The organism is Micromonospora sp. NPDC005087, from assembly GCF_042872965.1.
Taxonomy (GTDB): Bacteria; Actinomycetota; Actinomycetes; order Mycobacteriales; family Micromonosporaceae; genus Micromonospora.
The window spans coordinates 1-57,671 of the sequence record NZ_JBIALB010000007.1 but is presented as its reverse complement, the minus strand read 5'-3'; the positions used below and the strand labels follow the sequence as shown (position 1 = coordinate 57,671).

Genomic DNA, 57,671 nt, shown 5'->3' with positions numbered 1-57,671 from the left:
GTGCTGGAGACCCCCGGTCTCTCCGCCCGCCAGCAGGCCGAGATCCGCAACCCCCTGGGTCGGCTCCTGATCACCGGGGGTGAGGCGCAGGCCGCACTCAGCGAGCTCGAGCAAGCGGTGGCCAACCTCGACCATGACCCGGTCGAGGCGGCTCGGGCAATGACCTATCTAGGATGGGCCTATGCGGGACCGTGGCCGGCGTCGACCCATCGGCGTTGGCTGGATCGCGCCGCTGAGCTGACCGCCGAATTCGATTCTCCCGCAGAGCGGCTGAACCTGGCCGGCAACCAAGCCGCTGCATTGCTCATGCTCGGCGACGAGGAGGCCTGGGACGTCGTCGCTGACCTGCCCATCGACGGCGCGACCTCGGCGGAGCGTCTCGACGTGGCCCGCATCCACGCAAATGTCGGGACCGGCGCACTGATCTGGGGTCGGTACGCCGACGCGGAAAAACACCTCGCCGTGGCCATGCGCCTTGCCGAGGCCGAGCAGGCGTTCCGGCTGCAACACAACGTCCGACTCGAACAGGCCAACCTGGCGTGGCTCACCGGCCGGTGGGAGGGTCTCGCGGAGCGAAGCGCGGCACTCGCCGATGCCGACCGAGACCGGCCGGCGTACTACCTCGGCAGCATTCGCCTCGCGGCCCGGCTGGCAGCCGCAGCCGGACGGCGGCGCGCTGCGGAGGAGCAGTTCCGGCTGGTCCTCGAGGAGTCTGCCCGTCTCGGCGCAGCCGACGACACGATGGAGGCCGCCGCTGCGCTGGCCAGACTGTGGCTGACGGACGGAAACAGCGGCCGGGCGCTGCAGATCACGAACGAGCCGATGGACACCGTCCGGAGAAAAGGCATCTGGGTCTGGGCCACGGACCTCGTCCCCGCCCGGATTGAGGCGCACCTCGCCGCGGGCGACCTGAAGGCCGCTGCACGCCTGGGCGACCAGTTCGCCAGAGGACTGCGTGGCCGTACGGCGCCTGCGCCTCGCGCCGCCCTCACCGTATGCCGTGCTCTGCTGTTCGCCGCAGCCGGAGACCACGCCCGCGCGGCGACGGCATACGACCGGGCGGCGCGCGCCTGGAACGCGTTGCCGCGCCCCTACGACGCCATGCTCGCCCGCGAGCGTCAAGCCGAGGCACTCGTGGCGCAAGGCCAGATCGAACAGGGCCGAGAGCTGCTGGCCGCACAGTACGAGCAACTGTTCAGGCTCGGAGCCCGCGGCGATGCGGACCGTGTCGCACAGCGGCTTCGCGAACACGGCGCCGAGGTCCCGCGATTGTGGCGCGGCGGTCGACGGGGGTACGGCGACCGGCTCTCACCTCGTGAGCTCGACGTGGTCCGACTGGTTGTCGCCGGCATGACCAACCGGGAGATCAGCCGGATTCTGGCCAAGTCACCGGCCACGGTGGATCAACAGCTGCGTGCGGCGATGCGCAAGTTGAAGGTGACCTCCCGGACCGCGCTCGCGGTCAAGGCAGTGGAGGCCGGAGTGTTCGCAGAAGAGGACTCCCTCGACGACCCGTCGTGAAAATTGACGTATCCACTGGATAGCGACGGACACTCGTCCCCCCCGAGCATGACTCCATGATCCATAGCCCTACGGCAATGCATGCCTGAGCGACCTGTCGCGCGTGACGACTCCGCCATCGAGCACCAGCCACCACCCGAGCTGTCCCGCGAGCCGCGCGTCAGCGCCCCCGACGCCCCCGACGCCGACGGTGCCGACGGTGCCGACGACCACAAGAACCACGACCCCTATCAACCCCTGTAGGTCAAAGGACCCATATGAGACTCAAAGCCCTCGCGGCTTCGCTGGCCGTAGCGGTCGGCCTGAGCATGATCCAGCCATCACCGGCGTCCGCCGCTGAGCCGGATCCCGGCGCGGCCGCCAACAAGATCGCGTCGAACCTGAAGGACCGCTTCCGCACGGAGCCGGCGTCCGACTTCTGGATCACGTTCGACACCAAGGCCGACCTCGCGCCGGCGAAGAAGATCGCCGACTGGACCACTCGCGGTCAGTTCGTCTACGACGCGCTGAAGGCCTCGGCCAAGGCCTCCGCGGCGTCCGTCTCCGCCGAGCTCGACGCGGCGGGCGTGAAGTACACGTCCTACCCGCTCGTCAACGCCGTGCTCGTCAAGGGCGGCACGCAGAAGCTCGCGCTCGACGTCGCCTCGGTCGGGCAGGTCGCCAAGATCCACGCGTCGCCACAGGTCGCGCTGGTCGAGCCCGTGGACGAGAAGAGCCCAGCTGACCAGGCTGCCCGCCCCGCCGCCCCGAAGGCCGCCGCCGAGGCAGGCACCGCCACGTGGGGTCTGGACGCCATCCACGCCCCCCAGGCCTGGGCCATGGGAGCCACCGGTGCGGGCATCACCGTGTCCAACCTCGACTCGGGCGTCCAATTCGACCACCCCGCTCTGATGCACCAGTACCGCGGCACGAAGCCCGACGGCACCGTCGACCACAACTACAACTGGATGGCCACCCGGGGCACGTGCACCGGCGCACCGTGCGACGACAACGGACACGGCACGCACACCATGGGCACCATGGTCGGCGACGACGGCACCAACCACGTCGGCGTCGCGCCGGACGCGCAGTGGATCGCGACAAACGGCTGCTGCGACAGCAACGGCGTCGAGTCGTTGCTCCAGTCCGGCTGGTGGTTGCTCGCCCCGACCGACGTCCAGGGGAACAACCCTGACCCGTCCAAGCGCCCCCACGTCATCAACAACTCGTGGGGCCAGACCGTCGAGCACAACTTCGACGACTTCTTCCAGGCCATCGACGAGGCCTGGAGCGCCGCGGGCATCTTCAGCGCCTGGTCATCGGGCAACACCACGCCGTACGCGGCCTGCGACACCGTCTCCTCGCCCGGCTCCGCCGAGAGTGCCTACTCCGTCGGCGCGTACGACTCGAGCGGCACGCTCGCGTCGTTCTCCCGCAAGGGCGAGGGTGAAGGTGGCCAGATCAAGCCCGAGATCTCCGCTCCGGGCGTCGCCGTCCAGTCGTCCTACCCGAACAACAGCTACACCGAGATGTCCGGCACATCGATGGCGGCTCCCCACCTCGCTGGCGCCGTCGCGGCGCTGTGGAGCTATGACCCGACCCTCATCGGACAGGTCGAGGAGACCCGCCGCCTGCTCGCCGAGTCGGCCGTCGACGTCGATGACACCGAGTGCGGCGGCACCGCCGCCTTCAACAACAAGTACGGCGAAGGCCGGCTCGACCTCGTCCGCCTGCTCGAGCTCGCGCCCCGGCAGGGCGGCACCCTCACCGGTGTCGTCACCGCCAACGGCGCCCCGGTCCCCGCCGCCGAGGTGACGATCAGCGGACCGTTCAGCCGGTCGATCGGAACCGACAAGGACGGCCGGTTCACGACAAACCTCCCGGTCGGCGACTACCAGCTCAGCACCAAGGTCTTCGGCTACCTGACCGCGACCGCCAACGTCACGATCTCCCTCGGCCAGGACACCTCCGTCAAGCTGCCGCTCACGGCCGCCGCGAAGCACGACATCAGCGGCAGGGTCGTCGACGACAAGAAACAGCCCGTCCCGAACGCCGACGTCTCTGTCAAGGACACGCCGCTGAAGCCGGTACGCACGGATGCCAACGGCGCGTTCACGATCGCCGCTGTCCCCGAGGGCGGGTACACGCTGAACATCAAGCCCAACGCCTGCTACTCGCCCACGACCGTCCCGCTGACCGTCGGCGCGCAGAACGAGTCGCGCGAGATCCCCGTCGGGCTCGTCGTCGACAAGGGCGGCTACAGCTGCGCCGTCTCCGAAGGCGAGTACCTGCGCGGCACCGACCCGGTCGCGTTCACCAGCGGCGTGTGGGCGACGGTGAAGCTGCCGTTCCCGATCGCGCTCTACAACGGCAGCCACGACACCCTCGGTATCAGCCTGCGCGGCGTGATCTCCCCGGACACCGGCACCGGACCCGGCAGCGGCGGTGCGGGCATCTTCCCGTTCTACGTCCAGACCCCCGTCGAGTTCGCCCCCGGCGGGGGAGTCTTCACGGCAGCCACCAAGGTCAACGGCGAGGACGCGTTCGTCGTCGAGTTCCGCAACGCCAAACTCTGGGCCTATCCGACCCGGTCGGAGTACACGGAGCCGGTCAACTATTCGGCCACGCTCACCCGCTCCGGCACGGTGATCTTCGGGTACGGCGACGGCATCGGGACCAACGACCTGGTGACCGCCGGCGCGCACGCCATCACCGGCATGCAGGGCTGGGCCGGCGTCGACGGCATCCGGTTCTCCGACAGCGCCCCGGTGCTGCACGACGAGATGATCGTCACCTACGACATGCCTGACTTCGGGTACCTCGACGCGACCGTCGTTGACCAGAACGACGGGCTGCCGGTGGCCGGGGCCAAGGTCTCTTTCACGAACAAGAATGGGCTCGTCGAGACCGTCACGACCAACGGCACCGGCATCGTGCATCGCCAGCTTCCGGTTGGCGACTACACCATGACGGTCGACGCGCCGAACTACACGACCGCGGCATACCCCTTCTCCCTCGACAAGCTCTACGCGAAGGCCAAGATCGACGCGCGTCTGACCACGGGTGTCGCCGGCCTGAAGGCTGACGGCCTCGACGCGCTGTTGGGTACCGACCAGAACGGTGTGGGCTCGCTGACGCTGACCAACAACGGTTCCGCCCCACTCACGTACAACCTGGGCGAGGCCGCGCGCCACCCTGACCTTGACGACGCCGGCGCCACCGGGCGCACCGGGAAGGGTGCGGACAGCACGATCGACCTCACCACGTGGAAGGCCGGTGCGAGCGGCATGAAGCCGTCGAACGTCGACGGCAAGGCTGCGACGGCGAAGGCCGCGGAAGCACAGGCGGCCGGCAAGGTCGGCCCGACCTCCGGCGGGGACGTCATCACCCGGATCGCCATCCCGGGCACGATCGCTGAGAAGGAGCCCTCCGGCGTCGGGTACGACGGCGACGTCTGGGTCCACGACTACAACGCGCGGACCAACACCGCCTACAAGGTGACGGGCAAGCCGACCGGGAAGGTCTTCGACGCGTCGTGGAACCCCGCGTACCGGGCGTTCGACATGGCGCTCGACACCAAGACCGGTGACATGTGCCAGATGGAGGACAGCCCGGCCAGCTACATCCACTGCTTCGACCGGGAGACCGGGAAGGAGACCCGGCAGATCAAGGGTGACTGGTCCACGCTGCAGCTGACCGGACTCGCCTACAACCCGACGGAGGACGTGTTCTACGTCGGCGGCCGGGCGAACGGCATGATCGGCACGGTCGCCGGGACGTCGCACGACAATGCGGGTGCGCTGCTGTCCTTCTGCGCGCCGCCGCTGCCCGAGGTGATGGGCCTGGCCTACAACCAGGCGTCCGACACCATCTGGTACACCGACCTCACCTCGAACAGGCCCACCCGCCTGCTGCAGGTCGACCCCGACGACTGCTCGCTGGTGAACGCGTGGTGGTTCCCGGGCCAGAAGGTGAGCCAGGGCGGCGGCCTCGAGACCGACTCGACCGGGGCGCTGTGGGCCGCGGACCAGGTCGCCGACGACGTCGTGCTGGTCGACGTCGAGGACGACCTGATCACCGACCTGCCGTGGCTGTCGCTCTCCTCGACCGGCGGCACCCTTGCCCCGGGTGAGTCGACGACCGTCAAGGTCTCGATCTCCTCAAAGGACGCCACGCCCGGAGTCCTCGGCGCGAACATCGTGGTGAGGTCCGACTCCGGACGCCAGTCCAAGACCTACGTCCCCGTGACGCTCACGACCACGAAGTACCAGGTCGGCATCAACGCCGGCGGCTCAGAGTTCACCGACGGCTCCGGCTACACCTGGTCCGGCGACCAGGCCGCCGGCAAGAAGGCGTGGGGCTACGAGGGGAAGACGAAGGTCACCTCCACGAAGGCCGGGATCGAAGGCACGACGGACGACGCCCTGTTCCAGTCGCAGCGCACCACGCCGGACAAGCAGCTGTTCTACAGCTTCCCCGACGCGCCCAAGGGCACCTACGCGATCGATCTCGGGTTCGCCGAGATCGAGAAGGTGGCCAAGGGCAAGCGGGTGTTCGACGTCCTCGTGGACGGAACGCTGACGGAGTACGCGTACGACCCGGCCGCGGCCGTGGGGCCGAACGCCGCCGACTGGCGCACCGCCGTCGTGAAGCACGAGGGCGGTCCGCTGACCGTGGAGCTGCGGGGCTCGAAGGGCCTACGGGCCCCGACCATTGCCGCGCTGCGTGTGACGCTCGACCCGCGCGCAGACAAGGCGGAGCCGGAGCCCCAGCCCGAGCAGCCGGAGCCGGGCCCCGTGCCGGTGGCCCCCGCCGGTCGCTCGTACTCGATGAAGGTGACCGACGGGCTCTACCGCCAGGGCACGGAGGTGTCCGGGTGGCACGGCGATGACGTCTGCGGCGTGCTGTGGTTCGACTCGAGCTTCCTGTTCCCGTTCTACGACACGGCCTGGGACGGCGTGTGCGTGACGACGAACGGCCAGCTGATCTTCGACCAGGCCAGCGCCGTGGGGAACAACACGGAGCTGCCGTCGCCATACGCCTTCGACGCGATCTATCCGCTCTGGGACGACCTGGTCGTCGACGACCAGGCGGACATCTACTTCGGCAAAACCGAGGTGGACGGGCTGGCCGCTGAGGTCATCGAGTGGCGCAACGCCACCTTCTACAGCGACCAGACGGCTCGCGTGAGCTTCTCGGTCACCCTGATCGAGGACGGACGGATCCAGATCGGGTACGGCGACGGCGTCGGCGGCGACAACCCCGTCACCCGCGGGTCGTCGGCGACGGTCGGCCTGGAGAGCCTGACGCGCAACCCCGCGAGCCAGTACTCCTTCAACCAGCCCGTTCTGAAGGCTGGCCTGGGGCTGGAGTACACCCTCCCGGCGTCGGGCACGATCGAGGGCACGGTCACCGACGCGAACGACGGCAAGCCGATCGAGGGCGCGATCGTCACGCTCAGAGGGCCGAGCGGTGACCGGGTCATCACGGCCGACGCAAAGGGCCGGTGGAAGGCCCAGGCGCTGGTCGGCGAGAACACCGTGGAGGTCTCGGTGCCGAACTATGTCACCGCCAGCCGCCCGGTGACCATCGCCAAGAAGGATCAGGCCGAGGTGATCGACACGGCGTTGACCGCGGGCGTCGCCACCGTCACCGGAGGTGACCTCGACTGGCTCGTCGGCCCGGACCAGAAGGCGACGGCCGACGTGACCGTGACCAACACCGGCTCCGCCCCGCTCGAGGTGCGGATCAGCGAGCAGAAACGCACCGGCGACGGCGGGCACGAGGCCGCCGACCTTCCGTGGCTGACCCTCACGGGCGCGGCCGCAACCGGCACGGTCAAGCTCGCGGTCGGCGAGTCCACCACGGTCACGGCGACGGCCGACAACGCCGACGTCGAGCCCGGCGTGCTCGTCGGGGACGTGCTCGTGGCGTCGAACGCCGGCAAGGGCGAAGCTCAGCTCAAGCCGGTCCGCCTGGCGACCTCCGCCTACTGGAAGGGCGTCGACGTGGGCGGATCCGGGTACGTCGGTGCCGACGGCTTCGTCTGGTCGCCCGACCAGGAGGTCGGCTCGCGGCCGTGGGGCTACGTCGGCGGCAAGGCGCGTGCCACCAAGGCCGACATCGCCGGCACGGAGGACGACGCGCTGTTCCGCACCCAGCGGACCGGCGAGACGTTCAGCTACGTGTTCAAGAACGCGCCCGCCGGGAAGTACCGAATCGGCCTCGACTTCGCGGAGATCGAGAAGGTCAAGGCCGGCAAGCGTGCCTTCGATGTTCTGGTCGACGGCAAAGCCGTGCTCCACGACCACGACGTGCAGGCGAGGGCGGGTGCGCTGACCGCGGACGTGAACGCGGTCACCGTCGAGCACGCCGGTGGCGATCTGAAGGTCGAGCTTCGCCGCGAGATCGGCGAGGGCGACCCGATCCTCAACGCCCTGAAGGTCCAGGAGGACCCGCGCCTATGAGATAGCCAACCAATCCGCCAGCAGTGGTCAGAGCCTCCTCGGAAAGGATCGTCGTGGAGGCTCTGACCACGACTACCGGGTTTGCAGCTTTGGCCCGTACTCGCGCACTTGTAGTCTCACCAGGTGAACTGGTTGGATCTGGTCGGCTGGGCCGGCTCTGCGGTGCTGGTCTGGTCTCTGCTGCAGTCACGCATCCTGCGGCTGCGCGGGCTCAACCTCGTCGGCTGCCTCGTGCTGATCGGTTACAACGCCGCGATCGAGGTCTGGCCGATGGTCGGGCTGAACATCGTGCTCGCGGTGATCAACATCTGGTACCTGCGCGGGATGCTGGCCACCCGGCACGACGAGCAGACCTACCAGGTGGTGGAGGTTGGCGTCGGCGACCAGTTCCTGGCGCACACACTGCGGGTGCACGGGCCGGACATCGCCCGGTTCAATCCCGACTTTCGCTGGAACCCGGATGCCCCGGGACGCTCCGCGTTCCTGGTGGTCACCGCCGACGAGGTGGTCGGGGTGGTGCTGTCGCACGCCGAGGCCCCCGGGGTCGCCCAGATAGACCTGGACTACGTGACCCCGAAGTTCCGCGACTTCACGCCCGGCGAGTTCGTCTACCGGCGCAGTCGCCTCTTCACCGAACGCGGCTTCCACCGCGTGGTCAGCCCGCCTGGGATGGTCGCCCCCTACTACCACCGGCTCGGCTTCCGCCCCGACGGCGACTCGTACGTCCTGGACCTGCCCGTGCCATCGGGGGCCGAACCGGCCTAGCCTGATGGGGGCGGAAAACCTCCAGACGGAGTCGGATGGTTTCCGGCTTCTGACCGCCGTCGGCGTTGCCTAGCGTCGTTCCTATGATCGAACTACGTGAGCTGACGAAACGCTACGGCGGCCGGGTCGCCGTCGACGGGCTGAGCATCCGGGTGCAACCGGGGGTGGTGACCGGCTTCCTCGGCCCGAACGGATCCGGCAAGTCGACGACGATGCGGATGATCCTCGGCCTGGATGCCCCGAACCACGGCGAGGCACTGATCGGCGGGGTCCGGTACCCGGACCTGAACTGGCCGTTGAAGACGGTCGGCGCGCTCCTCGATGCCGGGGCCTTCCATCCCGGCCGCAGCGCCCGCGCGCACCTGACCGCGCTGGCCGCGAGCAACGACATCTCCGGCTCCCGCGTCGAGCAGGTGTTGCGCATCGTCGGGATGTCCGACGCGGCAGCGCGGCGTGCCGGTACGTACTCGCTCGGCATGCGCCAGCGGCTCGGCGTCGCCGTGGCCCTGCTCGGCGACCCGGGCGTCCTCCTGCTCGACGAGCCGGTCAACGGGCTGGATCCGGAGGGCATCCGCTGGATCCGGGACCTGCTGCGCGGACTCGCCGCCGAAGGCCGGACGGTGTTCGTGTCCAGCCACCTGATCGCCGAGATGGCGCTGACCGCCGACCGGCTGGTGGTCATCGGTCGCGGCCGGCTGCTGGCCGAGACGACCGTCGCCGAACTCGCCGCCGGCGACGACAGCCTGGAGGACGCGTTCTTCCGGCTCACCGCACAGGCCACCGACTATCGCGGAGTGGGAGCGTCATGAACAGGTACGGATTCCGGCACGCGGTCCGGATGGAGCGGATCAAGCTGAGCAGCGTCCGGTCGACGTGGTGGTTGGCGATCGCCGCGGTGGTCTCGATGGCCGCGGCCGGGGTCGGGGTGGGACTCGGGTACCGATCGCACACCCCGGTCGCCACCGCCGCCCAGATCCTGAACAACAGCCTCGGCGGCGCCATCGTGGCCCAACTGCTCCTCGGAGCGCTCGGCGTCCTGGTGGTGACCGGCGAATACGGCAACGGGATGATCCGCTCGACGTTCGCCGCCGTCCCGCGGCGTCGGATCGTCCTGGCCGCGAAGGTCGCCGTGTGCGGCGGCGCGGCCCTCACCGTCGGCCTGGTCGCGAGCTTCGCCGGCTATCTGGGCGGGCAGCTCGCGATCCGCGGCACCGCCATCCCGGCCGCATCCCTCGCAGACCCGGCGATCCTACGCGCGGTCGTGTTGACCGGCGTCTACCTGGGCGTCACCGCGCTGATCGGGGTCGGCATCGGGACGATCGTGCGGCACTCCGGCGCCGCGATCGGCACGCTGTTCGGTCTGATGTTCGTGCCGATGATCGTGGCCGGCCTGTTCGGTGAGAGCGGAATCCAGGTCGGCCGCTTCGTCCCGCTGTTGATGCTGCTCAACTCGATCGCGGTGACCTCGCCGGTACCCGGGCTGTTCTCCAGCTGGATCAGCGCGCTGCTCATGTGCGGGTACGCGGCGGTGGCGATTCTGTGCGGCGGCGTCCTGCTCCGCCATCGCGACGCGTGACGAGCGACAATGGGGCTGATGACCGCGCTGCGTGCTCCGTTCACCACACTGGCCCTGCGTCGGGCGGTGTTCTGCGTCGTCGGCGTGCTCAGCGCGGCCGCGGTGCTGAGCGTGCCGGCGATCGTGCCGGCCCTGGGCGTCCTCATCCTCTGGGCGACCGGAGCCATGTCCAAACAGCCCGCACCTGCCGTCGCACCGATGTTCCTGGTCCTGTTTCCGGTCACCATCGTGCTCCTGGTCGTGCTGGCCGCCCCGATCGGGCGCGCGATGGCAGCCGTGCATCGCTCACTCGCCGGCCGGCTGCTCGACGTGCACGTGGACGCGCCGCCGCCCCGGCCCTCGAAGCGGATCAGCGCCGTGGTCTCCGACGGACCGGGCTGGCGCGCCGTCGGTTACGGCCTGCTCAAGGTGCCACTGGCCATCCCGGAGGGCTACGGCGCGTTCTGCTACGTGTTCGGCCTGGTCAACCTCAGCTACCCGGTGTGGTGGCCGCTGTTTCGCAACCACCCGGCCGGAACGCGCCTCGGACCGGTGTGGGCGCTGACGCCGTTCGGCGCCATCGGTACGCGGACGTTCACCGGAACGTTCCTCATCGCCGCGGCCGGCCTCGCCATGCTGCTGGTCGCACCGTGGTTGATGCGGGCCGGTACGAACCTGGACCTTGCCGCGATGCGACGGCTGCTCGGTCCGCGTCGGCTCGCCGAGCGGGTACGCGAACTGCAGGTCACCCGGGCCCGCGCGATCGACGACGCGGCCGCGATGATGCGCAGGCTGGAACGGGACCTGCACGACGGCGCGCAGATCCGGCTGGCCACGCTGGCGATGAACCTCGGCATGGCGACCGAGAAGCTCGGTGTCGACGGCCCGCCACCCGACCTCCCACAGGCCCGCGAACTGGTCGCGCTCGCCCACCGCGGAGCGAAGGATGCCCTCGCCGACCTGCGCGACCTGGTGCGTGGGATCCACCCGCCGGTCCTCGACAACGGTCTCGGCGACGCGCTGGCGACGCTCGCGACGAGCAGCGCCATCCCGGTCGCGGTGAACGTCGAGCTGCCCGACCGCCCGGCGCCCGCGATCGAGACCGTCGCCTACTTCTGCGCCTCCGAACTGCTCGCGAACGCGGCCAAACACAGCCGGGCGACCCGTATCGGGCTCGGCGTCGTCCGATCCGGCGAGCAACTGATGTTGACCGTCACGGACGACGGCATCGGCGGGGCGAACCCGGACGGCCCCGGCCTGTCCGGCCTGGCCCGCCGCATCGCCGTCGTGGACGGCCGGATGCGTGTACACAGTCCGACCGGTGGTCCGACCCGGGTCGAGATCCAGCTGCCCACACACGTGTGAACGGAGGCGACGACATGCGGGTGGTGATCGCGGAGGATGCCGCGATGATGCGCGAAGGGCTGGTCCGGCTGCTCACCGACCGCGGTTTCGAGGTGTGCGCGGCGGTGGCCGACGCGGATGCGTTGCGGTCCGCGATCGCCACCAGCATGCCGAACGTAGCCATCATCGACATCCGGATGCCACCGACGCACACCGACGAGGGACTGCGCGCCGCGATCGACATCCGACGCGACCATCCCGACGTCGGTGTGTTGATGTTCTCCCAGTACGTGGAGACCCGCTACGCGACCCGCCTGCTCGCCGACCGGCCGACCGGCGTCGGATACCTGCTCAAGGACCGAGTCGCCGACGTCGCCGATTTCGTGGACGCGCTGACCCGCGTGGCATCCGGCGGCACCGCGCTGGATCCGGAGGTGGTCGGCCACCTGATGCGGGCCGGGCAGCACACGGCCGGGGTGGCGTCGCTGACCCCCCGCGAGCGCGAGGTGCTGTCGCTGATGGCCGAGGGACGATCCAACGCCGGAATCGCGGCGGCTCTTGTCATCACCTCCGGAGTCGTGGAGAAGCACGTGGCGAACATCTTCGCGAAACTCGGTCTGCCGTCCTCGGAGAGCGACAACCGCCGCGTCCTGGCCGTCCTCCGCCACGTCGGCGGCGGCTGATGCTGAGCTCCTGCGCTCATGACCGCCCGGGGCAGGATCGGCCGGCCGGTGCTGATCGGTGCCACCGGTGGCACCGCCCGGCACTCGCTCTCCCTGGAGCACGCCGTGCGGCCCATGTTCAGCTACCTGCACGCCGTGGTGATGCCCACCGCGGTCTTCGCCGCCCCGGAGGACTGGTCCGCCGGCAGCGCGGACGGCGCGCTGCGGGCCCGCATCGACCGCGCCGGTCGCGAGCTGGCCGAGCAGGTCCGGCAACGCCCGCCGGCGGCCGGCCCCGCCGATCCGTTCGCCCTCACCACCAGCTTCGAGCAGCTGCTCAACCGCACCGAGTCCTGACCACCGCCGCACCCGCCGGGGCGTCCACCCCGGCGGGCTGCGGTCACCTCTCGTGGCGGTGGACGACCAGCACCGGGCAGTTGGCGTGCTGCACCACCGCCTGGCTCACCGAGCCGAGCAGCAGACCGGCGAAGCCGCCCCGCCCCCGCGAGCCGACCACCAGCAGCCCGGCCTGGCCGCTCGCCTCGATGAGCGCCTGCTCCGGCGCTGGCGCCCGGACCGGACGTGGCCGCGTTCGGCCCGGCGGACCCGGCCGACCACCGGGAGTTCGCCCGGCACTGGGCGCGGGTGCTCACCGACCCGGAGATCCTGGTCCGCACCGCAGAGGTCGACGGCGCGGTGGTCGGCCACGTGAGCGCCTTCCCGGACGGCGAGCGCACCGAGGTCACCTACTGGATCGACCCGGCCCGCTGGGGGCGGGGCGACGCCACCGCGGCCCTGGCCGCGCTGCTGCGCGAGCTGCCGCAGCGGCCGGTGCACGCCCGCGCCGCCAAGGACAACGCCGCATCCCTCGCCGTGCTCGGCAAGTGCGGCTTCGTGGTGGTTGGCGAGGACCACGGGTACGCCAACGGCCGCGGCGCCGAGGTCGAGGAGTATTTGCTGGAGCTGCCCGCCTAACGGGTCCGACCGGTGGCCAATGCCTCAGCCAGGGCCGAGCGCCAGTCCGCCAGCGGCCGCAGGTTCGCCGCACGCCAGCGGTCGTGGCCCAGGACGCTGTACGCCGGACGGGGCGCGGACCGCCGGTAACCGTCGCTGGTTGTCGGCCGGATGCGGTCCGGGTCGAGGCCGCGCAGGTCGAACACGGCGCGTGCCAGGCCGTACCAGGTCGTCTCGCCCGAGGCGGTGCCGTGGTAGACGCCGGGGGCGGCGTGGCCGGTCAGCGCCGCGCCGGTCAGCGCGACGAGCTGCTCCGCCAGCCGGTATGACCAGGTGGGTTGCCCCCGCTGGTCGTTCACCACGTCGAGCCGCTCGCGTTCCCCGGCGAGCCGCAGCATGGTCGCGACGAAGTTGGGCCCGTGCGCGCCGTAGAGCCAGGCGGTGCGCACGACGTAGCCGGCGTCGGGGAGCAACCGGGTCACGGCGAGCTCTCCGACGAGTTTGCTGCGCCCGTACGCGTTGACCGGACAGGTCGGGGCGTCCTCCGGGTACGGCTCGGTGGCGTCGCCTCGGAAGACGTAGTCGGTGGAGATGTGGATCATCCGCGCCCCGGTCGCGGCGCAGGCGCTGGCCAGGTTGGCGACCGCGTCGCCGTTGACGGCGGTGGCGGCCTGCTCCCGGGCTTCGGCCCCGTCGACGTCGGTCCACGCCGCGGTGTTGATCACGAGGTCGTGCCCGGCGACGGCGTCCCGCACCGCGTCCGGGTCGGCGATGTCGAGGTCGGCGCGGGTGGTGGCGGTGACCGACAGGTCGTCCCGCGGCCGCAGCGCGGCCAGCAGATCCCGCCCCAGCATGCCGCCGGCGCCGGTGACCAGCAGGCGACTCACGCGGCGACGGCCGGCCTGTTGGCCGCCTTCAGCGGCGCCCACCAGGCCCGGTTGTCCCGGTACCAGCGCACGGTCTGCGCCAGACCGCGCTCGAGGTCGATGCTGGGGGCGTACCCTAGCTCTTCGCTGATCTTGGTGATGTCCAGCGAGTAGCGGCGGTCGTGGCCCTTGCGATCGACGACCGGTACGACCCGGTCCCAGCCGGCGCCGCACGCCTGCAGCAGCCGGCCGGTGAGTTCCTTGTTGGTCAGCTCGGTGCCGCCGCCGATGTTGTACACCTCACCCGCACGGCCCTTGTGCTGGACCAGCGCGATGCCTCGGCAGTGGTCGTGCACGTGCAGCCAGTCGCGGATGTTCCCGCCGTCGCCGTAGAGCGGCACCGTGCCGCCGTCGAGCAGGTTGGTGACGAACAGCGGGATGATCTTCTCGGGGAACTGGTACGGCCCGTAGTTGTTGGAGCACCGGGTGACCACCACGTCCATGCCGTGGGTGCGGTGGTAGGACAGGGCGAGCAGGTCGGAGCCGGCCTTGGAAGCCGAGTACGGGGAGTTCGGCGACAGCGGCCAGGTCTCTGTCCAGGAGCCCTCGTCAATGGAGCCGTACACCTCGTCGGTGGAGACGTGCACGAACCGCTGCGTGCCGTGCCGCAGTGCGGCGTCGAGCAGGGTCTGGGTGCCGAGCACGTTGGTGACGACGAACGGCGCGGCGCCCTCGATGGAACGGTCCACGTGGGACTCGGCGGCGAAGTGGACGATCACGTCATGGTCGGCGACGACCTCGTCGACGAGGGCACTGTCACAGATGTCACCCGGCACGAGCCGCAGCCGTCGGTCATCCCGCACCGGCGCCAGGTTCTGCGGGTTTCCGGAGTAGGTCAGCTTGTCCAGCACCGTGACGGCGGTCGGCTCGACCTGCGGGTCCCTCGGGCCGGTGCTGCCCGGCGCGGCCAACAGCATGCGCACGTACTCCGACCCGATGAATCCGACTCCGCCGGTGACCAGGATTCTCACGGGTGACTTCCTTCCGTCGAGGCGGGCGTCGTACCGGAGGTCCGGCCGGCCAGCTGGGACCGGCAGGTCGGGTAGTCCGGGAGCTGGCCCGCTGCCCGCGCTTCGGCCAGGGTCGGCGCCGTGGCATCCCGCGCCGACAGCAGCGGCGCCTCGGTCGGCCAGCTGATCGCCAGCTCCGGGTCGAGCGGGTGCACGGCGTGCTCGGCGGCTGGGTTGTACCTGGTGGAGCAGAGGTAGCTGAGGGTGGCATCGTCGGTCAGCGCGCAGAAGCCGTGTCCCAGGCCCTCGCTTAGGTAGACCGCGCGACGGTCGTCGTCGTCGAGACGGACCGCCTCCCACCGCCCGAACGTCGGCGAGCCCATTCGGACGTCCACCACCACGTCGATGACCGCCCCCCGGACGCACGTCACGTACTTGGCCTGGCCGGGGGGCACGTCGGCGAAGTGGATGCCACGGACGACGCCGTGCGCGGAGATCGAGAGGTTGGCCTGGGCGAGCCGCAGCGGATGGCCGACCACGGCGGCGAGCCGGTCGGAGCGGTACCACTCCAGGAACAACCCGCGCGGATCGCCGTGCTGCTGCGGGCTGATCTCCCAGGCCCCGTCGATGCTCAACGGCCGGATCTTCATCGGCGTACCTCCCGGCGGTGGTGCTGGTCCAGCAGGCCGAGCAGGTAGTCGCCGTATCCACTCCTGGACAGTGGCTCGGCCAGCGTCCGCAGCTGGTCGTCGTCGATCAGGCCTGCCCGCCAGACGACCTCCTCGACGCACCCGATCTTCATGCCCTGGCGCTCCTCGATGACCCGGACGAACTCGGCGGCCTGCATCATTGACGTGAAGGTGCCGGTGTCCAGCCAGGCGGTGCCCCGGTCCAGCACTGTCACGGACAGCTCGCCCAGCTCTCGGTAGATCTCGTTCAGCGCTGTGATCTCCAGCTCGCCACGGGCGCTGGGCGTGAGCTTGCGGGCGAAGTCGACCACCCGGTTGTCGTAGAAGTACAGCCCGGGCACGGCGTAGCGGGACTTCGGCCCCGCCGGCTTCTCCTCGATCGAGAGCACTCTGCCGTCGGCGTCGAAGTCGACCACTCCGTACGCCCCGGGGTCAGCCACCTGGTAGGCGAAGATCCGACCGCCGACGAGGTCTCCGTGACCGGCGAGCTGCCGGCCGAGCCCGACGCCGTGGAAGATGTTGTCGCCGAGCACCAGGGCCACGGATTCGGCGCCGATGAAGTCGGCGCCGACGAGGAAGGCCTGCGCGATTCCCTGCGGGCGTGGCTGTACGGCGTACTCCAGCCGCAGCCCCAGTTGGGCCCCGTCACCGAACACGCGACGGAACTGGTCCTGATCCTCGGGTGTGGTGATCATCAAGATCTCGCGTACGCCCGCCATGATCAATGTGGACAGGGGGTAGTAGATCATCGGCTTGTCGAAGATTGGCATGAGTTGCTTGGACACTGCACGGGTGATCGGCCACAGCCGCGTTCCGGTGCCGCCGGCGAGAAGTATTCCGCGCATGGCGCGAGGCTACCGGCCGCGAAGGGTCACCTGGGGACCGGAAACCGAACGATTCTGACAACGTCCGAAAGTGTCACCGCCGCCTCGTTCGGTTGACCAGGGCAACTGGACGGCCATTGTGAAACGCCGGTTCGGTATGCGGTCGGCCGCCAGTCAGCGCGTGCGTAGTCGGCAATTCGACTTTGGCTCAGAAATGCCGAACACGATGCTGGCGCATTGAGTCCGTGGTCAGCATGCTCACCTCAGTCGGTCCCGCCTACGCCTCTGGGAAGGGGATCCCGGACGCATAGTCTTCGCGGGTACCACCAACTCGAGCCGGACGACGAGCCGCAGGGGTGTGGCTGGTCGGCCCGTGTACGTGGGGCGGTGTGCATTGGTAGAAATCGCGCAGGTCATTGACGACACGACTAGGCGGCAGGGTGAGTGGGCGCCGATAGGCCATTCGGTCAATCCACTGCGGACTGGATGGCAGTCCCGTTACGTGGCCACACTCTGCCTCGTCGACCTCGCGGCCAGTGCCGGGTCGGCCGGGGTGGCGCTGAGCCTTAGATTCGGCCCGGCGACGGCGGAGCCGTACAACCGTGGTCATCTCTGGCTCACCCTTGCGCTGCCGTTCGCCTGGGTGCTGGCGCTCACCCTAAACCGAGCGTATGAATCGCGCCATCTATTCGTAGGAAATGATGAGTACGTCCGGGTCTTCCAAACCGGTCTCGCCGTTACCGCCATGTTGGCGGTCGTCTCCCTCGCGTTCGACTTCCGACTCGCCAGAGGCTACGTGATCATCGCAATGCCACTGGTCACCGTCGCCGGCGTCGCGATGCGCTACCTGGTCCGCCAGCAGCTTCACCGGTCGTGGGCCCGCGGTGAGCGGCTGCACCGGGTGATCCTGGTCGGGCACGAAACCGCCGTCGCGGAGATGACCAGGAGGCTGCGCCGCGAGTGCTACCACGGGCTCGGCGTGGTCGGCGCCTGTCTCCCGCATCTGCCGGTGGCAATCGCGGAGCCACGCGCCAGCGGGCTGCCGCCGATCCTCGGCACCTTCGCGGACGTTCCGGCGGCCGTCACGGGCGCGGGCGCGGACACGATCGTCGTGCTCTCCTGTCCCGAGATGGCGGGATCCGCCCTGCGCCGGTTGGGATGGCAACTCGAACGCGACGAGGTCGACCTGATCGTCGCCAGCAACCTCGTGGACGTGGCCGGCGACCGCACCACCGTCCGACCCGTCGACGGCCTGCCGATGCTGCACGTCGAGCACCCTCGGTTGAAGGGCGGCCGGCGGGTCGTCAAGGCGGTCTTCGACCGGGTGTCGGCGTTCCTGCTGCTGATCGTCGCCGCCCCGGTGCTGCTCGCGATCGCCGTGCTGGTCCGGATGAGCCCGGGTGCCGGCGGGCCCGCCATCTTCCGTCAGGTGCGGGTGGGCAAGAACGGCCGGCCGTTCCGCATCTACAAGTTCCGGACCATGTACGTGAACGCCGAGGAACGCCTGGCGGAACTGCTCGACCGCAACGAGACCGACGGGGAGCTGTTCAAGATGCGCCAGGACCCCCGGGTGACCCGGGTCGGGCGCTGGCTGCGCCGGCTCTCGCTGGACGAGGTCCCGCAGCTCGTCAACGTGCTCAGGGGCGACATGTCGCTGGTCGGACCGCGGCCGCCGCTGCCGGGTGAGGTGGCCAACTATCCGTCGGACATGCGCCGGCGTCTGGTCGTCAAGCCCGGCCTGACCGGGCTGTGGCAGGTTTCCGGCCGGTCGGACCTGTCCTGGGAGGAGTCCATCCGACTCGACCTGTCGTACGTGGAGAACTGGTCGCTGACCATGGACCTGGTGATCCTGGTCCGCACGCTGAGCGCCGTCGTCCGGAGCTCCGGAGCCTACTGACCGCGCCGCACCCCGTCATCGCACGACTGGCGCACGCGCTGTCGGTCGCGTCCTGATCCGTCTGGAGGAAACCATGGACACCGGGTGCATCGAACCGGTGGGTTGCACTGCCCCCAAGCTCACCGTCATCGGCACCGGCTACCTGGGGGCCACCCACGCGGTGTGCATGGCCGCGCTCGGCTACCAGGTGCTCGGCGTCGACGTCGACGCGAACAAGATCGAGCGGCTGGCCGCGGGCGAGGTGCCCTTCTTCGAACCCGGGCTGCCCGAGTTGCTGGCGAAGGCGCTGGATTCGGGGCGGTTGCGCTTCACCACGTCCCTGGCCGAGGCGGCCGACTTCGGCGACGTCCATTTCCTCTGCGTAGGGACCCCGCAGGGGGCCGGTTCGTACGCGGCTGACCTGCGGCATGTCGAGGCGGCGCTGATCACGTTGGCCCGTGGCCTGCACCGACGTGCGCTGGTCGTCGGCAAGTCCACGGTTCCGGTCGGCACCGCTGCCCGGCTCACCGACCTGATGCACGCCGTCTCGCCGGCCGGCGATGCCGTGGAGCTGGCCTGGAACCCCGAGTTCCTCCGTGAGGGCTTCGCCGTCGACGACACGATGCGTCCCGACCGGTTGGTGTTCGGCGTTTCCTCCCGGTGGGCCGAGCGACGCCTGCGCGAGGTGTTCGCTCCGATGGTCGACCAGGGCTGCCCGGTGCTGGTGACGGATCCGCAGACCGCGGAGCTGGTCAAGGTCGCGGCGAACGGCTTCTTGGCCACCAAGATCTCGTACATCAACGCCATGGCAGAGGTGTGCGAGGCCAGCGGCGCGGACGTCCACGACCTGGCCACGGCCCTGGGACTCGACGAGCGGATTGGCAGCCGGTTCCTGCGTCCGGGGCTGGGCTTCGGTGGCGGGTGCCTGCCCAAGGACATCCGCGCGTTCATGCACCGGGCCGAGGAGTTGGGCGTGGGGCGGGCGGTGGCCTTCCTGGGCGAGGTGGACGGGATCAACCAGCGCAGCCGGGAACGCATGGTGGACCTGGTACGCGATCTTGCCGGCGGGGACCTGCGCGGGGTCCGGGTGGCGGCCCTGGGCGCGGCGTTCAAGCCGAACTCTGACGACATCCGGGACGCGCCCGCGCTCGACGTCGCGAGCGCCCTGCACCGGGCGGGGGCACGGGTGCGGGTCTTCGACCCGGTGGCCATGGCCAACGCGCGCCGGGCGTATCCGGCGCTCGAATACGGTGACAGCGCCTTCGATGTGGCGACCGGCGCGGACGTGGTGGTGCTGCTGACCGAGTGGTCGCAGTTCCGGGAAATCGACCCGGCGGCGCTGCGTACGGTGGTGGCGAGGCCGCGTATCGCCGACGGCCGGCACGCCCTGGACCCGGCCCGATGGCAAGCGGCGGGTTGGGAGTACCGGGCCCTTGGCCGCCCGTGAAGCGCCGGAGCGTACCGACGGCTGGGCCCGGCCGTCCGAACGGTGCCGACGGGCCACCACAGGTCCACATGCGCAGACGGCTAACCGACACCGGCCCCGGTTCACCTTTGCGTCGGGAGCGGGCACGATGAACCGCGGCGAAAACAGCGTTGTCCCGGGAAAGGCGACCGATGCAGATCTCCGTTGTCCGTCCGAGTGACCTCGGCCCGGCCGAGGTCACCGAGTGGCGGCAGATGCAGGAGTCCCAGCCGAGGCTGCAGAATCCCTTCCTCGCCCCGGAATTCGCCCTCGCGGTCGGTCGTAGCCGCCCCACTGCCCGGGTGGCGGTGCTGCAGGACGGCCCGAAGATCGTCGGCTTCTTCCCGTATGAGGTGAGGCATCGGGTCATCGGAGTGCCGATCGGCTCCGGCATCTCCGACTGTCAAGGCCTGGTGCACCGTCCCGGCCTGGACTGGGACCCGGTCCGGCTGTTGAAGGCGTGCGGGCTGGCCGTGTGGGAGTTCGACCATCTGCTGGCCGATCAGGCACCCTTCGCGCCGTACCAGGCTCGGGTGGCCGGGTCTCCCATCATCGACCTGTCGAAGGGCTACCAGAGCTACGTCGACGACCGGATGACCGACGGGAACCTGATTCGGCAGGCGCTGCGCAAGCAGCGCCGCATGGTGCGCGAGCTCGGCGAGGAGCGGTTCGAGTGGGAGGACCGCAGCGAGGGCGTGATGCTCGCGCTGCGGCGCTGGAAGTCGGACCAGTACCGCCGGACGCAGCAGTACGACCGGTTCCGGACGCCGTGGATCCAGGCGGTGCTCACGGAGTTGTCCCAGTCCTCCGCGGCCGGCTGCCGGGCCGTCGTCTCCACGCTCTACGCCGGAGACCAGCCCGTCGCCGCCCACCTCGGGCTGCGGAGCCGGTCGGTGCTCGCCTACTGGTTCCCCGCGTACGACGTCGACCTGGCGCGGCACTCCGCCGGCATCCTGCTCTGCCTCCGCATGGCCGAGGCCGGTGCGGCCGATGGGATCGAGCACATCGACCTCGGCAAGTCCGAGGCGCTCTACAAGAGCCGGCTGTCAAATGACGAGGTGCCGGTGGCCGAGGGACGCGTCGGCCGGTCGTGGGCGGTGGCCGGCGCCCGGCGGGCACAATTCGCGCTGGCGCGCTCGGTGCGCACCGGCGCCGTCGGGGCTCGACTCCGCAGCGGCGGGACGGGCCGAATCCTGCGCGGTCTCCGCGCCAGGCTGCACGAGCGGTGACACCCGGCATTTCATGGATGGGAGCACTTGATGAGCGTTACCGAGGTGAGGGTTGCCGTCGTTGTGGTGACCTACAACAGCGAGCGGCTGCTGCCTGATCTCCTCGCGGCACTGGGCCCGGGGCTGGGCGGGTTGTCCTGGCACCTCACGGTCGCCGACAACGCCTCCGCCGACGGCACCGTGGCGGCCCTGCGTCGCCTGGCGCCCGAAGCGACCGTGGTCGAGATGGGACGCAACGCGGGCTACGCCGCCGGTATCAACGCGGCCGTGGCCGCGGCGCCGCCGCACGCGGCGGTGCTCGTGCTCAACCCCGACGTCCGGCTCCGGCCAGGCTGCGTCGAGACCCTGCTGGCCGCCCTCGGCACGAACGGCACCGGCATAGCGGTGCCGCATATCGTGGATGGTGTCGGCGCGCTCATCACGACGCTGCGCCGCGAACCCACCATCCTGCGGGCCCTCGGGGACGCCATTCTCGGGGCTCGGAGAGCCGGCCGCTATGCCGTGATCGGCGAGGTGGTGACCGACGATCGCCGGTACGCCCGGGAGACGGTCACCGACTGGGCCGAGGGTTCCACGCTGCTGATCAGTCGAGAGTGTTGGCAGCGGTGTGGCCCGTGGGACGAGTCCTTCTTCCTCTACTCGGAGGAGACCCACTTCGCCCTGCGGGCCCGGGACGCGGGTCTCGTCACGCGCTTCGTACCCGGTGCCCGCGCCGTGCACCTGGAGGGTGACTCCCGGCACTCGCCGAAGCTGTGGGCGCTGCTCACGCTCAATCGGGTACGCCTCTACCGCCGTCGGCACGGCCTGGCGTCTACCGCGGTCTACTGGTTCGTGCTCCTGGCTCGTGAGGCCAGCCGCGCCCTGCTCGGTCGGCAGACCAGCCGGGCAGCAGCGCGGGACCTGCTCAGGCCCGCGAAGATCCGGGAGGTGCCGGGGCCGGCGACCGTGCACTCCGCCGGGTGACGCCGGCTACCGCCAGCGCTTGGCCACGCTCACCAGCTCGCCCCGGATCCGTCGGGGCCAGCCTCGGCTGGCCCCGACGGCAGCCCGCAGAGTGGCGGGCGTGTCGTCGCGGCGGACGCTGAATCTCGGCTGGAGCCATGCCGCTCGCCTGGCCGGCCGGCGATCACTGGTGAAGACTGCGGTGTAGCCCAGCCGCCGGAGCTCGCCGAGCGCCCGCCGGTCGTACTGCCCGAGCGGGCAGGCGGCCGTCGTGATGTCCTGCTCGACCACCTCGACGAGACGGTACCGGGCCGTCACGAGCTCGTCGTACGTGGTCTGCTCGTCCATTCCGCGCCACGAGCGGTGGTGCAATCCGTGCGTGCCGATCGTCATGCCGTGACCCTGCAGTTCCCGTACGTCGTCTGCGTCCAGGCTGCCGGCCGTCCCGAGCCGCCCCGCCAGGACGAAGAACTCGGCCGACAGGCCGCGGGCGGTGAGCCCGGGCAGACCGATCCGCACGTCGGAGAGGTTGCCGTCGTCGAAGCTGATCCGCGCCGACGGCCAGCTGAGCAGGTCGTCCAGGATGGCGTGGAACTGGTCCGGCCGGATCCAGTAGCGCTCCTCGCCGGGCTCGAGGTCCCGGCGCGGCTCGCCGATGCCGTGGAAGCAGATGTTGACCGTGGTGCCGGTCGGCACGTGCCTACCGTCGGACTGGGGCATGCGCCTCTTCCTGTCGGGACGAGTCGTCGCGCCCCCAACCGGCCGCGCCTTCAGCGTGGCTCCGGGCGGACAGCGCGGCGAGGACCGTGATCGCCACATAGCAGAGCGCCGCCGGGGCGAGCCAGGGCCGGGGGATGACCACGTCACGGAGCCAGGAGAGGCGGGCCGCGGGGTGGACGCGCGCCCCGACCTGGCCCTGGCCGGCGGCGGCACGCATGGCCGAGTTGCCTCTGCGGACCCGGCTTAGCCGGCGCACCAGGTCCCCGGTGCGCCGCGGGGTCGCCACCCGTGAGCTCACCGTGTCGACCTGCCGTTTCTCGGCTGCCCCGAACAAGGAGTCGAGGAAGAGGTCGTCGGCCACGAGCGCCGGGAACCGGTCAAAGCGATGCCGACCGGCCTCGGACAGTCCGATCACGCCGCGCCCGAAGAGACCGTCCCGGAAGACCGGCAAACGGCGGTGGACGCTGAAGTAGGCGCGCACCAGTATCGGCCGGCCGGTTAGGTCGAGCTCCCGGCGGACCGTCGCGGCCAGGTGCGGTCCGTCAAGCGCCGCGGCGACGGCCCGTACCCCCTGTGTGGAGAGCACGATGTCGGCGTCGAGATAGATGCGCGGGAATCCGCGCGTGGCCTCGTCCCCCGCGTTCAGGGCGGCCGGCTTGCCGGCCTCGGCGAGTTCGACGACCCGTACCCCCGGTCGCGCGGCGGCGATGGCGGCGGTCTCATCGGTGCAGCCGTTGGCGACGACGGTGACTTCGAACTCGCCGGGCGCGGCCTCGGCCAGCAGGGCATCGAGGCAGCGGCCGATGACGGCGCGCTCGTTGTGGGCGGCGATGACGATGCTGGTCACCGCGTGGTTACCCGGTCCTCGGTCGCCGCCGACGGGTGGTGCTCGGCCGGCGCCGCGTCGCCCGCCCGCGTGGCCGGTCCGGCCACCGCGCCGGCGGGGGAGGCGGGCGTGGCAACGCCGTCGGGGAGTCGCTTGGCGAGGAGCCGGCGCCACACCGCGACGTAGGCGTCGGCCTGGTGCTCCCAGGCGAGGGTCTCCCGGAAGCGGGCCAGCCCGACGGCCCGCATCTGCGCCCGGCGAGCCGGATCGTCCAGCAGCTCGTCGATGGCCTCGGCGAACTCCTCCGGTGCACCGGTGGGGACGTAGGCGCCGGCCTCACCCACGCTGCGACGGGTCTCGAGGAGGTCCACCGCCACGACCGGCACACCACGGCCGAGGTACTCGACGGTCTTGGCCATGGTGGACAGTTCGTTCATCCGGGTCGGCAGGTCGGGCTGGATCGCGACCGTCGCGGTGCGCAGCAGTTCGTCGACGGCCACGCCGTCGAGCCAACCGGTGAACTCCACGACGTCCGTCAGGCCCCGGTCCGTGGCGAGCCTGGTCAGCGCCGGCATGCTCTCGCCGTCGCCGGCGAGCACCATGCGCCAGCCGGTACGCCCGCGGCGACGGATCAACTGCTCGGCGGCCAGCACGGCTCCCTCCACGTTGTCCTGTGGTCCGAAGACACCGAGATAGACCACCTTCTGGTCGGCCTGGCGGCCATCCGCCGGGTCGGTGGTTTCGCCCGGCTCGGCGACCTCCCCCCGGGTCGGACCGTTGCGGACCACCGTCACCCGTGCCGGCGAGACGCCACGCCGTACGGCGTTGTCCCTGAACGACTCGTTGGTGGCCACGACCTCGGTGGCCGTATGCAGGGTCAGCCACTCGAAGGCCCGGAGAACCCGGAAGGCCCACTTGTTCGGGGTGCCGACGCGGGACGCGTAGACCTCGGGGCATAGGTCGTGGTGGTCGAAGACCCAAGGGCGGCCCAGGGCCCGCAGCAGCAGCGCCAGCGGCCAGTAGACATCGGGCGGGTTGCACACCTGCACCGCGTGCGCCCGTCCACCGAGCACCTCGGCCAGCAGGCGGACGGCGATCCAGAGGAACGACCAGGCGAATTCGACGCCGTACGAAAGTACCCCGTGGCCGTAGACAAAGGTTGGATAGGGGCGTAGCCGAGTGCTCCGACTGCCCGGCAAAGTGCGCAGGCTTTTGTCGCCACGTGGCGCGATGACGGTGACGTCGAAGCCATCTGCCTCGAGGCTCAGGCATTCCCTGATGACTCGGCGATCGCGTTCGGCGGGAAGGTTGGCCACGAGGATGGTGATGTGGGGCCGGGAATTGATCACGTCCGGGTCACCTCGGTTCACGTTCGAGCTGATTCCCTGCGTACGCTCCCCGCCGCTGATTGAGTAAACAATCAACCGTTGGGTCGCCCGGCGTGTCGGGATGTTTACAGAGGACTCACCGAATGTGCCCGTTTCCTGGCCCTGACCTGCGGCAACGTCGGCAACTCTGATGCGGACGATCGGTCACCGGGTCACGTTCACCGATCGGCGCGTGCTGCGGCGGCGGAGAAATTCGTCGGTCCAGAGGGTCACCGCCAGGGTCGCGATGACGCCGAGCAGCCCGGCGCCGACCAGGGCCCGTGACGGCGAGTGGGGCTGCAACGTCGCGCTCGGCGGGACGAGGACGGCGGTGGTGATGCGCAGTTGCCGAGCCACCTTCCACCGGTCCTGCAAGCTCTTGAGCTCCTGCTCGAAGGCGTCCCTGAGCACGGCGAGCGCGCGCAGCCCACTCTCCTCGTCGGATGCGATCGTCGTCATGGTCATCGAGCCGATCACGTACCGGGGCTCCTGGTTGGTGCCGGTGTTGCGGGGCTGGAAGGCGTACGGACCGGTCACTCCCGCCGTCCGCAGGCGCGCCTTCGCGTCGGGCGTGCTCAGCCGCTGCGCCACCGCCGCTCCGGTGATCGAAATCGACGGGTAGAGCCCGGTCATCGGGTTGGGCGCGTAGGGCGAGACCGGCGGCTGCATCACGACGACCTCCGAGGCGAGGTAACGCGGCGTGACCTGGGGCGCGCCCAGGCCGGCCAGCGCGGTGACCACCAGGCCGGTGGCGACGAGATACCACCGCCGACGCAGCGTCGCCAAGACATCAGACATATACACGCCCTTCGGGTCCTTTCTGGTCCGCTCGCCGCTTATGCTGTGTGACGACTCAGGCGTGGAGGATGCCACGGGGCATGGACGAATGCAGCAAGCAACTCGACCGGATCGGCGGTAGCCGTCGTGCCTCCGGTCTGTATAGCTTGACTTCGACCTTCGGCGCGGAACCGTCCCCGGTGTCGAGGAATGCTCTTTCAATTACCGACGACTGACGTCCTAGAGAAGTTGGAGGGGCGTCGTGGACCTAGGCGAGATCCTCTCGGTGGCTCGCGCCCGCTGGTACATCCTCCTGCCGATGATGGTCCTGGCGGTCGGGCTCGGCATTGCCGCCTTCGTGCTGGTGCCGACCTCGTACCAGTCGACCACCACCGTCAGCCTGCTCAGCTCGCCGGTCGCGACCGATGCAGCCACGCCGGGCGAGCACAACGACAACCCGTTCCTCAACTTCAACGGTTCCCTGGTCGCCACCGCCGACTTCCTCGGTCGCAGCCTCCAATCCACCGATGCCCAGGCGGAGCTGCTCAAGATGGGGGTGACCGAGGACTTCGAGGTCGGGCTGGCCGAGGGCGCGCAGGGACCCTTCCTGACCTTCACCATCACCGGCACGGACCAGGCCCACCTGCTCGCCTCGACCGCGACGATCGCGCGGTACGCCGAGGCCAAGCTGGCGAAGATCCAGTCGGAGAACGACGTCAAGGAGCGGGACATGATCCGGATGACCGAGATCATCCCGCCACAGAAGCCCGAACCGCAGCTCAAGGACAAGCTCAAGTTGGTGATCGCGGCCGGTGGCGGCACCGCCGCGCTCGCCCTGCTGCTGACGTTCGTGGTGGAGAGCCTGGCGCGGTCCCGCCAGCGACGCCAGGAGCTGGCCGCCGCCGCCGCGCCCGCCCCGGTCGCTGCCGGCGGCTCCGCCAACGTGCCCGGCCGACCGGCCCCGGCCCGGCCCCCGCAGCGGCCGCCGAACCCCGAGCGGGACGACCGTGCCGCCCAGGGAAAGCCCGCGGTGGCCACGAACGGCGTCGAGGGTCGCGGCAATCGCGTCGGAGCCGACGAGACGGTGATCCTCAGGCGGCCCGGGACGGGGCCGGCTCCGCGGCCGGAGAGCGGGGCGTGGAAAGCCTCGCCGTCGGGGCCGCCGTCCACCACGTACCGGTCCTCGGAGAGGTCCCACCACAGAGGCCAGAATGTCGACCGGCTTAACGGAACCTAGTTTTTCCGCCGCGGTCCCGGCGCCGCGGCGAGCCAGCCGGGTCTACCTCTCCCAGCAGCGCCTCGCCAGCCTCGGACCCCATTCGCTGCTGACCCTCTACGTCGTTTTCCTGATGCTCGTGCCGTCCCGGTTGGTCTTCCCTGGCATCGGGGCAACCGGGACGGTGGCGAGCCTGTTCGTCCTCGTCGGCCTGGTGTGGTTTCTGGCCAGTTGGCTGATGCGGCGGGCTCGGCCGGCGCCGTTCACCCGGGCGCCCCGGCTCGCTCTCTTCGGCGTCGCGGTGGCCGTGCTGCTCAGCTACGTCGCCGCCGCCCGACGGGACGCGGAGCCGCTGGAGGTGAGCGCCGCCGATCGGGGGCTGATCCAGCTCCTGGTGTGGACGTCCATCGTGCTCCTCGCCACGTCGATCCGGAACTACGACCACCTCGACCGGCTGTTGCGGGTCTTCGTGCGGTGCTGCACCGTCATCGCGGTCGTCGCCCTGGGCGAGTTCGTGCTGGGGACGAGCCTGACCGCCTGGATCCAGATCCCGGGGATGTCGAGCGGCGCCCAGGAACTGGTCACCAGGGGTGCCTTCGTCCGGCCCACCGCGACCGCCGCGAACACCCTCGAACTCGCCGCCGTCATGGCCCTGGCGCTGCCGTTCGCCCTCCAGCAGGCATTCCACGGGGGTGAGCGCAAGGCGATGCGCCGCTGGTTGCCGGTCGTGCTGATCGCGATGGGCGCCATCACCACCGTCTCCCGGACCTCCGTGGTGGGTCTGGGCGTGGTGCTGCTCGTGCTCCTGCCGACCTGGAACGCGCGGCGGATCGGGTGGACGTTCGCCACCGTGCTGCCGTCGCTGGCCGTGGCGAGGCTGGCGCTGCCGGGCCTCTTCGTGACGATCATGGGCCTCTTCACCGCGATGTTGAACGGCGGCGACAACAGCACCCAGTCCCGCACCGCGACGAGCGCGGGCGTCAACGCCTACATCGTCGAGCGACTCTGGACGGGCCGGGGTTTCGGCACCTTCCTGCCGCTGATGTACCGCTACACCGACAACCAGTATTTGCTTGCCCTGTTGGAGATGGGCGTCGTCGGCGTGGTGAGCATCGTTCTCGTCTACGTCACCACGCTGCACTGCGGCGGCGCCGGCCGGCGGCGGTTCACCGATCCGGCCCGCCGGGAGACCGGCCAGGCCTTCGTAGCTGTCGGATTCGTGATGCTGGTGGTGACCTTTACCTTCGACACGCTTAGCTTCCCGATGGTGGCCGGGACGTCGTTCCTGTTTCTCGGTCTTTCGGGCGCGTACCTCGGCATCGCCCGCTCCGAGGAGTTCAAGAGGGGAGACCCGGCTCTGTGACGGACCTGAACCAGAAGGTCGCCGCGGCGACCCGATGGAGCATGATCAACACCATCGTACGTCGAGGGGGCACGTTCGCGACCGGCGTCGTGCTGGCGCGGCTGTTCTTCGGGCCGTACGAGTGGGGGCTGTACGCCGTCGGGTCGCTGGTCCTGGCGATGCTGCTCTCCCTGAACGAGATGGGCGTCAGCCTGGCCCTCGTGCGCTGGAACGGCGACATCAAGCGGTTCGCGCCGACCGTCCTGACGTTGTCGACTATCTCCAGCAGCGCCTTCTATCTCGTGCTCTTCGTCACGGCGCCGACGGTGGCGCGCCTGCTGGGGTCGCCAGAGGCGACGGCGATGCTGCGGCTGCTCTGCCTCACCGTGGTCATCGACGGCATCGCCTGTGTGCCGATCGGCAAGCTGAACCGGGAGTTCCAGCAGTTCCGGCGCACCGTTGTCGACGTCGCCAACTTCCTCGTGAACACCGCCGTCACGATCGCCCTGGCCGCCGCCGGGATGGGGGCGATAGCCTTCGCGTGGGGCTCGCTCGCGGGCAACATGGTGGCGCTGGTCGGGTTCGCGCTCTGTGCCCCCGACATGCTGCGATTCGGCTGGGACCGGACGCAGGCCGTCCGGTTGCTGCGGTTCGGGCTTCCCCTGGCGTCGGCGAGTCTGCTCACCCTCGGCATCGTCAACGTCGACTCCGTCGTCGTCGGCTCGGTGCTCGGTCCGGCCGCGCTCGGCCTGTACGCGATGGCCTTCAACATGTCGAGCTGGCCGGTCCGGATCGTGTCGGACACCGTCCGCCGGGTGTCGTACGCCGGTTTCTCCCGCCTCGCGGATTCGCCGGAGGCGTTCGCCGCCGGCTTCCAGCGGGCGCTGGCCATGGTGCTGGCCGCCGCCGTGCCCTGCTGCGTGCTGCTGGGGGTGCTCGCCGACCCGGTCGTCCGCCTGGTGTACGGCGACCAGTGGGCCGGGGCGGCGGTGGCGCTGCAGTTCCTGGTGGGGCTGGGCCTGATCCGGGTCGCCGTCGACCTGGCGTACGACTGCCTGGCCACCCGGGTGCGCAAGACCCTGATGCTGATGCAGGCCTGGTGGCTGTTCAGCCTGACTCCGGTGCTCCTGTTGTTCGCCCACCGGCTCGGCATCGCGGGCGTGGCCGCCGGGCAGGTGGTGGTGGCCGGTCTGCTCGTCACGCCGGTTTTCGTCGTGGTGCTGTCCCGGTTGGGCATCCGGCCCGCGCTGATGCTGCGCGCCTGCGTCCGGCCGGCGCTCGGCGGGGTGGCGGTGGGCGCCCTGGCCTGGGGGATGCACCTCGTCCTCGGCGGCGGCTTCCTCCCGCTGGCAATCATCGGGCTGGCCGCAGTGGCGGTCTATCTGCCCTTCGTCCGGCCGCTGCTGCGAAGCGGCCGGGCGGACCGGTCGCAACCCGGCCGCGAGGCGGAGCCTCACGGTGAAAAGCCGTTGGCGACGGTCACACGGAGCTGAGTGGAGACTCATAGATGAGTTGGGTGAAGCGGCGCCTGCGCGCCACCTTTGGCTGGCTGCCTCTCGAGGAGTTGCGCAACAAGGTGCTGCTCGGGCACACCGCGGTCGGGCTCTACCGGTTCGAACGGTCCGAGATCGCCCGGTTGCTGGCCACGCTGCCCGGCGGCGTCAAGCCCCGGGCCCTGGTGGCGACGATCGTGTTGACCTACAAACGGCCGGATGGATTGCGGCGGGCGGTGGAGTCGGTGCTGGCCCAGACCGTGACCGACCACGTCGTCATCGTGGTCGACGACGGCGGCGGCCAGATCCCCGAACTGCCGGCCGACCCCCGCCTGCACGTGGTCAGCCTGCGCCGCAACATCAACGTGCTGGGGATCAGCCGCAACATCGGGATGGGCCTGGCGGATTCCCGGTTCGTGGCGTTCCTCGACGACGACAACGCCTGGCATCCGCATCACCTGCAGACCGCGCTCGCTCGGCTGCAGGACGACGACCCGTCGCGCCCACGGCCGGACGGGGTCTACACCGCGATGCGCCGGGTGACGCCGGACGGGCTCCAGCGCGACATCCTCTCCGTGGCGTTCGACCGCAAGCTCGCCTGGGAGAAGTGCTTTTTGGATTCCAACCCCTTCGTGGCGAGACGGTCGTCGGACCTGGTGTTCAGCCGGCTGCGCCGCAGTTCCACCGTGGCGCCGAAGGAGGACTGGGAGCTGATCTACCGGTTCAGCCGGCGCCACCGGGTGGAGCACATCCCCGAGCCGACGGTCGACTACGTGATCAACCCGAACAGCTACTGGACGGCCTGGGAACGGACCTAGGTCGGGCGTGCCGGAGGGAGGTCGGGTGTCGATGCCCGGGAAGAGGCGTAGCACCGGCAGGCGTTGGCCGGTCCTGGCGGCGGCCGGCGCGCTCCTGGTCGGGGCCGCCGTCACGGTGGTGGCACTGGAACGCGGCGTGGCCGAGCCGACCGGCTGCGCGATCCCGGCGCGGTGCCAGGCGGCCACCGCTGCCGGGGCCACGTCCGCGCCGACCCGCACCACGCCGGCCACTCCCGCGCCGACCCCCACCGCGGCGGGATCCGCACCTGCCTCCGCCACGGCGCGGGCAGCCGACCCCACCGGTGGTGGCCGCTATCCCGCTCGCTTCTCAGTCGGCGCACCGGGCGTCGGGCGTTACCGGCAGTCGGACGCCCAGCTGCCCGTGCCACGCGGCTACCGGGTGTACGAACCGCACGACGGGGCCAGCAAGGAATGGGACCTGTACGACTGCAAGGGCACGGTCAACCTGGACCGGATCTACTTCCGTGCCTTCATCTACATCGGCACCGACTGCCACGGCACGGTCAACATCACGAACTCGATAATTGCCCCGCCGCCGGGCTCGGCCAACCGGGCCATCCTGGTCAACGCCAACTCTGCCGGCCGCCTCACGCTGAACATCAGGAACACGACCATCCGGCCGGAGCCGGTCGCCGGCGGGCAGCAGAACGCCGCGCTGACCGATCACGCGATCAACGACTGTGCCACCTGCACGATCCGGATCAGCGGGGTGGACGTGGCGAACACCGGCGGCATGTGCCTGTGCGGAGCCAACGTCACCATCGAGCGGAGCTGGCTCCACGACAACTACATCGCCCACCTCGCCGACCCGTCCCAGGCGCACACCGGGGGCGTCTTCCCGTACGGCGGCAGTGGACCGGTGACCATCAGCAACAGCCGCCTGGAACCGGGGGTCGACGCCTTCACCGGAAAGGAGGTGCCGGGCTACTGGAAGGCGATTACCGCAGTGTTGTTCACGCAGAGTGAGGGCACCTCCACTTTGCGGGATTACCTGGTGCGGGACAGCTTCATCTCGCTCGGCGCATTCGGCCTGTACGCCCAGGACGGGATCGGCCTGCGGCTGCGCGACAATGTCTTCGGCCCCACCCATTGGGGGCACACCAGCCAATGCGGTGCGGACTGCTCGGTCACGTATGCGGAGTGGTTCAACAATGTCGTGGGTTCGATTGACGGTACGCCCACCGGTAAGGCGGTGCCCCGACCGTCCTGACCGGATTCCGTCCGGTCGGCTGCGCGTGGCGAGCCGAGTGGCTGCGCGTCGGGAACGATCATCCGCCGAGACTCGGCGCGATACTGACCGAATGGTGTCGCGGCGCGACACCTGCAGATCTGGTATCTCCCCGGCGCTTACGTACGCTCAGTAGCGTCCGGCGGCCCTCCTTTGAGAAGCAGGCGATCTGTAATGAGGTCTCGGGTGTTTCGGGCCGCGGTAGCGGCCGCCACGGGAGCAGCCTTGGTGCTGATTCCCGCGTCAGCGAGTTCAGCCGTGTCCGATCCTTGTGGCACCGGCTCCAACCCTGTTGTCTGTGAGAACTCGAAACTGGGCACACCGCTTGACGACTGGTACGGCGAAAGTGCCTGGGGCGATATCGAGGGATTCGGCACCCGGATGAGTGTGCAGCCGGGCGAGACGCTCCAGTTGAAGGTGCAGTCCCCGACCACCTTCGAGGTCGACATCTACCGGCTCGGCTACTACGGCGGTGACGGTGCGCGGAGGATGCCGACCTCACCGACGAGCAGTTTCCCCGCCCGGACCCAGCCGGCGTGCCTGCACGACGCGGGCACCGGACTGGTGGACTGCGGCAACTGGACCACCAACGTGACCTGGACGGTGCCGTCGAACGCCGTCTCCGGGGTCTATCTCGCGACGCTCGACCAGCCCAACGGCGCGGGCTTCGCGCACGTGCCGTTCGTTGTCGTGGATCCGGCGAACCACTCCGACATCCTGGTGCAGACCTCGGACCAGACCTGGCAGGCGTACAACGACTGGGGCGGTCAGGACCTCTACGGCGGGGGCGGGCCGGCGTACGACGGCCGGGCCTACAAGGTGAGCTACAACCGTCCCATGCGGATCGCCGGGGACAACGGCGTCCTCTCGGCCGAGTACCCGATGATCTACTGGCTCGAGCGCAACGGGTACGACGTCAGTTACGCCTCGAGCATCGACGTGAGCACCAAGCCGGCGAGCCTGCTCGACCACCGGGTCTTCATGTCCTCCGGGCATGACGAGTACTGGAACCAGGCCCAGTGGAACAATGTGGTCGCCGCCCGCGAGGCCGGCGTCAACCTGGCCTTCTTCAGCGGCAACGAAATCTTTTGGCGCACCCGGCTGGAGCCGTCGGTTGCCAGCGGCGGCGGGGACAACCGCACCCTCGTCTGCTACAAGATGACCAAGATGCGGCAGAACCCGCCGAACGGGATCGCGGACCCGAGCGGGCAGTGGACCGGCACCTGGGTCGACTCGGTGGGCGCCGGCTCCGGCGGCGCCACCCCGCCCAACCAGCTGACCGGAACCATTTTCACCGTCAACGGCTACCGCAACGACGCGATCACCGTCCCGGCCGCGTACCGGAACCTTCGCCTCTGGCGGAACATCCCGTCCATCAACAACCTGGCGCCCGGGCAGGTGGCCACGTTCCCCGTCGGCACGCTCGGCTACGAGTGGGACTCCGACGTCGAGAATTCGGTCCGCCCGCCGGGCGCGGTGGCGTTCTCGTCGACGACGCTGGCCATCACCGACGGCACCTTGCTGCTAGACGAGGGGAACGACTACGGGAACGGCACGGCCACGCACAGCCTGGTGGCCTATCGCGACCAGTCCTCCGGCGCGTTGGTCTTCGGCGCGGGCACGGTGCAGTGGTCGTGGGGGTTGAGCAGCCTTCACACGATGCTGCCCTCCACCGAGGACCAGCGCATGCAGCAGGCGACCGTCAACCTCCTCGCCGACATGGACGCCCAGCCGCTGACCCGGCAGGCCAACCTCTTCGCCGCCGTCAGGTCCACCGACGCCACCGGACCGGCGGTGACCATCACCGCGCCGGCGGCCGGTAGCACCCTGGCGGTCCTCACGCCGGTGACCGTCACCGGGACCGCGACGGAGGTCGGCGGCGGCCAACTGGGCCGCGTGGAGGTCTCCACGGACGGCGGCAACACCTGGGCGGCGGCCACCGGGCAGGGAACCTGGTCCTACACGTGGACGCCGAGCACCCAGGGCACCGCACAGATCATGGTGCGGGCCTCCGACGACAGCTTGAACATCGGGGCGGTCACCACCCGGAGCGTGACCGTCGGACCGCAGCAGTGCCCCTGCACGGCGTTCCCGGCCACCGCCGTGCCGACCGGAGTCGACTCCTTCGACACCTCGCCGAACGAGCTCGGGGTGAAGTTCCGGGTCGGCGCGCCGAGCCTGGTGACCGGCGTCAAGTTCTACAAGGCCAGCACCAACACCGGCACCCACCTCGGCAAGCTCTGGACCGCCTCGGGCCAGCTGCTCGCCTCCGGGACGTTCACCGGCGAAACCGCGAGCGGTTGGCAGACCCTGACCTTCGCCAACCCCGTGCCGGTGGCCGCCAACACCACCTACGTGGCGTCGTACTACACGCCCACCGGGCACTACTCGTACACCAGCAACTACTTCGCCAACCAGGGCGCGGGGTTGACGGCCGTCCGGTTGCTGCAGTCGGGGGTGGACGGCGCGAACGGCGTCTACCGGTACGGCTCGGGCGGGGGCTTCCCGAACCTGAGCTGGAACAACACGAACTACTGGGTCGACGTCCTCGTCGACACGGTGGGGGCCGAGACCGCGCCACCGACGATCACCGCGAAGACCCCGGCGGCGGGCGCGTCCGATGTCGGGCTCAATGCCACGCCGACCGCGACCTTCAGCCACGACGTTGACCCGCAGAGCATCGAGTACTCGCTCACCTCGAGTGGCGGTTCCGTCCCGGCGGGCTTCCGCTACGACAACACCACGCGCAAGCTGACCGTCCAGCCGCAGCACGCCCTGACCCCGTCGACCACCTACACCGCCTCGGTGCGGGCGACCGACGCCTGGGGCAACACAATGGCGGCGCCGTACACCTGGACCTTCACCACCGGCACGTCGGTCAGCTGCCCCTGCTCGGTCTGGAACGACTCCGTGGTACCGGCGATCCCCAACGCCTCCGAGGTGAACTCCCTGGAGCTGGGCATGCGGATCACCTCGGCACTCGACGGCTACGTGACGGGCGTGCGGTTCTACAAGGGCAGTGCCAACACCGGCACGCACACCGGCACCCTCTGGTCGAACACCGGCGCGCAGCTCGCCACCGGGACCTTCACGAACGAGAGCAGCACCGGCTGGCAGACGCTGCTGTTCAACCAGCCGGTCGCCATCACGGCCAACACACCGTACGTGGTCTCGTACCACACGGATGTGGGTCGCTACGCCTACACGGGTAACCAGTTCACCCAACCGACGGTGTCCTACCCGCTGACGGCGATCGCCGACTCACCGAACGGCGGGAACGGCCTCTTCCGAGCCGGTTCCGGTGTCGCCTTCCCGACCTCCAGCTGGAATGCGGCGAACTACTGGGTTGATGTGGTTTTCACGACGACTCCGTGAACGGCCGCAGGCCCGCACCGGTACCGGTGCGGGCCCGCGGCACCGGGCGCGGACGGGCCAACGGAAGGGTGTCAGTGAGTACGGTCAGTGTGGTCATTCCGTGCTACCGGTACGGGGACTATCTCCAGGCATGCGTGAGCAGTGTGCTCGAAAACCAGCCTGACGTCGACGTACGCGTGCTCATCATCGATGACGCCTCGCCGGACGACTCGGCGACGAAGGCGCGTGCCATCGCGGCGGCGGACCCACGGGTCGAGGTCCGGGTCCACGAGACCAACCGTGGCCACATCGCCACCTACAACGAGGGCTTGCTGGAGTGGGCCGACGGCGACTACGCCGTGCTGCTCTCCGCCGACGACCTCCTGACGCCGGGCGCCCTGACTCGGGCGGCAGGCGTGCTGGACGCCAACCCGAACGTCGGCTTCGTCTACGGGCACCCGTTGCATTTCACCCACCCCGGTCCGCCGCCGCCGGCCCGCACCCGGGACCTGGGCCACACCGTCTGGCCGGGGCACTGGTGGCTGGAGCGACGGTTTCGCGAGGCCACCGGCTGCATCACCTCGCCCGAAGTCGTGGTGCGTACGGATCTGCAGCGCAAGGTGGGCGGCTACGATCCCGAACTGCCGCACGCCGGCGACATCGAGATGTGGATGCGGCTGGCCGCGCACGCCGACGTCGGCTATGTGCGCGGGGCGGACCAGGCGTACTACCGCCTGCACGGCGCGAACATGTCGCAGACGGACTACGCCGGCCAACTGGACGACCTGCGCCAGCGTAGGACCGCGTACGACGCGGTGATGCGGCGCTGCGGCGATCTGCTGCCCGACGCCCACCGGCTCGACGCGATGGTGCGCCGGCGCCTTGCCCGCCACGCCCTGCGGCGCGCGGTGCGGGCCTACGACCGGGGGCGCACCGCGAGCGTGCCGGAGGGCGAGCTGATCGCGTTCGCCGCGGATTGCTGGCCGGAGTACCGCGCGCTGCCGGAGTACCGCGGCCTGCGCCTGCGGAAGCGGATCGGGCCGGCCGTCATGCCGTACCTTCAGCCGCTGGTGCTCACCGCGGTCGCCGCCAAGGGCCGGGAGTGGCTCTGGTGGCAGTCGTGGAAGCGGCGCGGCATCTGACGGACCAACCCGGCCCGGGCGGTGCTACCGCCCGGGCCGTCGCTGCGGCACCACCGTCGTCGTGACGACCTTCGTCTTGACGGCGTGCTCGGCCGGCACCGATCGGACGATGACCGCGCCGGACGCGACCACCACCCCGTCACCCAGGACGACGTCCGGCTCGATGAAGATGCCTATCCCGAGGCGTACCCGGTCGCCGACCGTCACCTTCCCCGACGAGACACAGGACGGGCCGGTGGCGTTGTCGGAGCCGATCCGGCTGTGGTGGTCGAACGAGTTGTAGGCGGAGAGGAAGTTGTTGTCGCCCATCCGCACCCCGGTGCCGAGGTGCGCGAAGGCGCAGATGATGTTCCCCTGGCCGAGGACCACGTCGGTGGCGATCTTGGCGGTGGGATCGATGGCGTTCGCCAGGGGGATCCCGGCCTCCGCGCAGACCTCCCGGAAGCGACGTCGGGTCTCCACCGACGTGCCGATGGCGATGATCGCGGCGTCGTAGGCGCCCTCGGCGAAGAGCGCGGCGAGCCGGTCCGTTCCGCCGACGATCGGCACGCCGTGCACGTCTGCGCCCCACCGCTGCCGGTCGTCGTCCACGATGGCTACGGCCCGCTGCGTCGCGGATCCGGCCAGGATGTCGAGGACCTGAGTGGCACCCAGCGCCCCGCCGATGAGCAGGATGCGCTGCACCCTGGGCTCGGCCCCCAGCGGTGCCGGGAGGTCGTCGGGCCCGACACGGGTCTCCCGGGCGGCCCCCTCCACGTCCTTGACGGTGATCAGCCGTCCGAGCTGGAGGGTGGCCAGGTCGACGCCGAGTTCCGCAGCCCGCCGCACGGCCTTGACGCTCGCCCGGACGGGTGCCGGAGCCGCCGCCGCGGCCGCCGCCCGGGTCTCCCGCTCCCGCACGTACTCGGCGAGGTCGGCCGACGTCTCGAAGAGCATGGCGATCGGCTCGGCGAGGGGGACCTCCTGCAGTCGCTCGGCCAACTGCAGGACGATGCCGGCCTCGGGGGCGACGACCTCGAGCACCGCCTTGCTGGTCTCGATCTCGGCGAGCAGGGTGTCCGCCTCCACCTTGGCCCCGTCGTCGACGAACCAGGCCACGAGCACGCCGTGCTCACTGTTGACGTCGCTGGTCGGAACGATTACCGGCTTCACACTCTCTCCTCAACAGGCCCTGAACTCAGCCGGCCGCGGCGCGCAGCGCCGCCTCGATCCGGCCCTCGCCAACCAGGACCCGGCTCTCCTTGCCCTTGGCCGACGGGATGACGGTGGGCTCGCTGGCCACGACGTCGACGGGGGAACGCAGCTCCCGGAACAGCCGGCGGGAGATCGTCGCGGCCGCCTCGGTGCCCCACGACCAACGGCGGCTGCCCTCCTCCACGGTGACCAGCCGTCCGGTGACGCCGACGGAGCGCTCGACCGGCGCCCAGTCCATCGGTGCGAGCTGAGCGGGCACCAGCAGCTCGACGAAGATCTCTTCCTCGACGGCGAGCCGTTCGACCACCTTCGCGGCGAGCATGGCCTGGTATCCGTAGGCCAGCACGGTCACCGCGCACTCCTCGCGGGGCACCGCGGAGAGGCACACCGTCGGCAGCATGCCGGGGCTGGCGTCCCGCGTCGCCAGCAGGTCGCCCCACCGACCGTCCTCGGGCACGGTCAGGTGCTGCGGGTAGAGCAGCTTGTGCTCCACGTAGAGGACCGGGCTGTCCTGGCTGAGGAACTCGTCGAAGACCGTCCGGGGATCGTGCAGCAGCGACGCGGCGACCACCCGCAGATGCGGCACGCCGAGGAAGTGCTTTTCCAGGCTCTGGCTGTGCGTCGGACCGTATCCCCGGTGGCCGCCGGAGGGGGCGCGCATGATGACCGGGCAGGTCGCCTGGCCGGCGTACATCGCCTGGTACTTGGCGATGTGGTTGACCACCTGATCGAAGACGAGGGTGAGGAAGTCCCCGAACATGATCTCGGCGATGGGCCGGTAGCCGGCCAGGGCCAGCCCGGCGGAGATCCCGGCAATTGCCCCCTCGCTGATCGGCGTCGTGCGGACCCGGTCCGGGAAGGCGGTGGAGAGCCCGCGGGTCACCTTGAACGCTCCGCCGTACGGGTCGGCGATGTCCTCACCGAGCACGAGCACCCGGGGGTCGGCGGTGAGGCAGGCGCGCAACGTCTCGTTCAACTCCTTGGCGAAGATCACCGCAGCGCCCTCGCGGTCGCGACCACCTGGGCCAGCGCGGTCTCCACCTCGCCGTCGACGATCCGCCGTTCGTCGTCGCGCAGCCGTCGACCGTGGACCAGCAACGGCTCGACGGCCCACCGGGCGGCGATCTCCTCGGCGGGACGTTCGTCGTCGCTCTTGGAGTGGTGGCACAGCCGGTAGGTGTGGATCAGCAGGACCCGGGGACCGGCTCCGCCGCGGACCGCGTCGACCTCCGCCCCGGCGGCCGCGCGCAACTCCAGCACGTCGGTGCTGTCGATCTCGCGTACCGGGATGCCGAAGGCCTCGAACCGGCCCGGCATGCTGCCCGCCAGGTTGGCCTCGATCGGCGTGCTCTGCGCCCACTGATTGTCCTCGCAGACCACGAGGAGCGGCAGCCGCCAGAGCGCGGCGATGTTCAACGTCTCGTAGAGCGACCCCTCGCCCAGGGTGCCGTCGCCGATGAACACAACGCTCACCCGGCGGCTGCCGTCGAGCTGGCCGGCGAGGGCGATCCCGGCGGCGGCCGGGACGATGCCGCCCTGGACGCCGTTGGACTTGAAGCCGGGCGCGCAGATGTGCTGGCTACCGCCGATGCCCCGACACATCCCGGCCTCCTTGCCCATGATCTCGGCGAGCAGCCCGAGCGCGTCGCCGGTGCGGGCGAGGTAGTGACCGTGGCACCGGTGGTTGCTGAACACGTGGTCCTCCTCGACCAGGTGCTCCATCACCGCCACCGCGTCGGCCTCCTGACCGATGCACGCGTGTGTCGTGCCATTTAGGACGCCCTCTTCAAAGAGCGAGAGCAGGGTTTCCTCGAAGCGGCGGATAAAGCGCATGCGCCGGTAGAGCCGACGCTCGTCGGATTCGCCGGGTAATCCGCTGAGCCGTTCGTCGACAGGACCAGGAACGTACGGAGAGGCGATGCCATCAGCACCAGCCGCCGGCCGGAGATCAGGTTCGGCGAGATTCACGCCGCGCCATGTGGTTGCCGTCGACACTGTCCGCCTTCCTTTTCCGCACGGCACGCTCCGTGCCATGGGGCACAATGACCCGGGCCTGCCGCAGCCACGTTACCGGGCTTCGTCCATTCGACGGGAGAAACCTTTATCCATCCCGTGTCGACGGGGATCTCGGGAATCCGACTGAATGGACAACTGCCCGTGGCCGTGCGGCGGCTTCGCCGCGCCGCCGTCGCTGGCACACTAGCCCAGTCGGTATGGCCTGGGGCGTGACGAGAACCGTTCTGCCGGATACCCGTCACGGTCCTTCCGCCGCCCGCATCGCTTGGTAGCTTGCCTGCCGGGTCGGCCGGTACGAACGCCAGCCGCACCGATCGTCACCCGCACCGACCGGTTGCCGACCGAGGCTCCGGGCCGTCCGGTCACCGTCGGGTCCGCCCGGTCGCTGATCGACCCCTGCCCGCCGCGATCGCGGCAGATGGAGTAGCGCCAGATGATTCCACTCGTCGACCTGCGGGCCGCCCACGTCGAAGTGGCCGAGGAGGTCAGCACCGGCTTCAAGCGCGTCATCGAGAACACGGCGTTCGTCGGCGGCGAGGAGGTCGCGGCCTTCGAGCGGGAGTTCGCTACGTTCTCGGGCGTCCAGCATTGCGTCGGGGTTGCCAACGGCACGGACGCAGTCGAGCTGGCCCTGCGGGCGACCGGCGTGCGGGCCGGGGACGAGGTGGTGCTGCCGGCGAACACGTTCGTCGCGACCGCCGAGGCCGTGGCCCGGATCGGGGCTCGCGTCGTGCTCGTCGACATCGACCCGGCGACCTACCTCGTCGACGTCGACGCCGCCCTGGCCGCCGTCGGCCCGGCCACCCGGGCGGTGGTCCCCGTCCACCTCTACGGGCAGCTCGCCCCGGTCGAGCGGCTCCGCGCCGGACTCGCCGGCCGCGGCGTCGCGATCGTGGAGGACGCCGCGCAGTGCCAGGGTGCCACCCGCACCGGCGCCGGAGCCGGCACCGGCGGCGTCGCGGCCACCAGCTTCTACCCGGGCAAGAATCTGGGGGCGTACGGTGATGCCGGGGCGGTGCTGACGGACGACGCCGGCCTGGCCACGGTGGTACGCACCCTGGGCAGTCACGGCGGCCTGGCGAAGTACGTCCACGAGTTGATCGGGGTCAACAGCCGGCTCGACGCGCTGCAGGCGGTGGTGCTGCGGGCCAAGCTGACCCGCCTGGCCGCGTGGAACGACGCCCGCCGGGCCGCGGCTGCTCGCTACGACGAACTGCTCGCGTCCCTTGACGTGACGCGTCCCGTCGTTTTCGCCGGGAACGAGCACGTGTGGCACCTCTACGTGGTGCGGATCCCCGGGGGCGCCGGGCGCCGCGACGAGGTCCTGCGGCGGCTGAACGAGGCCGGCGTGGGCGCGGGCATCCACTACCCCTGTCCGGTCCACCTGACGCCGGCGTTCGCGGACCTGCCGTACGGTCCGGGCAGCTTCCCGCATGCCGAGCGGGCGGCCACCGAGATCCTGTCCCTGCCGCTGTTCCCGCAGATCACCGCCGACCAGCAGGCAACCGTCGCGCGCGCGCTCGCGGCCGCGCTGCGGTCAGTGGCCTGACGCGACCCCGCCATGTACGTATCGGTCCGGGACCGCCCAGGCGCGGATCCGGCCGGCGAGCGCGGCAGCAGGCTGCCCCGGGTCGGCGCCACCGTGGTGCTGCTCGGCGTCGTCAGCCTGCTCACCGACGTCTCGTCGGAGATGGTCGCTGCGGTGCTGCCGGTCTATCTCACCGCCGAGCTCGGGCTCGGTGTGCTGGCGTACGGCCTGGTCGACGGGCTCTACCAGGGCGCCAGCGCGCTGGTCAGAATCCTCGGCGGGTATGTCGGCGACCGGTCCGACCGGCCGAAGTGGGTCGCCACCGCCGGCTACGTCCTCTCGGCGGCGAGCCGGCTGGCCATGCTGCCCGCGCACGGGCTCGGCGCGGTCACCGCGGTGGTGACCGCGGATCGGCTGGGCAAGGGGCTGCGTACGGCGCCACGGGACGCGCTCATCGCGGATGCGTCGGATCCGCGCACGCTGGGCCGCTCGTTCGGCGTCCACCGGACCCTGGACACCATCGGAGCGGCCGCCGGCCCATTGGTGGCGTTCTCGCTGCTGTGGTTCCTGCCAGGGGGCTACTCGGCGGTATTCGTCGCGTCGTTCGCGTTCGCCGTGCTGGGCGTCGCCGTCATGGTCCTCTTCGTGCCGGACCGGCGCCGCCGACCGACGGCGGCCCTGCCGGTACGGCGGGTGCTCCGGGAACTGACCGGTCCCCGGCTCCGGCGTCCGCTGATCGCCGCCGGCGTGCTGGGCCTGTTCACGATCGGCGACGGGTTCGTCTACCTGTCCCTGCAGGATCGCGACCAGTTCGCGGCGAGCTATTTCCCGCTGCTGTTCGTCGGCACGAACGTCGCCTATCTCGCCTTGGCGATCCCGCTGGGCCGCCTCGCCGACCGGGTCGGGCGCTCGCGCGTCTTCGTCGGGGGCCACCTGGCGCTGCTCGTCGCGTACCTGGTCGCCGCCGCGCCGCTGGGCGGCCTGGGGGTGACGGCTACGGCCCTGGTTCTGCTGGGTACGTTCTACGCCGCGACCGACGGCGTGCTCGCCGCGCTGGTCAGCCGCAGAGTGGCCAGCGACGCGCGGGGGAGCGGTATCGCCGCCGCCCAGACCGTCGTCGTGATCGCACGGTTCGCCGGCGCGCTCGCCTTCGGCAGTCTGTGGCAGCTGTTGGGCCGCCAGGCGGCACTCTGTCTGTTGGCCGGCCTGTTGATGACGGGAGTGGTGATGGCCGCTTTGCTGCTGTCGGGGCAGGACCGCCTCGATCCCGTGGCGGTGCCCGGCGTCGACGCGGCGGCGGAGGATCAGCGATGAGCGGGCGGGTACGCCTCTGGACCCTGGCCGTCATCGTCCTGGTCACCCTGCTCGGCACGGTCGGCTACATCTACTCCGTCCGTCGGGAGCAGAGCCAGGTCGTGGCGACGGCGCCGCAGATGCCCACCGGTCCGGACCTCACGGCGGTGACCGCCGACGCCCATGTCGCTTTCCGCAGCACCGCGGCCGGTAACGACTACGGCCGGGTGGCGGTGGTCCCGCTCAGCGACCCGGCCGGGCCCCGAACGTTCACCCCGGCCGCCTGCGACCGCGTCTACGCCCGGCGCGGCGAGGCGGTGTGCCTGTACGCCAGGCCCGGCCTGGTCACCACGTACCGCGCCCAGGTTCTCGGTCCCGACTGGAGGGTCATCCGCGAGCTGCCGCTCTCCGGCGTGCCGAGCCGCACCCGGCTGTCGCGTGACGGGTCGCTCGTGGCGACGACCACCTTCGTCGCTGGGCACAGCTACTCCACCCCCGGCCAGTTCTCCACCGAGACTCTCGTGACCAGGGTTGCCGACGGGCATTCCACCAACATCGAGCACTTCCAGCTGATCGTCGACGGCAGGAGGGTGACGACCGCGGACCGCAATCTCTGGGGGGTCACGTTCGCCGACGGGGACACCTTCTACGCGACGGCGGCGTCGGGCGGCCGGACCTGGCTGGTCCGGGGCAGCCTTCGCGAACAGCGACTCGTCGCGCTTCGAAAGGACGCGGAGTGCCCCTCGCTCTCGCCGGACGGCACCCGGATCGCGGTCAAGACGCGGGCCGGCCAGGCGCCGGGGCACTGGCGGATCGCGGTGTACGACCTCGCCACCGCCAGGTCGACCATCCTGTCCGAGCAGCGCAGCGTGGACGACCAGATCGAGTGGCTCGACGACCGCCGGGTGATCTACGGCCTGCCGCGCAGCGGGGAGGGACCGTCGACGAGCGACCTCTGGGTCGTGCGCGCGGACGGCGGTGGGATTGCCGAGTTGTTCATCCGCGATGCCTGGTCGCCGGCGGTCGTGCGGTAGTCGCCTCCTCCGCCCCGACCGCGGCGGGGACCTTCCCGGTCGCCGGCTCCGGCGCTCGTTGGGGGACCTCCGTCGTGGTGTCACGACGGCGTGGCGACCAGGCCTTCAGCGCCATCGCCGGCCGCTCCACCAGGTGCCAGGATCCAACGGCGAGCGCGACCGTGGCGACGGTGCAGATCGCGACGTAGGGAACCAGGCCGAGCCGCGGCACGCCCACCAGGGCCAGGAGTTGCTGGACCGGGAAGGCGTAGATGTAGCAGCCGTAGGAGTAGTCGTGCCGGCGGCCGACCCGGCGGGTCCAGCGCGGCAGGCGGACCGCCAGCCACAGGACGAGGTAGGCGAAGGCGGGGTAGCCCAGCACCGCGAACGCGCCGAACTGAGTGGTGGCGAGCACGACCGCGGCGGCGGCGACGGCGAGGCCGTCGTGCAGGACGAGCCGCTCCCGGTAGAGCTGGCACACGGCGCCCAGGAGGAAGACGTAGGTCAGGTAGACGAGGGAGTAGCTGTCCAGCCCGCTGACCCCGAAGACCGGGCCGTGCACGCCCTGCGGCCCTGGGATCTCCGGTGCCCGGAGCAGGTCGTGCAGCAGGACGCCGGCCCCGGCCAGCGCGAGGATCGTCACGAGCCACCGGGCCCGGCGCAGCACACCGACGGCCGCCAACCCGGCGACCAGGAGGTAGCAGAGCACCTCGTAGATGAGGCTCCAGAGCGAGCCGTCGAAGACCGACGTGCCGGTGCGCTGCCCGTACGGGGTGTCCAGCAGCAGGCCGGAGATGCCGTACTGCCCGATCGCGATGAAGGCGTTGCTGACGACGTACTGGAACGGTCCGTCGGAGGCGGCGAAGAGGCCGTGGAGCGTGCCGCGCTCCCACAGGGACACGATCGGGGCGAAGACGAAGGCCGTCACCACGAGGCACACCCACAGGCCCGGAAGGATCCGGAGGCCACGGTGCCAGAGGTATCGAAGCACCGGAACCCGGGTGCCGCTGCGGGTGATGAGAAAGCCGGAGATGACGAAGAAGCCCAGGATTCCGATCTCGCCGAGCGCCGTCTGGCCGTTCGTGCGGCCGGCGCCCGGGTCGTCCGCGCCGAAGCCGAGCGGCAGTGAATGGGACACGAGCACGGCGAAGGCGAACATCAGCCGGAGAAAGCCGAAGCTGTTGTCCGCCGACGCACAGGCAGCGGCGAGGGTCTGCCTCGCCCGGATTCCGGCCACCACGGCGAAAGTCAACCACGGCGGGGGAGCAGGGTAGCTTTTTTTCCTTGGTCGGGAAGTCGACACCGACATGCCGGAAATCTGTTACCCCATATGGCCTTTGCCGTATTGGTACTGCTTTCCTTGGGTGTTGACGGAGATTACGCTGGCCGCCATGTCTGCCCAAGGTGAGATCGCAACGCCGCCCACGGTGCTGCCGAGATGAAGTCGTTCCTCGCCGTCTCGTACGCCCCGGGCAGGCTGACCGCGACCGAGGAGGCGTCCCGGGCCGACGCTCTCACCCGCCTCGGTGCCGACGCGCGGATACTGTCCACCGAGGACGGCTGGCTCGCCTTCCAGGGCGCGGACCCGGGCGATCGGGTCGACGACAGCGGCAACGCCTTCACACTGCGCCTGGGCCGGGCGGCTCGTACCCGGACCGCCGATGTCGCCACCGCCGAGTTGGCCGAGCAGTTGGGCCGGGGCACGAAGGCGGACGGCGCCGCGCTCGCCGCGCTGGTGCCCCCGTTCGCCGCGGCGCACCGCTCCGGGCCCGGCGAGCCGATCGTGGCGGCCACGGACTGGCTCGGCTTCCGGCAGCTCTTCTGGTGGCAGGGCGATGGTGTGGCCGCGGTGTCGACGAGTGCGCTCGCGCTCGGCGCGCTGGCCGGGGCGGGGCTGGACCACGGCGCGCTCGGCCTGCAGGGCCTGGTGGGCTGGCAGGTGGGGCTCGGCACGGTCTTCGCGCAGGTCGAGAAGGTGCCCGCCGGATGCTTGGCGGTGCTGGACGCGGGCCGGGTGGAGACGCACCGCTACGTGGAGCAGTCGCTCGCCCTGGACGGCCCGGCACCGTCCCTGCCCGAGGTCGCCGACGAGATGGCCGGGATGCTGCGGGAGTTCCTCGCGGCCTACCTCGCTGACCATCCCAGCACCGTGCTCCAGTTGACCGGTGGCCAGGACACCCGCGTCCTGCTCGCGGCGCTGTCCCCGGAGACTCGCCGAGGGCTGCGCGCGCTCACCCTGGATGTGCGGGGCGGCTCGGACGCCACGCTGGCCCAGCGGCTGAGCGCGCTGGGTGGGCTGGATCTGCATGTCCACTGGCTGGACGAGCAGCCACCGGTCACGCCGGCCGCGGCGCACTCCGCGGCGCTACAAGCGGCGGCGGCGCTGGACTGCATGGCCAGCCCGCTGGCCCTGGCCCCGTTGCTCCTCGCCGAGGGCCACCTCGAGCAGGGGCATCGCCTCTCCGGCCTCGGCGGGGAAGCCTGCCGCGGGTTCTACTACTTCGGCCAGCCCCGCGACGCGACCACCTCGCCCCACCTGATCGGCCAGTTGGCGAACTGGCGCCTCTACGCGAACGAGGCCGTCGACGCCCGCGCACTCGAACCGGGCTTCGTGGCCGCCGCGCGCACCGACGCGCTCGAACGGATCACGGCATCCTTCGACGGCGCTCCGCCGCAATGGCTGCAGGCCACCGACTACTTCTATCTCTACCAGCGCATGCAGCGATGGGCGGGAGCGCATGGCTCGGTCGCGGCCGTCAACCGCTTCTTCATCAACCCGATGTTCGATCGCCGCTTCATCCAGTTGGCGCACTCCGTGTCGCCCGACCAGAAGGGGAGCGGCCTGCTGACCGGGCAGCTCATCCACCGGCTCGATGCCGAACTGGCCGCGGTGCCGCTGGATTCCGGGCTGGTTCCCGCCCGGTTGGGGCAACGCGGCATCCGTGACCGCGCGGCGGCGGCCCGGGTCACCGCGCGGAAGCTGTCCGGCAAGGTACGGCAGCGGCTGCGCCATTCCGGCCGGGCGCAGCTGGGCGCGGCCGAGGTGGCGGCGCTCGTGGTCGAGCACTGGCGCAGCGAGCCGGACGTCCTCGCACCGCTTCGGACCACCGGCATCGTCCGGGACGCATGGCTGGACGAGTTGCTGGCGGGGCGGCGGGAGTGCGCCCCTGCCACGGTGGCCTTCCTGACCAACCTCGTGGTCGCCACCGCGCCGCAGCCCGTCACCTGAGGTCACCTGCCCGCCGACGTGCGGCGCACCGTGACCCGACAGCGGAGCCCGCTCCTCCCGACACCGGGAGGAGCCCCTCGCTCACGCCGTCCGCGCAGGTCACCCATGGTCCAACGTCGATACCGGTGACTTAGCGGCATTTCGATCGTTGTGTTGGTGTGTCCCGTGCAGGGGTTGTCAGGCGAGCATCCTCCCGGATCGCCCGGCGAACGCGGTGCTGAGCCCAACGCCTTCGCCGCCCCCGTGAACCGTGCGGCGGGCCCCCGCGCGCGTCCGCCGCTGGCCAGGGCAGACGACGCGAGGAGTCTCACCTGGGGCTGTGGCTGGATCGCGTCGGACGCACCAGCCGTCGACGTCCGCGACACCGCATCTTCCGTACCGGCGTTCGCCCGCCCCGCGTCGAGTGACACCACTTGTGGAGAAGGGAACCACATGGTCAGGAATTCGCGAGCGGTCATCGTGCTAGCCGTTGCCGGCGCGGTGGCGATCTCTGGGACGGCGCTGGCTGGTCGCTACGCGACCAGCCCGGGCGGCGCGGAGCCCGCGGCGGCACCCTCCGGAACGTACTCGCTGTGGAGCAGCTCAGCAGTACCGGGCACGGTTACCGACCCGGACAGACAGGCCGTGGAACTGGGGGTGAAATTCACCGCGACCCAGGACGGCAGCGTCCTCGGCGTCCGGTTCTACAAGTCGAGGAGGAACACCGGCGTGCACACGGGCAGCCTCTGGGCGATCAACGGCACCAGGCTCGCCACCGTGCGGTTCACCAACGAGAGCCCGTCCGGATGGCAGTACGCCGCCTTCTCGGCCTCGGTGGCCGTCAAGGCCAATGCGCTGTACGTGGTGTCGTACCACACCAACGTGGGGCAGTACTCGGCCGACGACCGTTACTTCGCCGCAGATCGCAGCCGGGGCCCGTTGCGCGCGCCGGCCGACGGGTCGCAGGGCGCCAACGGCGTGTACCGGTACGGCGCGGGCGGATTCCCGAACCGGGGCTACCGGGCCACCAACTACTGGGTCGACGTCGTCTTCAATCCCGGCGCTCCCGCCACGTCCAGTCCTACCCCTCGACCCACGACGGCATCCCCCCGCCCCACCTCGCCGAGTCCCACCCCGACCGCGGCGCCGACGCCCAGCTCCACCCCGCCCGCACCGACTCCGACCGTCACCGGCAACCCCGACAGCACCGGTGGCGGCAGGTACCCCCAGCGCTTCTCGGTGGGCGCACCCGGGGTCGGCAGGTACCGCCAGTCCGATGCCCGCCTGCCGGTGCCGGCCGGCTACCAGGAGGTGTTCCCGCACGACACCGGGAGCAAGGAGTGGGACCTGTACGAGTGCAACGGCACCGTGAATCTCGACCACAAGTACTTCCATGCCTTCATCTACATCGGCACGAACTGTCACGGCACCGTCAACATCACGAACTCCATCATCGCGCCGCCACCGGGTTCCGCCAATCGGGCCATCCTGGTCAACGCGAATTCCTCGGGCAGCCTTCGCCTCAACATCAGCAACACGACCATCCGGCCCGAACCGGTGGGCCTGGGCATGAAGAGTGCACCGTTGACCGATCACGCGATCAACGACTGCCCCACCTGCACGATCCAGCTCAGCCGCGTCGACGTGGCGAACACCGGCGGCATGTGCCTCTGCGGGGCGGATACCACCATCGAGTACAGCTGGCTCCACGACAACTACATCGCCCACCTGGCCGACCCCTCCCAGGCCCACACCGGGGGCGTCTTCCCCTATGGCGGCACCGGTCCGCTGGAGATCAGCCACAGCCGGCTCGAGCCGGGCGTCAACGCCTACACCGGCGCGGAGATCCCCAACTACTGGCAGGCCATCACCGCCGTGCTGTTCACCCAGAGTTCGGGCGGCTCCCGGCTGCGCAACTACCAGGTCCACGACAGTTTCATCTCGCTCGGCGCCTTCGGGCTGTACGCCCAGGACGGTGAGGGGCTGCGACTGCGCGACAACGTATTCGGGCCGACGCACTGGGGCTACACGAGCCGGTGCGGGTCCGGATGCTACGTCACCTTCGCCGACTGGACGAACAACGTCGTGGGCACGATCGACGGCGCCCCGACGGCGCAGCTGGTCCCCAGACCCGCATAGGTGGTGACCACCCGGGGCGGGCGTGGTGGTACGCGCCCGCCTGCCCCGGGTTCGGTCGCCCCGTGACGGCCCGACCTAGCGGGCGGCCAGCTTGCGGAGCACGGCGACGATGTGGTCCTGGTCGTCCTCGGTCAGCGCGTGGTGCAGCGGCAGGATGAGCGAGTCGCGGGTCAGCCGCTCGGTCACCGGCAGCGGCGCGGGCGACACGTCGGCGTAGGCCGGCTCCAGGTGGGCGGCCATGATGCCGCGTCGGGCCGACACTCCGGCGGCGGCCAGCTCGGCGAGCACCTCGTCGCGGCCGGTCCCGTACTCCGGGTCGATCAGCAGCCAGAACGACTGGAAGTTGGTCTCGCCGTACTCGGGGTCGCGGACCGGGGCCAGACCCTTGAGGTCCGCCAGCAGCTCGTGGTAGCGGGCCGCCAGCGCGCGCCGGTGAGCCACCAGATCCGCGAGGCGGCCGAGCTGCACGAGACCGATCGCCGCCTGGATGTCGGTCATTCGGTAGTTGAAGGCGGTCTCCAGGTAGGCCTCGATGACCGGCTGGGAGCTGGCGTGGCGGTCGGCCGCGGAGACGTTCATGCCGTGTTCCCGCAACCGGCGCAGCCGGGCCGCCCACTCCGGATCGTCCACGGTGACCATGCCACCCTCGCCCGTCGTCAGCAACTTGCGGGGATGGAACGACCAGGCCGAGATCGTCGCGCCGGCGCCGACCGGCCGTCCGTACGCCGTCGACCCGGCGGCGCAGGCCGCGTCCTCGATCAGCGGCAGCCCCCAGCGGCCGGTGGCGTTCCGCAGCGCGGCGACGTCGAACGGCACGCCGCCCTGGTGCACCGCGATCACCGCCCGGGTCCGGGCGGTGCGCACCGCGTCGATCGTCGCCACCGTCAGGTTGCCGGTGCGGACGTCGACGTCGGCGAAGACCGGGGTGGCGCCGACGTAGCGCACCGCGTTGGCGGTGGCGATGAACGAGAACGATGGCACGATCACCTCGTCGCCCGGGCCGATCTCCAGCACCACCAGCGCCAGATGAAGTGCGGTCGTGCACGAGCTGACGGCCACGCCGTGGCCGGCGCCGACCAGGGCTGCGAACTCCTGCTCGAACCGAGCCACCCGGGGCCCCTGGGCCACCCAGCCCGACCGTACGGCGTCGGCGGCGGCCTGCGCCTCCTCCTCACCGAGGCGGGGGATCATCACCGGGATCCGGGTGCTGCTCACTTCTCGGCCCGCCACCAGTCGACCAGCCCCTGAAGCCCCTCGTGCAGGCCGATCTCGGCGCGGAAGCTCAGCTTCTCCGCGGCGGCGGTGGTGTCGGCCAGTCGGCGGGTGACGCCGTTGACCGCGCGGGCCGGACCGTGCTCGGGTGCGAGGTCGGACTTCATCACGTCGCTGAGCGCCTGGGCCAGCTCCTTGAGGCTGGTCTCGGTGCCGCTGGCGATGTTGAACACCTCGTCGGTGACGTCCGCCCGGGCGGCCAGGATGTTGGCCCGGGCGATGTCGGCGACGTGCACGAAGTCCATCGTCTGCAGGCCGTCACCGAGGATCAGCGGGGGCACACCCGATTCGATCCGCTCCATCCACCGGATCAGGACCTCGGTGTAGAGGCCGTGGATGTCCATCCGGGGGCCGTAGACGTTGAAGTAGCGCAGCGCGATGTAGTCCAGGCCGTACATGCTGTGGTAGCTGCGCAGCATGCCTTCGTTGAACGCCTTGGCGGCGCCGTAGAACGTGTCGTTGTGGTACGGGTGGTGCCGCTCGGTGGTCGGGAACTCGTCGGCGAGCCCGTACACGGAGGCCGACGAGGACAGGATGACCTTGCGGACCCGGGCGGCGGCGGCCGCCTCCAGCACGTTGAACGTGCCGTCGACCAGCACCTCGTTGGCCAGCCGCGGCTCCTCGGCGCACTGGGTGATGCGGATGGCGGCGAGGTGGAAGACCAGGTCCTTGCCGCGGGTCAGCTCGTGCACCAGCCCGACGTCGCGGATGTCTCCCTCGACCAGGCGGACACCGGCGTGCGGCAGGGCCCGGGCGAGGTTCTCCCGGCAGCCGCGGACGAAGTTGTCCAGGACGACGACCTCGGCCGCGCCGCCGGCGACCAGCTGGTCGACGACGTGGGAACCGATCGTGCCCGCTCCACCGGTGACCAGGGCCCGTGTCCCGGCGGTCTCCACCGCGCTCATGCCGCTGCTCCGCTTCGCTCCGCGCCGGACTGAGCAATTGCCCTACCGGTTTCGACGATTTGTCCGTGCACGTCTGTCCATTCGTTGAGATTGACCACTGATCCGCCACTGGCGAGGCTGCGCGAGGCGGCCTCCAGGATGGCCATCACCCGCAGGCCGGACCGGCCGTCGGTCAGGGCGGGCGTGCCGGTGCGGATCGACCGGGCGAACTCCTCGACCATGGTCCGCAGCGCCTCCCGCTCCGTCAGGGCCGGCGCCACCATGTCGCCCGAGCGGTACGAGACCAGCATGTCCCGGCGCTGCTCGTCGCCGAGCTCCTCCGCCGACGCCACGTCGACCCCGCGGTCGAAGATCGAGAGTCGCTGGCTCGGGTTGAGGTCGTCCCAGACCAAGGTCCGCTTCGACCCGCCGATGATCGCGGTCCGGATCTTCACCGGGGAGAGCCAATTGACGTGGATGTGCGCGATCGCGCCGGTGTTGAGGTGCAGCGTCAGGTAGGCGACGCAGGCCCGCCCCGCCCCGATCCGGTCCGCGCCGTGCGCGGCCACCGAGACCGGCGCCACCCCGGACGGGAGGATGAAGTCGAGAATCGACAGGTCGTGCGGCGCCAGGTCCCACATCACGTCGATGTCGCGCTGGACCAGCCCGAGGTTGATTCGTACCGAGTCGAGGTACTGCAGCTCGCCCAGTTCCCCGCCGTGCAGCAGCTCGCGGATGCGCAGTACAGCGGGCGTGTAGCAGTAGGTGTGGTCGCACATCAGCGACAGTCCCCGGCCCTCCGCCTCCGCCACCAGCGCGCGCCCCTGTTCGACGTCGGCCGCCAGCGGCTTCTCCACGAGCACGTGCTTGCCGGCCCGTAGCGCCGCCATCGCCACCTCGAGGTGGGTGCCGGCCGGGGTGGCGATGGCCACCGCGTGTACGTCGTCGTCGGCCAGCACCGTGGCCAGGTCGTCGGTCGCCTGGACTGTCGAGTAGTCACCGAGCGCGCGTCGGGCCCGGGTCATATCGAGGTCGCAGAGCCAGCGCAACCGGAATGCGTCAGAGGTCTGGAAGTTACGCACAAGATTCGGCCCCCAGTAACCGGCACCGATGACGGCAACGCCGATTGGTTCGACGGCAGCGGGCGATGAGTTCACTGATACCCGTTTCGCTAGTCAGGACAGGAAAATCCGCTGAGGGGGGAGTTGGTGGCGACGTCCATTTGGCAAGCTACCGAGGTCGTCCTCGCCAGCGCCAGCACCGACCGGGAATTCCGGCGGTGCCGCCGGGGTCATCCGGTCCGTTTGGTCTGCCCGCGCACTTCGAATGGCCCGTTCTGCGGCCACTGGGTCGGCTTTCTGACATTGCCCTTGTTGCCGACCGTCTACCGTTTTCACCCCACAGAAGATCGCCGCACCGCGGAGGGAACGAGAGATGACGGACGCCCACTGGGCATCGCACGACGGTGCGCAGATCGCCGCGACGGCCGATGTGGACGAACGTGCCACCATCCGTCCCGGCACGCGCGTCTGGCACCTGGCTCAGGTCCGCGAGCATGCCTCGGTCGGCCGGAACTGCGTCATCGGTCGCGGCGCGTACGTCGGGCCGGGCGTCCGCTTGGGCGACAACGTCAAGCTGCAGAACCACGCCCTGGTGTACGCGCCAGCGGAACTGGCCGACGGGTCTTCATCGGGCCGGCCGCGGTGCTCACGAACGACGAGTACCCGCGCTCGGTCACCCCGGAGGGGCGGCTGAAGAGCGGCGACGACTGGACAGCGGTCGGCGTGGTGGTCGGCGAGGGCGCGGCGATCGGAGCGCGGGCCGTCTGCGTGGCGCCGGTCTCGATCGGCCTGTAGGCCCTGATCGCGGCCGGCGCAGTGGTCACCCGGGATGTTCCCGACTTCGCGCTCATGGTCGGAGTTCCCGCCCGCCCGCCCGCCCGCCCGCCGGGCGGGCGGGCGGGCGAGCCGCTCGTGGCGAAGGACGACGGCCGGTGGATCTGTCCCGCCGACCGGCCCGAGCCGGCGGGGGGCTACCCCCGCCGGGGTGAACTGGCTGGAACTCGTCGGCTGGGCCGGCTCCGCGCTGCTGGTCTGGTCGCTGCTGCAGACCCGCATCCTGCGGCTGCGCGCGCTCAACCTGCTCGGCTGCCTCATCCTGATCGGCTACAACGCCGCCGTGCACGTGTGGCCCATGGTCGGGCTGAACGTGGTGCTCACGGTGATCAACGTCTGGTACCTGCGGAAGATGCTGGCCACCCGGCACGACGCGCAGACCTACGAAGTGGTCGAGGTGGGCACCGGCGACGCATTCCTGGCCCACACCCTGCGGGTGCACGCCGCCGACATCGCCCGGTTCAACCCGGACTTCCGCTGGGACCCGGCCGCCGCCGACCGGTCGGCGTTCCTGGTGGTCCGCGCCGACGAGGTGGTCGGCGTGGTGGTCTCGCACGCCGAGGCCGGCGGGGTGGCTCAGATCGACCTGGACTACATGACCCCGCCGTTCCGCGACTTCACCCCCGGCGAGTTCGTCTACCGGCGCAGCCGCCTGTTCACCGACCGCGGTTTCCGCCGGGTGGTCAGCCCGCCCGGCATGGTCGCCCCCTACTACCACCGGCTCGGCTTCCGCCCGGAGGGCGACGCGTACGTGCTGGAACTGCCCGCGCCCGCCTGACCCGCCGGCCTGAGGATTGCGCGGCCCGCCCGCGGGGCACAGAGGGGCGACGCCGCCCGGGCCACGGTCGGCGGCGGGCCGGCCACCGCGGCCGGCCGGGTCGGGGTCGAGGGGAGAGAACCGGGCGTGCAGAGCTACTGGAGCCAGCTGGCCCTGGTCGGAGTTCTGGTGATCGTCAACGCGGCCTTCGCCGGCAGCGAGATGGCCCTAGTCTCGCTGCGCGACAGCCAGCTCCAGCGGCTGGAACGCGGCAGCCGCGCCGGCCGCACCCTGGCACGGCTGGCCAAGGACCCCAACCGGTTCCTGGCCACCATCCAGATCGGCATCACCCTGGCCGGCTTCCTGGCCTCCGCCGCTGCGGCGGTCTCGCTCGTCAAGCCCCTCGTGCCGCTGCTCGGGGTGTTCGGGGGCGCCGCCGAGACGGTGGCGATCGTGGTGGTCACCCTCGCGCTGACCTTCGTCACCCTGGTCTTCGGCGAGCTGGCCCCCAAGCGGATCGCCCTGCAGTCCGCCGAGCGGTGGGCGCTGCTGGTGGCCCGTCCGCTCGACCTGCTCGCCACCGTGACCCGACCGGCCGTCTGGGCCCTCGGCGCCACCAGCGACCTCGTGGTCCGGCTGGTCGGGCTCAACCCGAAGCACCAGCCGGACGAGATCGGCCCGGACGAGCTGCGCGACATCGTCGCCGGCAACCATGGCTTCACCAAGGAGCAGCGCACCATCATCGCCGGCGCCGTGGAGATCGCCGACCGGCGGTTGCGGGCCGTCCTCGTACCCCGGTTGCGGGTCTTCACGCTCGACAGCGGGACCAGCGCGGAGTCCGCGCGACTGGTGCTGGCCGCCACCGGGCACTCCCGGGCACCGGTGGTGCGCCACGGCGGCCTGGACGACACGCTCGGCGTGATCCATCTGCGTGACTTGGTGGGGGTGCCGGACGACCGGCCGGTCGACGAGATCGCCCGCCCTCCGATGCTGCTGCCCGACTCGCTGCCGGTGGTGGACGCGCTGCGCCAGTTCAAGGCCGAACGCCAGCACATCGCTCTGGTGGTGGACGAGCGCGGCGCCGTCGACGGCATCGTCACGCTGGAGGACATCCTGGAGGAGATCGTCGGGGAGATCTACGACGAGACCGACCGGGACGGCTACTCGGTGCGCCGCGAGCCCGACGGCGCGCTGGTGCTGCCCGGCACCTTCCCGGTGCACGACCTGCCGGACATCGGCGTCGAGCTGCCGTCCCGGCCGGCCGGCGACTACACCACCGTCGCCGGGCTGGTGCTGGCCTGCCTCGGCCACATCCCCACCGTCGTGGGGGAGGACGAAACCCTGGACGGCTGGGTGCTGGTGGTGGCGGGCATCGACCACCGGGCGATCACCGAGGTACGGCTGAGCCGGGTCCCCGACGAGGCGCACGTCGACCAGGACGCCGAGCCGGTGCTGGACGAGGCCCGCAGCTGAGCGGGCGCGCCGCGACGCGTGGGTGCGTCGGTTCAGGCGGGGGAGAGGTTCTGCAGCCTGACCTGGCCGCGGGCGACCAGCCGCTGGTCGGCGTCGGTGATCTCCACCTGCCAGAGCTGCTGGCTGCGACCCCGGTGCACCGGCGTGCCGACCGCCGTCAGCTCGCCCTCCCGGACCGCCCGCAGGAAGTCCGTCTGGTTGCTGACGCCGACGACGGTGCCCCGGTCGCCCAGCCAGAGCGAGCCGCCCACGCTGGCCGCGGTCTCCACCACCGAGCAGTACACCCCGCCGTGCTGGATGCCGAACGGCTGGTGCAGCTCGGGCCGGACGCGCCAGCCGATGACGACCCGGTCGGCGGTCGCCTCCTCGAACTTCAGGCCGAGCAGGGCGACGAAGCCACCCGTCAGGTCCGGCATCTCCACGGCAAACCCTCCTCGATCAACGGAGCGCAAGCCTAACTGGGGCGGCTTGCGCGAAACCCGGTACGGGTCGGTGCCGAGGATGGGGGAGAATTGGCGACCGTGACCGACAGCAGCCTTCCGCCGCCCGGGCGGGACTCCCTGACCGACGATTTGCTCTGGCGTGGCCTGATTCAGGACTCGACCGGCCTCGACGAGCTGCGCGAGCTGCTCGACGGTGCGGACGCCGCCACCTTCTACGTGGGCTTCGACCCCACCGCGCCGAGCCTGCACGTCGGCCACCTCATGCAGGTCACCATGGCCCGCCGGCTGCAACTCGCGGGCCACCGCCCGTTGCTGCTGGTCGGCGGGGCGACCGGGCAGATCGGTGACCCGAAGGAGAGCGCCGAGCGGACGCTCAACCCGCCCGAGGTGATCGCCGGCTGGGTCGCGCGGATCCGCGAGCAGTTGGCCCCGTTCGTGTCGTACACCGGCGACAACGCGGCGCGACTGGTGAACAACCTGGACTGGACCGGCGAGATGTCGGTGGTCGAGTTCCTCCGCGACGTGGGCAAGCACTTCCCGGTGAACAAGATGCTGGCGCGGGAGGTGGTGCGGGCCCGGTTGGAAACGGGAATCAGCTTCACCGAGTTCAGCTACCAGCTGTTGCAGGCCAACGACTTCTTCGAGCTGCACCGCCGGCATGGCTGCCAGCTCCAGTTCGGCGGCTCCGACCAGTGGGGCAACATCACCGCCGGCGTCGACTACGTACGGCGGCGTGGGGCCGGGCCGGTGGAGGCGTTCACCACGCCACTGGTCACGAAGTCCGACGGCACGAAGTTCGGCAAGACCGAGGGCGGCGCCGTCTGGCTCGACCCCATGTTGACCAGCCCGTACGCGTTCTACCAGTTCTGGCTGAACGTCGAGGACCGGGAGGTCGACCGCTACCTGCGGTACTTCAGCTTCCGGTCGCGTGACGAGCTGGAGGAACTGGCGAAGGCGACCGCCGAACGGCCGGCGGCCCGGCTGGCACAGCGGGCGCTCGCCGAGGAGCTGACGACCCTGGTGCACGGGCCGGAGGAGACCCGGCAGGCCATCGCCGCCAGCCAGGCGTTGTTCGGTCGGGGCTCACTGGATGAGCTGGCCCCGGAGACGCTGCGCGCGGCGCTGACCGAGGCCGGCCTGGTGCAGCTCGCCGGCGAGTTGCCGGACGTGGCGGGCCTGCTGCGCGACTCCGGCCTGGTGCCCAGCCACAAGGAGGGCCGTCGCGTGATCGCCGAGGGCGGCGCCTACGTCAACAACAACCGGGTGGCCGAGGTGGACGCCACGGTGTCACCGGCCGACCTGCTGCACGGGCGGTACCTGGTGCTGCGCCGCGGCAAGCGCTCCTTCGCGGGCGTTGAGCTGCGCGAATAGGTACCTGTCAACGGTGTGACGGGGGACGCGTCCGGCGGATTTGACGATCATCCCGCCGGACGCGTAACTTTCTCTCTGCCAGCGCGGAACGGACGAAACAGGCGAAAGTCTGAGAGGCCGGAGCGCGGTGAAGACCACCGGGTCGGAGGGGTTGCACCTCTCAGACCTGGTACCGGGTGGGGCCCCAGAGTCGCCGCGAGGCGGATTTGGTGAGGCGGAGCCGACCGGGTAAGGTTAACGACCGGCAGGGCACCGGGCGAGTTCGCGGGAAACCGCGGCGGCCGGCCTGCCGAATCCATGATGAGGGCGGCGCAAGCCGGTCGAGACATGGTGCCCGCATGACGGAGTGACGCACGACAGACCGCGAAAACAGCGGTTTGACACGGCGGAAACCGGCGGGTAACGTAGTAAAAGTGCCTGACGCCAGATGAGCGTCAGGGACACGGTACGGAAAGCCCCGAGATGGGGTCCCACTGGTTGGGGCTTTTGATCGGTGTGTGGTTGTTCTTTGAGAACTCAACAGGGTGCTTGAAAAGCCAGTGCCAATTATGATTTATAACCCGGACTGGTGGTCCTTTTGGATTGCTGGTTGGGATTCCTTTGGCAACACTTTTGTTGTCAGGATGCTGTTCGACAATTTTTTGTTGGAGAGTTTGATCCTGGCTCAGGACGAACGCTGGCGGCGTGCTTAACACATGCAAGTCGAGCGGAAAGGCCCTTCGGGGTACTCGAG

The 57,671-nt window shown here is 70.4% G+C and carries 47 protein-coding genes, 1 rRNA gene and 1 pseudogene (1 of these 49 running past the window's edge); 32 read left to right on the top strand and 17 right to left on the bottom strand.

Annotated features, from left to right (window positions below):
- The 9 genes from ACFYPS_RS17975 to ACFYPS_RS17935 all read left to right on the top strand — a co-directional run.
- Positions 1-1,521, top strand: the 3' portion of a protein-coding gene (locus ACFYPS_RS17975; RefSeq protein WP_354964283.1) for an AAA family ATPase. 1,434 nt of this gene lie to the left of the window's left edge; the window shows 1,521 of its 2,955 coding nt (coding positions 1,435-2,955); its start codon lies off the left edge, out of view; the stop codon is at positions 1,519-1,521.
- An 81-nt stretch (positions 1,522-1,602) separates the two neighbouring features.
- Complete coding sequence (locus ACFYPS_RS17970) at positions 1,603-1,764, top strand: hypothetical protein (protein WP_354964284.1); 162 nt, start codon at positions 1,603-1,605, stop codon at positions 1,762-1,764.
- Positions 1,765-1,778: 14 nt separating this feature from the next.
- Positions 1,779-7,967, top strand: a complete 6,189-nt coding sequence (locus ACFYPS_RS17965; protein ID WP_387325619.1) for a S8 family serine peptidase — start codon at positions 1,779-1,781, stop codon at positions 7,965-7,967.
- Positions 7,968-8,090: 123 nt separating this feature from the next.
- Positions 8,091-8,732 carry a hypothetical protein gene (locus ACFYPS_RS17960; protein WP_387325617.1) on the top strand — a complete coding sequence of 214 codons (642 nt, stop codon included), beginning with the start codon at positions 8,091-8,093 and terminating at the stop codon, positions 8,730-8,732.
- An 83-nt stretch (positions 8,733-8,815) separates the two neighbouring features.
- Positions 8,816-9,541, top strand: a complete 726-nt coding sequence (locus ACFYPS_RS17955) for an ABC transporter ATP-binding protein (protein WP_387325614.1) — start codon at positions 8,816-8,818, stop codon at positions 9,539-9,541.
- Complete coding sequence (locus tag ACFYPS_RS17950) at positions 9,538-10,308, top strand: ABC transporter permease (RefSeq protein ID WP_387325611.1); 771 nt, start codon at positions 9,538-9,540, stop codon at positions 10,306-10,308. Before ACFYPS_RS17955 ends, ACFYPS_RS17950 begins: the two co-directional genes overlap by 4 nt.
- Before the next feature lie 18 nt (positions 10,309-10,326).
- Entirely contained in the window at positions 10,327-11,652 is a 1,326-nt protein-coding gene (locus ACFYPS_RS17945; RefSeq protein WP_354964289.1) for a sensor domain-containing protein, read from the top strand.
- 14 nt (positions 11,653-11,666) lie between these two features.
- Entirely contained in the window at positions 11,667-12,314 is a 648-nt protein-coding gene (locus ACFYPS_RS17940) for a response regulator transcription factor (RefSeq protein ID WP_354964290.1), read from the top strand.
- Positions 12,315-12,332: 18 nt separating this feature from the next.
- A complete protein-coding gene (locus ACFYPS_RS17935) occupies positions 12,333-12,650 on the top strand; it encodes an NAD(P)H-dependent oxidoreductase (protein ID WP_354964291.1) in 318 nt (105 codons plus the stop codon).
- 43 nt (positions 12,651-12,693) lie between these two features.
- Here the strand turns inward: ACFYPS_RS17935 and ACFYPS_RS17930 are convergent.
- Positions 12,694-12,894: pseudogene (locus ACFYPS_RS17930) on the bottom strand (universal stress protein); the annotation flags it as partial.
- On the opposite strand from ACFYPS_RS17930, the gene ACFYPS_RS17925 reads away from it, so the two are divergent.
- Positions 12,876-13,268, top strand: a complete 393-nt coding sequence (locus ACFYPS_RS17925) for a GNAT family N-acetyltransferase (protein WP_387325607.1) — start codon at positions 12,876-12,878, stop codon at positions 13,266-13,268. The pseudogene ACFYPS_RS17930 and the gene ACFYPS_RS17925 sit on opposite strands and share 19 nt — an antisense overlap.
- Here the strand turns inward: ACFYPS_RS17925 and rfbD are convergent.
- Genes rfbD through rfbA form a run of 4 tightly spaced genes read right to left on the bottom strand, consistent with a single transcriptional unit; the run spans position 13,265 to position 16,657 of the window.
- The gene (gene rfbD, locus ACFYPS_RS17920) at positions 13,265-14,134 is read right to left on the bottom strand and encodes a dTDP-4-dehydrorhamnose reductase (RefSeq protein WP_387325604.1); all 870 of its coding nucleotides are present in this window, start codon (positions 14,132-14,134) and stop codon (positions 13,265-13,267) included. The genes ACFYPS_RS17925 and rfbD overlap by 4 nt on opposite strands.
- Positions 14,131-15,144 carry a dTDP-glucose 4,6-dehydratase gene (gene rfbB / locus ACFYPS_RS17915; protein ID WP_354964294.1) on the bottom strand — a complete coding sequence of 338 codons (1,014 nt, stop codon included), beginning with the start codon at positions 15,142-15,144 and terminating at the stop codon, positions 14,131-14,133. Before rfbB ends, rfbD begins: the two co-directional genes overlap by 4 nt.
- Entirely contained in the window at positions 15,141-15,773 is a 633-nt protein-coding gene (rfbC, locus tag ACFYPS_RS17910; RefSeq protein WP_354964295.1) for a dTDP-4-dehydrorhamnose 3,5-epimerase, read from the bottom strand. The genes rfbB and rfbC overlap by 4 nt, the downstream gene beginning before the upstream one ends.
- Complete coding sequence (rfbA, locus tag ACFYPS_RS17905; RefSeq protein WP_354964296.1) at positions 15,770-16,657, bottom strand: glucose-1-phosphate thymidylyltransferase RfbA; 888 nt, start codon at positions 16,655-16,657, stop codon at positions 15,770-15,772. The genes rfbC and rfbA overlap by 4 nt, the downstream gene beginning before the upstream one ends.
- A 481-nt stretch (positions 16,658-17,138) precedes the next feature.
- Between rfbA and ACFYPS_RS17900 the strand changes: the two genes are divergently transcribed.
- The 4 genes from ACFYPS_RS17900 to ACFYPS_RS17885 all read left to right on the top strand — a co-directional run bounded on the left by ACFYPS_RS17900 (position 17,139) and on the right by ACFYPS_RS17885 (position 22,169).
- Positions 17,139-18,533 carry a sugar transferase gene (locus ACFYPS_RS17900; RefSeq protein WP_387325601.1) on the top strand — a complete coding sequence of 465 codons (1,395 nt, stop codon included), beginning with the start codon at positions 17,139-17,141 and terminating at the stop codon, positions 18,531-18,533.
- A gap of 73 nt (positions 18,534-18,606) precedes the next feature.
- On the top strand, positions 18,607-19,959 hold the full coding sequence (locus ACFYPS_RS17895) for a UDP-glucose/GDP-mannose dehydrogenase family protein (protein WP_354964298.1): 1,353 nt from the start codon (positions 18,607-18,609) through the stop codon (positions 19,957-19,959).
- A gap of 170 nt (positions 19,960-20,129) precedes the next feature.
- Positions 20,130-21,206: a GNAT family N-acetyltransferase gene (locus ACFYPS_RS17890; RefSeq protein WP_387325598.1), complete on the top strand. Its 1,077-nt coding sequence runs from the start codon at positions 20,130-20,132 to the stop codon at positions 21,204-21,206.
- A gap of 30 nt (positions 21,207-21,236) precedes the next feature.
- A complete protein-coding gene (locus ACFYPS_RS17885; protein ID WP_354964300.1) occupies positions 21,237-22,169 on the top strand; it encodes a glycosyltransferase family 2 protein in 933 nt (310 codons plus the stop codon).
- 6 nt (positions 22,170-22,175) lie between these two features.
- Here the strand turns inward: ACFYPS_RS17885 and ACFYPS_RS17880 are convergent, their stop codons facing one another.
- The 4 genes from ACFYPS_RS17880 to ACFYPS_RS17865 all read right to left on the bottom strand — a co-directional run bounded on the left by ACFYPS_RS17880 (position 22,176) and on the right by ACFYPS_RS17865 (position 25,859).
- On the bottom strand, positions 22,176-22,868 hold the full coding sequence (locus ACFYPS_RS17880) for a polysaccharide deacetylase family protein (RefSeq protein ID WP_354964301.1): 693 nt from the start codon (positions 22,866-22,868) through the stop codon (positions 22,176-22,178).
- Positions 22,849-23,715 carry a glycosyltransferase gene (locus tag ACFYPS_RS17875; protein WP_387325594.1) on the bottom strand — a complete coding sequence of 289 codons (867 nt, stop codon included), beginning with the start codon at positions 23,713-23,715 and terminating at the stop codon, positions 22,849-22,851. Before ACFYPS_RS17875 ends, ACFYPS_RS17880 begins: the two co-directional genes overlap by 20 nt.
- The gene (locus ACFYPS_RS17870) at positions 23,712-25,043 is read right to left on the bottom strand and encodes a glycosyltransferase family 4 protein (RefSeq protein ID WP_387325591.1); all 1,332 of its coding nucleotides are present in this window, start codon (positions 25,041-25,043) and stop codon (positions 23,712-23,714) included. Before ACFYPS_RS17870 ends, ACFYPS_RS17875 begins: the two co-directional genes overlap by 4 nt.
- 183 nt (positions 25,044-25,226) lie before the next feature.
- Entirely contained in the window at positions 25,227-25,859 is a 633-nt protein-coding gene (locus ACFYPS_RS17865) for a hypothetical protein (RefSeq protein ID WP_387325588.1), read from the bottom strand.
- 241 nt (positions 25,860-26,100) lie between these two features.
- Between ACFYPS_RS17865 and ACFYPS_RS17860 the strand changes: the two genes are divergently transcribed.
- The 7 genes from ACFYPS_RS17860 to ACFYPS_RS17830 all read left to right on the top strand — a co-directional run bounded on the left by ACFYPS_RS17860 (position 26,101) and on the right by ACFYPS_RS17830 (position 36,452).
- Positions 26,101-27,075, top strand: a complete 975-nt coding sequence (locus ACFYPS_RS17860) for a hypothetical protein (protein WP_387325585.1) — start codon at positions 26,101-26,103, stop codon at positions 27,073-27,075.
- The gene (locus ACFYPS_RS17855; protein WP_354964306.1) at positions 27,050-28,417 is read left to right on the top strand and encodes an O-antigen ligase family protein; all 1,368 of its coding nucleotides are present in this window, start codon (positions 27,050-27,052) and stop codon (positions 28,415-28,417) included. Before ACFYPS_RS17860 ends, ACFYPS_RS17855 begins: the two co-directional genes overlap by 26 nt.
- On the top strand, positions 28,414-29,889 hold the full coding sequence (locus ACFYPS_RS17850) for an oligosaccharide flippase family protein (RefSeq protein WP_354964307.1): 1,476 nt from the start codon (positions 28,414-28,416) through the stop codon (positions 29,887-29,889). Before ACFYPS_RS17855 ends, ACFYPS_RS17850 begins: the two co-directional genes overlap by 4 nt.
- A 14-nt stretch (positions 29,890-29,903) precedes the next feature.
- Positions 29,904-30,707, top strand: coding sequence for a glycosyltransferase family A protein (locus ACFYPS_RS17845; RefSeq protein ID WP_354964308.1), 804 nt, complete (start codon positions 29,904-29,906; stop codon positions 30,705-30,707).
- 25 nt (positions 30,708-30,732) lie between these two features.
- Positions 30,733-31,938: a hypothetical protein gene (locus ACFYPS_RS17840; RefSeq protein WP_387325580.1), complete on the top strand. Its 1,206-nt coding sequence runs from the start codon at positions 30,733-30,735 to the stop codon at positions 31,936-31,938.
- Positions 31,939-32,337: 399 nt separating this feature from the next.
- Positions 32,338-35,331, top strand: a complete 2,994-nt coding sequence (locus ACFYPS_RS17835) for a N,N-dimethylformamidase beta subunit family domain-containing protein (RefSeq protein WP_387325577.1) — start codon at positions 32,338-32,340, stop codon at positions 35,329-35,331.
- Positions 35,332-35,405: 74 nt separating this feature from the next.
- Complete coding sequence (locus tag ACFYPS_RS17830; RefSeq protein WP_387325574.1) at positions 35,406-36,452, top strand: glycosyltransferase family 2 protein; 1,047 nt, start codon at positions 35,406-35,408, stop codon at positions 36,450-36,452.
- A gap of 24 nt (positions 36,453-36,476) precedes the next feature.
- On the opposite strand, the gene ACFYPS_RS17825 is transcribed toward ACFYPS_RS17830, so the two are convergent.
- From ACFYPS_RS17825 to ACFYPS_RS17815, 3 genes are read right to left on the bottom strand one after another with little or no spacing between them, the layout of a single operon-like run.
- Positions 36,477-37,604, bottom strand: a complete 1,128-nt coding sequence (locus tag ACFYPS_RS17825) for a biotin/lipoyl-containing protein (RefSeq protein ID WP_387325572.1) — start codon at positions 37,602-37,604, stop codon at positions 36,477-36,479.
- Positions 37,605-37,629: 25 nt separating this feature from the next.
- Entirely contained in the window at positions 37,630-38,640 is a 1,011-nt protein-coding gene (locus ACFYPS_RS17820) for an alpha-ketoacid dehydrogenase subunit beta (RefSeq protein ID WP_387325569.1), read from the bottom strand.
- Complete coding sequence (locus tag ACFYPS_RS17815; RefSeq protein WP_387325566.1) at positions 38,637-39,479, bottom strand: thiamine pyrophosphate-dependent dehydrogenase E1 component subunit alpha; 843 nt, start codon at positions 39,477-39,479, stop codon at positions 38,637-38,639. Before ACFYPS_RS17815 ends, ACFYPS_RS17820 begins: the two co-directional genes overlap by 4 nt.
- 616 nt (positions 39,480-40,095) lie before the next feature.
- Here ACFYPS_RS17815 and ACFYPS_RS17810 point away from each other — a divergent pair.
- Genes ACFYPS_RS17810 through ACFYPS_RS17800 form a run of 3 tightly spaced genes read left to right on the top strand, consistent with a single transcriptional unit; the run spans position 40,096 to position 43,517 of the window.
- Positions 40,096-41,211 (top strand): DegT/DnrJ/EryC1/StrS family aminotransferase, encoded by a 1,116-nt coding sequence (locus tag ACFYPS_RS17810; protein ID WP_387325563.1) that lies wholly within the window; start codon positions 40,096-40,098, stop codon positions 41,209-41,211.
- Between the two features lie 12 nt (positions 41,212-41,223).
- Positions 41,224-42,504, top strand: a complete 1,281-nt coding sequence (locus ACFYPS_RS17805) for an MFS transporter (RefSeq protein WP_387325560.1) — start codon at positions 41,224-41,226, stop codon at positions 42,502-42,504.
- A complete protein-coding gene (locus tag ACFYPS_RS17800; RefSeq protein WP_387325558.1) occupies positions 42,501-43,517 on the top strand; it encodes a hypothetical protein in 1,017 nt (338 codons plus the stop codon). The genes ACFYPS_RS17805 and ACFYPS_RS17800 overlap by 4 nt, the downstream gene beginning before the upstream one ends.
- Here ACFYPS_RS17800 and ACFYPS_RS17795 read toward each other — a convergent pair.
- Complete coding sequence (locus tag ACFYPS_RS17795) at positions 43,480-44,736, bottom strand: acyltransferase family protein (RefSeq protein ID WP_387325555.1); 1,257 nt, start codon at positions 44,734-44,736, stop codon at positions 43,480-43,482. The two genes, ACFYPS_RS17800 and ACFYPS_RS17795, sit on opposite strands and share 38 nt — an antisense overlap.
- Before the next feature lie 198 nt (positions 44,737-44,934).
- Between ACFYPS_RS17795 and ACFYPS_RS17790 the strand changes: the two genes are divergently transcribed.
- Both ACFYPS_RS17790 and ACFYPS_RS17785 read left to right on the top strand, forming a co-directional pair.
- On the top strand, positions 44,935-46,725 hold the full coding sequence (locus tag ACFYPS_RS17790; RefSeq protein ID WP_387325552.1) for a hypothetical protein: 1,791 nt from the start codon (positions 44,935-44,937) through the stop codon (positions 46,723-46,725).
- Positions 46,726-47,157: 432 nt separating this feature from the next.
- Complete coding sequence (locus ACFYPS_RS17785; RefSeq protein WP_387325549.1) at positions 47,158-48,843, top strand: DUF4082 domain-containing protein; 1,686 nt, start codon at positions 47,158-47,160, stop codon at positions 48,841-48,843.
- Between the two features lie 75 nt (positions 48,844-48,918).
- Here ACFYPS_RS17785 and ACFYPS_RS17780 read toward each other — a convergent pair whose 3' ends face one another.
- From ACFYPS_RS17780 to ACFYPS_RS17770, 3 genes are read right to left on the bottom strand one after another with little or no spacing between them, the layout of a single operon-like run.
- Positions 48,919-50,058, bottom strand: a complete 1,140-nt coding sequence (locus ACFYPS_RS17780) for a DegT/DnrJ/EryC1/StrS aminotransferase family protein (protein WP_244298828.1) — start codon at positions 50,056-50,058, stop codon at positions 48,919-48,921.
- Entirely contained in the window at positions 50,055-51,020 is a 966-nt protein-coding gene (locus ACFYPS_RS17775) for an NAD-dependent epimerase/dehydratase family protein (RefSeq protein ID WP_387325546.1), read from the bottom strand. The genes ACFYPS_RS17780 and ACFYPS_RS17775 overlap by 4 nt, the downstream gene beginning before the upstream one ends.
- Entirely contained in the window at positions 51,017-52,156 is a 1,140-nt protein-coding gene (locus ACFYPS_RS17770; RefSeq protein WP_387325543.1) for a Gfo/Idh/MocA family protein, read from the bottom strand. Before ACFYPS_RS17770 ends, ACFYPS_RS17775 begins: the two co-directional genes overlap by 4 nt.
- 277 nt (positions 52,157-52,433) lie before the next feature.
- Here ACFYPS_RS17770 and ACFYPS_RS17765 point away from each other — a divergent pair, with 277 nt between their 5' ends.
- The 4 genes from ACFYPS_RS17765 to ACFYPS_RS17750 all read left to right on the top strand — a co-directional run bounded on the left by ACFYPS_RS17765 (position 52,434) and on the right by ACFYPS_RS17750 (position 55,124).
- Positions 52,434-52,754 (top strand): DapH/DapD/GlmU-related protein, encoded by a 321-nt coding sequence (locus tag ACFYPS_RS17765; RefSeq protein ID WP_354964323.1) that lies wholly within the window; start codon positions 52,434-52,436, stop codon positions 52,752-52,754.
- On the top strand, positions 52,703-52,855 hold the full coding sequence (locus tag ACFYPS_RS17760; RefSeq protein WP_387325912.1) for a hypothetical protein: 153 nt from the start codon (positions 52,703-52,705) through the stop codon (positions 52,853-52,855). Before ACFYPS_RS17765 ends, ACFYPS_RS17760 begins: the two co-directional genes overlap by 52 nt.
- A 190-nt stretch (positions 52,856-53,045) precedes the next feature.
- On the top strand, positions 53,046-53,672 hold the full coding sequence (locus ACFYPS_RS17755; protein ID WP_387325540.1) for a hypothetical protein: 627 nt from the start codon (positions 53,046-53,048) through the stop codon (positions 53,670-53,672).
- 126 nt (positions 53,673-53,798) lie between these two features.
- Entirely contained in the window at positions 53,799-55,124 is a 1,326-nt protein-coding gene (locus ACFYPS_RS17750; protein WP_387325537.1) for a hemolysin family protein, read from the top strand.
- 32 nt (positions 55,125-55,156) lie between these two features.
- On the opposite strand, the gene ACFYPS_RS17745 is transcribed toward ACFYPS_RS17750, so the two are convergent.
- The gene (locus ACFYPS_RS17745; protein WP_208869982.1) at positions 55,157-55,540 is read right to left on the bottom strand and encodes a PaaI family thioesterase; all 384 of its coding nucleotides are present in this window, start codon (positions 55,538-55,540) and stop codon (positions 55,157-55,159) included.
- 105 nt (positions 55,541-55,645) lie between these two features.
- Between ACFYPS_RS17745 and tyrS the strand changes: the two genes are divergently transcribed.
- Both tyrS and ACFYPS_RS17735 read left to right on the top strand, forming a co-directional pair.
- Positions 55,646-56,938, top strand: a complete 1,293-nt coding sequence (gene tyrS, locus ACFYPS_RS17740; RefSeq protein WP_354964326.1) for a tyrosine--tRNA ligase — start codon at positions 55,646-55,648, stop codon at positions 56,936-56,938.
- 641 nt (positions 56,939-57,579) lie between these two features.
- Positions 57,580-57,671, top strand: a 16S ribosomal RNA gene (locus ACFYPS_RS17735); the annotation flags it as partial.

What these genes read in the sequence shown, in the direction of transcription:
- ACFYPS_RS17945 (WP_354964289.1), top strand. Translation starts at nt 10,327, where the DNA reads ATGACCGCGCTGCGTGCTCCGTTCACCACACTGGCCCTGCGTCGGGCG.
- ACFYPS_RS17935 (WP_354964291.1), top strand. Translation starts at nt 12,333, where the DNA reads ATGACCGCCCGGGGCAGGATCGGCCGGCCGGTGCTGATCGGTGCCACC.
- ACFYPS_RS17890 (WP_387325598.1), top strand. Translation starts at nt 20,130, where the DNA reads ATGCAGATCTCCGTTGTCCGTCCGAGTGACCTCGGCCCGGCCGAGGTC.
- ACFYPS_RS17790 (WP_387325552.1), top strand. Translation starts at nt 44,935, where the DNA reads ATGAAGTCGTTCCTCGCCGTCTCGTACGCCCCGGGCAGGCTGACCGCG.
- ACFYPS_RS17845 (WP_354964308.1), top strand. Translation starts at nt 29,904, where the DNA reads ATGAGTTGGGTGAAGCGGCGCCTGCGCGCCACCTTTGGCTGGCTGCCT.
- ACFYPS_RS17955 (WP_387325614.1), top strand. Translation starts at nt 8,816, where the DNA reads ATGATCGAACTACGTGAGCTGACGAAACGCTACGGCGGCCGGGTCGCC.
- ACFYPS_RS17950 (WP_387325611.1), top strand. Translation starts at nt 9,538, where the DNA reads ATGAACAGGTACGGATTCCGGCACGCGGTCCGGATGGAGCGGATCAAG.
- ACFYPS_RS17785 (WP_387325549.1), top strand. Translation starts at nt 47,158, where the DNA reads ATGGTCAGGAATTCGCGAGCGGTCATCGTGCTAGCCGTTGCCGGCGCG.
- ACFYPS_RS17815 (WP_387325566.1), bottom strand. Translation starts at nt 39,479, where the DNA reads ATGCGCTTTATCCGCCGCTTCGAGGAAACCCTGCTCTCGCTCTTTGAA.
- ACFYPS_RS17745 (WP_208869982.1), bottom strand. Translation starts at nt 55,540, where the DNA reads ATGCCGGACCTGACGGGTGGCTTCGTCGCCCTGCTCGGCCTGAAGTTC.
- ACFYPS_RS17835 (WP_387325577.1), top strand. Translation starts at nt 32,338, where the DNA reads ATGAGTGTGCAGCCGGGCGAGACGCTCCAGTTGAAGGTGCAGTCCCCG.
- ACFYPS_RS17965 (WP_387325619.1), top strand. Translation starts at nt 1,779, where the DNA reads ATGAGACTCAAAGCCCTCGCGGCTTCGCTGGCCGTAGCGGTCGGCCTG.
- rfbA (WP_354964296.1), bottom strand. Translation starts at nt 16,657, where the DNA reads ATGCGCGGAATACTTCTCGCCGGCGGCACCGGAACGCGGCTGTGGCCG.
- ACFYPS_RS17765 (WP_354964323.1), top strand. Translation starts at nt 52,434, where the DNA reads ATGACGGACGCCCACTGGGCATCGCACGACGGTGCGCAGATCGCCGCG.
- ACFYPS_RS17895 (WP_354964298.1), top strand. Translation starts at nt 18,607, where the DNA reads ATGGACACCGGGTGCATCGAACCGGTGGGTTGCACTGCCCCCAAGCTC.
- ACFYPS_RS17885 (WP_354964300.1), top strand. Translation starts at nt 21,237, where the DNA reads ATGAGCGTTACCGAGGTGAGGGTTGCCGTCGTTGTGGTGACCTACAAC.
- ACFYPS_RS17865 (WP_387325588.1), bottom strand. Translation starts at nt 25,859, where the DNA reads ATGTCTGATGTCTTGGCGACGCTGCGTCGGCGGTGGTATCTCGTCGCC.
- ACFYPS_RS17805 (WP_387325560.1), top strand. Translation starts at nt 41,224, where the DNA reads ATGTACGTATCGGTCCGGGACCGCCCAGGCGCGGATCCGGCCGGCGAG.
- ACFYPS_RS17940 (WP_354964290.1), top strand. Translation starts at nt 11,667, where the DNA reads ATGCGGGTGGTGATCGCGGAGGATGCCGCGATGATGCGCGAAGGGCTG.
- ACFYPS_RS17880 (WP_354964301.1), bottom strand. Translation starts at nt 22,868, where the DNA reads ATGCCCCAGTCCGACGGTAGGCACGTGCCGACCGGCACCACGGTCAAC.
- ACFYPS_RS17855 (WP_354964306.1), top strand. Translation starts at nt 27,050, where the DNA reads ATGTCGACCGGCTTAACGGAACCTAGTTTTTCCGCCGCGGTCCCGGCG.
- rfbC (WP_354964295.1), bottom strand. Translation starts at nt 15,773, where the DNA reads ATGAAGATCCGGCCGTTGAGCATCGACGGGGCCTGGGAGATCAGCCCG.
- ACFYPS_RS17970 (WP_354964284.1), top strand. Translation starts at nt 1,603, where the DNA reads ATGCCTGAGCGACCTGTCGCGCGTGACGACTCCGCCATCGAGCACCAG.
- ACFYPS_RS17775 (WP_387325546.1), bottom strand. Translation starts at nt 51,020, where the DNA reads ATGAGCGCGGTGGAGACCGCCGGGACACGGGCCCTGGTCACCGGTGGA.
- ACFYPS_RS17800 (WP_387325558.1), top strand. Translation starts at nt 42,501, where the DNA reads ATGAGCGGGCGGGTACGCCTCTGGACCCTGGCCGTCATCGTCCTGGTC.
- ACFYPS_RS17810 (WP_387325563.1), top strand. Translation starts at nt 40,096, where the DNA reads ATGATTCCACTCGTCGACCTGCGGGCCGCCCACGTCGAAGTGGCCGAG.